Genomic DNA, 56,579 nt, shown 5'->3' with positions numbered 1-56,579 from the left:
CACATGACGGGCCTGGCCATTTATCTGGAAAGCCGTGGCAACGTCTACGCGGGCGCTTGCGCCTACCACGGCGACAGCATGACCGTGTATCCCTGGATCGCGGAAACCATCGAAGTGCGCGGCAGGCTCCTGCAAGCCGGCGCATCCCATACCATCGACACTCTCACCATCTATCCATGAGCACATACTTTGCCATCCTGACCGAAGTGGGCGAGGCCAAGCTGGCCAATGCCATCGCCCTGGGTCAAACCCTGAAACTGAAGAATCTGGCCGTGGGCGACGGCAATGGCAATCTGCCCATGCCAGTGCGCACGCAAAAGGCGCTGGTGCGCGAGGTGCGCCGCGCCGGCCTGAACCAGCTGAGCATTGACCCAGCCAACGCCAGCCAAATCATCGTCGAGCAGGTGCTGCCCGAGGACGTGGGCGGCTGGTGGATACGCGAGATCGGCATTTACGACGAGGCCGGCGACCTGTGTGCGGTGGCCAACTGCCCGCCCAGCTACAAGCCCCAGATGGCAGAGGGCAGCGGGCGCACGCAAGTGGTACGCATCGTCCTGATCGTCGCCAGCACGGCCGCCATCGAGCTGAAAATCGACCCATCCGTCATTCTGGCCACGCGCAAGTATGTCGATGAGCAGGCCGGCAGCGTGCTCGTCCACGCTGATCGGCAGCTGGCTGCACATCTGGCCGCTGCCGATCCGCATCCGCTACTGGCGAAACGCTCCTATGTCGATGAACAGGCCGGCAGCGTCCTTGTCCACGGTGAAAAGCAACTGGCTGGGCACCTGGCTGCTGCTGATCCGCATCCGCAGCTGGCACAACGCAGCTACGTCGATGAGCAGGCCGGCAGCGTCCTCGTCCATGCTGGAAAGCAACTGGCTGCGCACCTGGCTGCTGCAGATCCACACCCACAACTGGCACAACGCAGCTACGTCGACGAACAGGCCGGTAGCGTGCTCGTCCATGGTGAAAAACAACTGGCTGCGCACCTGGGCGCCGCTGACCCGCACCCACAACTGGCACATCGTTCCTATGTCGACGAACAGGCCGGAAGTGTGCTCGCTCATAGTGAACAGCAACTGGCGGCCCACCTGGGCGCCGCTGACCCACACCCGCAACTGGCGCATCGCGCCTATGTCGACGAGCAGGCCGGCAGTGTGCTCGTATATGGCGAAAAGCAGCTGACTGCGCACCAGGCCGCCGCCGATCCCCATCCGCAATACAGCATGAAGGAGGTGGCGACACTGCCGAAGTTCAATACTTCAAAAAAACTAGTGAATGCCGAATTTGTACAGCAGGAACAAGGCAATCTGGCAGGATTGAAAGGGATTGCCGTCTCGCGCCCCCTCGTCGCTGGCGACATCGGCCACGCTTTGTACTTCGTCAACGACGACATCACTGTCACGCTCCCGCGCCCTGACAGCATTGCCAATGGAAATATTGTCGGGCGCCGCCTGACATTTTTTGGCTACGCAACAGTGTCGGGCACCATTTCACCCGGCGACGGCGCATTTCTCGGTTACGACGTAGGCAGCGTCGCGTCGTTGCTTGTCAAGCCAGGGCAATCGCTGTCCGTCGTTGCGACCAACGGCAGCACATGGCAAGTCATTGATTCCACCGCGGAGATGGGGCGAAACGCCGATTTTGCATCGCGGCTGCTCAAGGATGGCTATCAACCATTGCCAGGCGGGCTGATCATGCAGTGGCAAACCATCAGTGTGCCTGCCGCCACCACCGGCATCTCGACGAAAGATTTTTCCTTTCCGATTGCATTTAAGGAAGCAGCGTTTGGATGCACGGCGTCTATCTCCGGTATCGGCGCCAGCCCCGACTCGAATGCCTTCGTATCGGCCATGGCCAACTCCATCAACGGTGGCGTCGCGCAGAGCAACTACATCCACAGCAACGTTTCCATTTTCATCATTTCAATAGGTAAGTGACATGCCCCTCCATTACTCGCCGTCCACCGGCAATTTTTATCCAGATGAGATTAGCTATGCCAACCTGCCCAACGATCTGATCGAAGTGGACGACAAAGATTTCACCGCTGCGATGAGCCGGCCACGCGGACATACCTTTGCATTTAAAAAGGGCAAGCTTGTCATTTCGGCGCCAGTGCCGGAACTGTTTGCGACGCAGTTCAACGCGTATCTGGTCGGCGTCAGAAAAACGCGCGACGGCATCCTCAACCGCCTGGCGGGCATCGGCTTTGCCGCCATGGCCGACGGCGACGCGGATACCGTGCAAGCCATCGCGGCAGCGCGCGCCTGGCTGCTCGACATCACCATCTGCCCGACGGTTGCCGCCGCGCAGGACATCGAGGCGCTGCAAGCGGCCGTCAACGCCGAATACGTGCGCATCGCTGCCACCTTGTCCGACGAGGGGCGGCGCGCCTTCGCCGACGCCGGCATCACGCTGGCGGCGCCTGTCACTCCGTAACGCCTCACCCACGCCCCATTCACCACCTACCAGGAGAACAATTTTGGCCACCGACTACCACCATGGCGTGCGCGTCATTGAAATCAACGAGGGTTCGCGCCCCATCCGCACCGTCTCCACCGCCGTGCTGGGCCTGATCGCCACGGCCGATGATGCCGACCCGGCGGCCTTCCCGCTCGACACGCCCGTGCTCGTCACCAACGTGCTGGCCGCCATGGGCAAGGCCGGCAAGACCGGCACCTTGTACCGCTGCTTGGCGGCCATCGCCGCGCAGACCAAGCCCTTGACGGTCGTGGTGCGCGTGGCCGAAGGCGAAACGGAAGCGGAAACCACCACCAACGCCGTGGGCGGCGTGTCGCCGGACGGCAAGTACCTGGGCGCCAAGGCGCTGCTGGCCGCGCAAAGCAAGCTGGGCGTCAAACCGCGCATCCTGGGCGCGCCGGGGCTGGACACCCAGGCCGTCACCAATGCCCTGGCCAGCGTGGCACAGCGCCTGCGCGGCTTCGTGTATGCGTCGGCCTATGGCTGCGCCACCGTCACGGCGGCCACCACCTATCGCGGCCAGTTCGGCCAGCGCGAAGTGATGATGATCTGGCCGGATTTTGTGAACTGGGATACCGCCATCGATGCCGAGGCCAGTATGTCCGCCGTCGCCTACGCCATGGGCCTGCGCGCCAAGATCGACGAGGAAACGGGCTGGCACAAGACGCTGTCGAACGTGGTCGTCAACGGCCCGACCGGCATTACCAAGGATGTGTTTTTCGACTTGCAAGACCCGGCTACCGATGCCGGCATGCTCAACGCCAAGGAAGTGACCACCCTGATCAACATGGGCGGCTATCGCTTCTGGGGTTCGCGCACCTGCGAGGCGCCGGGCGGCTTCTTCTACTTTGAAAGCTACACGCGCACGGCCCAGGTGCTGGCCGACACCATCGCCGAAGCGCACTTCGCCTATGTCGATGTGCCCCTGCATCCATCCCTGGTGCGCGACCTGCTGGAAAGCATCAATGCCAAGTTCCGCGACTTGAAATTGCAGGGCTACATCATCGACGGCCATGCCTGGTATGACGAGCAGTACAACGACAAGACGGCACTGAAAGACGGCAAGCTGGCCATCGATTACGACTACACGCCCGTGCCGCCGCTGGAAAACCTGAAATTCCAGCAGCGTATTACCGACCGCTACCTGGCCGACTTCGCCTCGCGTATCGCCGCGTAATTGCCATCACCACCCTGCCCGCCCCTGCGCGGGCGCATTGAAATACTGGAGAACTTATGGGCCTGCCCCGCAAACTGAAAAATTTTAACTTGTTCCAGAACGGCGTCTCCTTCATGGGTATGGTGCCCGAAGTCACCTTGCCGAAACTGAGCCGCAAGATGGAAGAGTACCGCGCCGGCGGCATGAGCGGCCCCGTATCGGTCGACTTCGGCAATGAGGCGCTGTCGCTGGAGTGGAGCGGCGGCGGCCTGATCGCCGAAGCCCTGAAACAGTACGGCGCGCACACGCATGGCGCCGTGCAACTGCGCTTTGCCGGCGCCTACCAGGAAGACGATGACGGCACGGTCGCCGCCGTGGAGGTCGTCGTGCGCGGCCGTTACAAAGAAATCGATATGGGCGGCGCCAAGATGGGCGACGACACGACGCACAAATACACGATGGCCTGCAGCTACTACAAGCTGATGATCGACGGCGCCACCGTCATCGAACTGGACTTCATGAGCGGCACCGAGAACTTCGGCGGCGGCGACACGAATGCGGCCATCCGCAAGGCCATCGGCCTGTAATCCCCTTTTTTAATCACACCACAACAAGGAACACAGCATGCACAACGATACCCAAAACCAAGCCGTCATCGAACTGGACGACCCGATCAAGCGCGGCGATACCTTCATCACCTCGCTCACCGTGCGCAAACCCAAGGCGGGCGCCCTGCGCGGCATTTCCCTGATCGAGCTGGCCAACCTGAACGTGTCGGCCCTGCAGATCGTGCTGCCGCGCATCACCGAGCCGACCTTGACCGCGCACGACATCGCCAACATGGACCCGGCCGACCTGCTGGCCGTGGGCGCCGAGGTTGCCGGTTTTTTGGCGAGCAAAGCCGATCGCCTTTCGGTATCCCCGGCGAAGTAGAGGACGCCATGGCCGACATCGCCGGCGTCTTCCACTGGACGCCGGCAGCGATGGACGGCTTTACGATTGATGAACTAATGGCCTGGCGCGAACGCGCCAGGCAGCGAAGCGGAGCGGAATAGATGGCTGGTCGGGATTTGAAGTTACAGGTAGTGTTTGCAGCGCTGGACAAGATTACCGGCCCGCTGAAAAAAATCATGGGCGGTTCCAGCGATACGGCCAAGGCATTGAAGGCCACCAGCGACCGCTTGCGTGACCTGAATGCCCAGCAGAAAAACATCAGCAAATTCCGCGAGCTGCACGGTGGCCTGGACGCCACCCGCACCAAGCTGGAAGCGGCCCAGCAGAAGGTGGCCAGTCTGGCCAGCAAGATGAAACAGACAGAGGCACCCACGCGCGCCATGACGCGCGAATTTAACGCCGCAGTCAAAGCGGCCGGCGCATTGAAGACAGCCGGCCAGCAGCAGGCCCAGCAACTGCAGGTCATGCGCGAGCGCCTGGGCGCGGCAGGAATCGGCACCAAAGACCTGGCCAACCACGAGCGCACCTTGCGCCGCGAGATCGAGGCCACCAACAAAACCATGACACTGCAGCAGCAGAAGCTGGCCAACGCCGCCGCCAAGCAGCAGCGCGTGACCAACGCTACCCAGCATGCCGACAAGCTGCGCAACAAGGCGGGCAACCTGGCCATGGCCGGCGCGGGCGCGACCGCCACGGGCGCCGTCATCGGCGCGCCCGTCGTCAAGGGGCTGAACGAGGCCAAGCACTATCAAACGGAAGTGGGCAGGGTCAACGCGCTGGGCCTGGGCGATAAAGTATCGGCCGAGGCCGTCGCCTTCGCGCGCAATATGAAAACCTACGGCACCAGCCAGCTCGACAACCTGCAGCTCATGCGCGACGGGATGAGCGCCTTTGCTGACGTGCACCATGCGGAAATGGTCGCCCCTACCCTGGCCAAGATGAAGTTTGCCAATCACGCCTTCTTTGGCGAGGCCGAGGGCGCCGACAATGAACGCAAGTTCATGGACATGCTCAAGGTCATCGAGCTGCGCGGCGGCCTGGAGAGCAAGGAAAAGTTTGAAGCCCAGGCCAACATCGTGCAGCAGGTGATTACCGCCACGGGCGGGCGCGTCGGCCCGAATGAATGGCTGAACATGATTAAAACGGGCGGCATCGCGGCCAAGGGCTTGAAAGATGACGCCTTTTACTACCAGATGGAACCGCTGGTGCAGGAAATGAGCGGCAACCGCGTCGGCACGTCCCTGATGAGCGCCTACCAAAACTTGTACCAGGGCCGCACGACGAAGCGCTCAGCCCGGAAGCTGGAAGAGTTTGGCCTGATCGGCGACAAAAGCAAGGTCAAGCACGACAAGGCGGGGCAAGTCTCGTTCCTCGATCCCGGTGCGCTGTTGGGCGCCGAACTGTTCCGCGAAAACCAGTTCGAATGGCTGGAAAAGGTGCTGTTACCGCAACTGGCCAAGAAGGGCATCACGGAAAAGAAACAGGTGCTCGACGCCATCGGCAGCATCTTTTCGAACCGCACCGCGTCGAACCTGTATTCGCAGATGTATTTGCAGCGCGGCCAAATCCACAAGAACGAAAAGCTCAACCGTGGCGCCGCCGATATCGGCCGGCTGGAAAAACTGGGCCGCGACTCGGCCGCCGGCAAGGAACTGGAGGCGCAATCCAAATTAGCCAACCTCAAGCTCACCATGGGCGAGAAAATCCTGCCGCTGTATGCGCAGGGACTGGAAATGGCCATCAGTGCCATCACACGCCTGAACGGCTTCATGGAACGTAACCCGACAGTGGCCAAGGTCATGATTACCGCGTTTGCCGTGCTGGCCGGCCTGCTGCTGGTGCTGGGACCGCTGATGCTGGGCATCGCCGCCATGATCGGCCCGTATGCCATGCTGCACGTCATGTTCGCCAAGATGGGCGTGACGGGCGGCGTGCTCACGCCCATCCTGCGCGGCCTGGGTGGCGCCTTCATGTGGGCGGGCCGCGCCGTGCTGTGGCTGGGCCGCGCTCTGTTGATGAGCCCGATTGGCATCGCCATCACGGTCATCGCCGGCGCCGCCTTCCTGATCTACACATACTGGGAGCCGATCAAGGGTTTCTTTGGCGGCCTGTGGTCAGACGTCAAGGCGGCATTTGCCGGCGGCTTTACCGGCATCAACAGCCTGATCGCCGACTGGTCGCCGCTGGGCTTGTTCTATCGCGCCTTCGCGGGCGTGCTGGGCTGGTTCGGTGTTTCGCTGCCGGCCAGGTTCACCGACTTTGCTGCCAGCATCCGGGGCCGCTTCGCCAAAGGACTGGCGCCGCTGGCCGGCTTCTTTACCGGCATCTGGTCGCAGATCAAGAGTGCCTTTGCCGGCGGCATCGGCGGCGTCAGCGCCCTGATCGCCAACTGGACACCGCTCGCCCTGTTCTATCGCGCCTTCGCGGGCGTGCTGGGCTGGTTCGGTATAGCGCTGCCGGCCAAGTTCACCGACTTCGGCGCCAGCATCCTGCAGCGCATCACTGCGTCCTGGGCGCCTATTTCCGCCTTCTTTGCCGATATCTGGGCGCGCCTGCGCACCGTCTGCGCCGGCGGCATGGGCAGCATCACGGCCCTGATTATCAACTGGTCACCGGTCGGCGTGTTTTACCAGGCGTTTGCGGGCGTGTTGAGCTGGTTCGGCATCAAGCTGCCGGCCCAGTTCACCGAGTTCGGCGCCAACATCCTGCGCGGCCTGGTCAACGGCATCACCGGTTCCATGGGCGCCGTCAAGGACGCCATCAGCAATGCCGGTTCCAGCACCATTGCCTGGTTCAAGGAAAAGCTCGGCATCCACAGCCCGAGCCGCGTGTTTGCCCAGCTCGGCGACTACACCATGCAGGGTCTGGCCGTGGGCCTGGATCGCAGCGAGGGCGCGCCGATTGCCAAGGTATCCGGCCTGGCCCAGCGCCTGACGCAACTGGGCGCCGGCATCGCCATCGGCACGGCCACGGCGTTGCCCGCCAGCGCCTTCGACACGCGCGCCCCGCTGTCCCAGGGCGGGTTCGGCGCCGGATTGAGCATTCAGGGTGACAAGATCGAAATCACCTTCCACGTGCAGGCAGGCACCGATCCCCAGGCCATCGCGCGCGCGGTGAGCGTGGCGCTCTATCAACGCGACCGCGAAAAGGCGGCACGCATCCGCTCGTCCCTGCGCGACCACGATTAAAGAAAGAAAAGCACCATGATGATGATTTTAGGAATGTTCGTGTTCAGCCTGCCCACACTGGCGTATCACGAGCTGCAGCGGCAAACGGAATGGAAGCACGCCAGTACTGCCCGCGTGGGCCTGCGCGACGCGCACCAGTACGTGGGGCCAGGCGACGACACCATCACCCTGTCGGGCTGGGTGGCGCCGGAGCTGACAGGCTCCCTGTACTCGCTCGATGCGCTGCGCATGATGGCCGACACCGGTAAATCGTGGATACTGATCCAGGGCACGGGCCGCATTCTCGGCTCCTACCGCATCACCAGCATGACGGAAGGCCGCACCATCCTGGACGGCAGCGGCGGCGCGCGCCGCGTTGAGTTCTCGATTGCACTCAAGCGCGACGACGACGGCGTGCTGGCCATGGTCGGCCTGGGCGACATCGGCGACCTGAAAAACATGCTCAGCATCGACGGCATGACCAGCAGCATTGCCGGCGCGGCCAAAAACGCCGTGGGTAGCGTCGTGGGCAATGTGGTCGGCGGCATCACGTCGAAATACGGTGGCGTGGTCAGCGAAATGAAAGACAAGATCGGCGGCAGCATCAGCGGCGCCATCGGCAGCGCGGCGGACAAGTTCAAATGAGCGAGCACATCCCCGCCTTCAAGGTCAGCATCGAGGACAAGGATTTGACGGCCGTCGTCTCGCCGCGGCTAATCAATCTGACGTTGACCCTGTGCCGTGGCGACGAGAGCGACCAGCTCGACATTTCACTGGACGACAGCGACGGTAAGCTGGCCCTGCCGCCGCGCGGCGCGCAGATCGCCCTGACGCTGGGTTGGCAAGCGTCCGGACTGGTGGACATGGGCAAGTTCACCGTCGACGAGGTGGAGCACAGCGGCGCGCCCGACACCATCACCCTGCGCGCCAGGTCGGCCAACCTGATCGACACGTTTAAACAGCAGCAAGAACACAGCTTTCACAAGACCACCCTGGGTGCCATCATCGAGGCGATTGCCTTCCGCAACGAACTGGCGCCGGGCGTATCGGCGCGCTTGCGCGATACCGCCATCGAGCACATCGACCAGACCCACGAGAGCGATGCGGCCTTCCTGCGCCGGCTGGGCAGGAAATACGACGCGGTGGCCACCGTCAAGAATGACACCTTGCTCTTCATCCCCATCAACCAGAGCCGCACCGCCAGCGGCAAGGCGCTGCCCGTCATTCCCATCACGCGCGCCCTGGGCGACGGCCACCGCTACCACAGCGCCGAAAGCGACGCCTACACGGGCGTGCGCGCCTTCTGGCATGACGAGCGCTACGCGCGCCGCCGCAGCGTCGTGGCCGGCGTGCCTGGCAACAGCAAGCGCCTGCGCACCACCTTCGCCAACGAAACGGACGCGCGCGCGGCCGCCGTGGCCGAATGGCAGCGCATCCTGCGCGGCCTGGCCACCTTTGAAATGAGCCTGGCCTTGGGCAACCCGGCCGTGTTCCCGCAATCGCCCGTCACCGTGCAGGGCTTCAAGCCCGAGATCGACGCCACCGAATGGCTATCGGTCAAGGTCACGCACAGCCTGGGCGGCAGCGGCTTTACCACGCGGGTGGAGTTTGAAACGAAGACGGAAGCGGTGGAGGCAGAACGCGAGGACGAGAAAGACCCGGACGAAGGCGTCACAGGCGTGCTGGCCAAATGGAAGGACGTGGCGGCGAAGAAGAAAAAGACGGGGCAGGAACAGGCTGGTGCCACTGGCACGCTCAAGACCTTGGAGCATCTTTACAAAAGCAAGAGCGGCGCCAAGCGAGCGGCAAAACTGGCTTGGGAGCACATCAAGGAGGTGCGCGAAATCATTCGGGAGAACAGCGAGGAGCCATGGAAGCCGGCGGAAACGGCTTCCAAAGCGCAGACGTGACGAACTACGGGACGGTCGCAGACTTTATCAGGACGCTCAATACTTCATTTGTTACACCCTTGAGTGTCTCCATAGTTCCGGCCTTCACTGATTGCACCAATCTCTCGCCCAAGGTAGCGCGGCTGACCAGACTATCGGGGACAGCTTTGAGGGCAGTCAAACCTTTTTCGGAAAGTACCGCATCCGAGAAACCTGTGGCTGTCTTGCTATTGGGGCGTACGGAAATGTACCCCTCTTGCACCAACCATGTGGCGGTGTTGATAAATGCCTCTGCCGGAGGAGTCACTTCGGCACCTGTGAAGCTGTCAGCATTGAAGCATGCAGCTTCGCCACCTTCTACAAATTTTCTCGCGTCCAGGAAGATTGGTTTCGGGAAATTTTCGTACAGTTTTGCAAAAATTTGGCCCGTTAATACATCAAAAGCATCAATATTGGAGAGTGTCATGATCAACAAAAATTTAGAAGATGTAGAACGCCAGGAAAACGAAATTCGGCACCATATCCATCGGCAGATATTAGGAATATCTGACCAAGTACGTTCCAAAGAAATATGGCTTAGGATTCTGGCGACAGCAAATCACGAAACCATCGCAACCGCACTAAGCACACAGCTCACGCATTTCAAGTATCACGAAATATCTAGTGCCAAATTTTGTTGCCAACAAATACGTCCATGACTATCGGCATCGCATCATTATTTTTGTGCATAAATGAACTTTATGGCGTCAGAAAGAATCAAAAATATTTATTTCAGGGTTGATATAAAATTTCTTACGGAGAAATAGGACGAAGCGTCGTCAACGTTGAAAAAGCATCTTTGTTTTGAAGTGCAGTAAGCAGACCTGGGGCAACGTCGCGAACAAATGCAACCTGAGCGTCAGTTACAGACTCACCATGAATTGCTGGAGAACAAATTGAGGTAACTTCACGAATAGCAGCTCCCAGTTTTGAATCTAATACGCCGTGATTTACTAGTACAGAAGTCAATGATAAAAGTGGTACTACCCGACGTGGCGGGAGTTCGTAGCCAATAACCGCTGCTAAACGACGTAATTCCTTTTCAATACCATAGCGTGTTTGAAAAAGAAAAACTATGTCATCTGAAATTTGAGAATTCTCCGCCGGCGCAGCCTGCAATTTATGCTCCGAAATCGCTGCAGCCACGGCTGCTTTTACCTGCACTTCAAGAGCCGGTAACTGAGCATCGGTTGGCGGTGCTGGCATATTAAAGACTGGACTTACAGTTGTACGCACATCAATCGCATTGCGGATATCGGTTCGCACATCACCGATTTGTGTTGTAATTTTCTCTTCTAACTCTTCGATTTCATTCTTTAAAGTTACTCCCAATAGTGTCACTTCGCTGAAAATAGGAGCAAACAATAATGCCATCCAGATTCCAAAAACAGCTACATCTGCTGCTGCAGCTTTCCCCGTAAGCAAATCAGGCAATCTAGCATAAAGAAATAAAGTTAATCCACCAGAAAGTATTAACCACCATACTATTTTCAACCAATTCGGAATTTTCATAAAAAATCAACAAAACAAATAAAAATTATATTTATCAAAGAATTTAAATATTACAATAAAACATCATGATATTAAAAAATCCATCTTTTTCTTGATTTAAAGAAATTATCCGAATTGTAAAATCCGCCAAAAATATCACCAAAATAAGGAATTTCCTCTCGACCTAACGATTGAGCGATCCTGCCAAGCTCCCATAGAAGCTCAGTCCAATACCTAATCATTTGCAATACGTACAATTGTCGATATGGAGAAACAGCTTTATACTTCCCCGTCAAAAAACTTGCATCAAAATAGCTGCTAATGTTTTCTCCCGTTTCAGAATTATGACGAACAACACTAAATTCAGAAACCATCGCATGAGCTAATGTCGCATTATTTCGAATGGTTATTTTACGCTTCTCCCCAATTAAATTATTATAAATATAATCATCGACAGTTTTTGACCAAGCAGCAATCGGATCGTTTTGCATTTTCCCATTGGTCAATATATTTATGTTTGTGTAACGATCACCTTCGGCGTAATCGTGCAGCACCTGTGAAATCGCCTGGTGAAGGGGATGATTAAGATCATCTAAAAATTCCAACTTTATTTTTCTCCGCACGATGATTTCAGTCGAACCACTGAGAAGCACTTCCAATTTGTGACCTATTTCTTTTTTTAAGTAGGAGAATTCAGGAAACTTTCCATTATTATCGATATAGTAATCCAACATCAAACAGAGCTTTCCGATCCTTTCAAACCCGACTGATAAAGCAGAAAATGCTTGCGCATAAACTCCAGGCGTTGAATAGTTGGCCACTCTAATCTGAGTCGCACCGGCTCCCAAAACTTCTTTTGTGAAAGTTGCTTCTCTAATCAATGCATTAAAAGTTTTCTGTGCATCTAACATATATCATCCCGTAATAAATTTATTGCAATATGTAGGGGAATTCATTTATTTTCTAATTTTTAATGAATTAAATTTCAAAGTTCTTTCATCTAACTCAAATTCCTATCTATCCAAATCGGAAATTTATTTGAAACGTTTGCGCACTCGCACTTAATACCTTGGGCCGTTTCGATAACAACACCAACAGTGTATGCCTTACCATCAAAATAGCATGAATTATTGACAATACCATCAACCATGAAAGTCATCGTTTCGCATTTATGCTGCGGCCAGCAGCACACAAAAAGCAAAGGGGCGAGAGCCGCAACTTTCCATCCAATTGCAGCCCTTACCAACGATAGCCTATCTTTCTGCCGCGCTTTACGTAGGTGATTTTTTTTTGCGACCAACGTTGATCGTTTGGGGAGCCGTGATATCCCCATGAATTTGCTGGCCTACTTTGCCATGGAAAACCATTTGTGTATTGCGTTCGACTGTTCTGGAGGGCGCCGTAACTGCCGGCTCTCCAATTCCTTCCACAACACCAAGCACACGAGCCTTTCCCCGCAAATCTAACCGTCGATATCCCGCTAACAACTCGTTCTCGTCGTCAGTCAAAGCGTTACTGGCCGGTACGCCGAGCATCACATAAGACAAGTCGACGCCAATACCTGCCAGCGCAACCATGTAGCCAGCATCGGGTAACGTCTTTCCTTGTTCATAGTTAATCTGTGCGAGTTTTTTCACGCCACCAATTGCCGCGAACGCTTCTTGTGTAAGACCCAAGCGTGTTCGCTCCTGCCTTAATCTATCACCAAAAATATTTTTATCCATACATATACGTTGACAAGTATGTTTTGACATACTATAGTTACGCCATCCTGTAGCGATTACACATCATAACATTATGAAAAACGTATCCATAGCGAGGCGTACAGCCAAGGGCGTTACTACCAAGCCCCTTGGCGTACGTCTGACATCTGATGAGGTAGCCGAAGTCGAAGGCTACGCAGAGAAACTTGAACGTTCCCGTGCCTGGTTCCTCCGCTTCCTGATCCTGCGCGGCCTTGCCGATTACAAGCGCGAACTCGCCTCCAAACCCACCCACTAAGGACAACGTCATGTACCCCGATGCAAAACGTATCCGCAGCCACCGCGTCATGCTGCGCCTGGACGATTACGAGCACCAGCTTGTTTCCTCGATCGCCAATTACCAAGGCGAAGAGCTTGCGGTGCTGGTGCGCCAGATCGTGATGCGTGAAGCCCTGGCCGTGATCGCCTTGGATGACGCCACTATCGACAGCGTACAGCGACGCAGCGCTTAAACCGAGTCACTTTTGAGCAACTCTAAAGTTACAGAAAATGCCAGACCATCAAATTAACCTCAATGACGAAGAGCGCGCGGTGCTGGAACTCGTGCGCCAACGCCAGGGGCTGGCAAGTATTGACCAGGCGGCTGAATGGCTCGTCAAGTCGCGCTTACGCATACAGTCGAAAAACATGACAGGTCGCGGTCGCGCCCTGTACCAAGTGGAAAGAAAGCTGAAATGAGAGTCATCGGCCTGCCCTGCCCGCATTGCGAATACACCGTCCGCGCCGTCAAAAGCCGCACGATGTCCGCCATGTTCAAGGAAATCACCTACATGTGCCAGAACCCTGACTGCGGTCACTCCTTCGTGGCAGGCCTGGAAGTACTGCGCACCCTCTCGCTGTCCGCCATGCCCAAGCCGGATATCCGCATCCCGATGTCCCAGCATGCGCGCGCGGCAGCCACCAGCCAGCTGGCCCTGGACCTGACTGCGGGCTGCTGATGACTATCTCGATCCTCGCGCCGCCGTAGCCCGGCCGCTGTAACTCCCCTCTTTTGCTGTGCCCTGCTGCGCTCCCTTTTGAGCGTGCGGGATTCGTTCAACCTGAAATAAGGAAAACCGATGGAAAACACGCTGCACGCCACCAGTCATGCCAACAAGTCCATGGCATCAAGCACGATCCGCCCGACCTTGCAAAATTGTATTGTCCCCGTGGCGCCAACGTGTTTTCTGCTGCAAGCCAGCGCGGGCATCGGCATCGCGGCGCTGACCGCCCACATCCATGAGATTGCAAAGACCTATTACGCCTACGGCGCTGCCAATCTGACCTTCATCGTCAGCGATGCGCAGGAACTGGAGCGTGACGGCTTTTTCGCGCCAGCCAAGCAGCGCGCCCTGGTCGGCAAGCTGCCCATCGAGGTGAACTACATTTTCGCCAACGAAGCCGGTTCCCGCCACTGCTGCGGCGCATCGCACACGCTCCCGTATTGGGCAGAACAATTTCTCAAGGCAGGGGCACGCTGATGCTGCGCCTGGCCAAAACCTGCGGCATCTGGCTGCTGTCGCTCCTGATCATCATTACCCCCGGCGTGCTGCGGGCCATCGGCGCCATCAAGGACTGAACCATGCCGGCGTCCCTTATCGACAATCACCTGTCCTTCCAGCCTGCCGCCGAAATCCTGGCCGCACGCGACAAGGACATGCCGACGCCACCGGGCGCCGGGCATGCGCTGGCCGCCATCGCCGAAGCCAAGGCCCAGCTACGCAGCATCAAGCCGCGCAACCTGGCGCCCTTCATGGCCCAGGCCTGGGGATTGTCGCCGCGTGGCGCGCGCCGCTCCGTGCTGATCGCCGCCGGCATGGACGCCGACCGCTGGGAATCGCCCATCCACTCATTTACCGAAGAAGAGCGCATCGAGCTGCGCGCCGCCACCTCTGCCGCTATCCGTGTGTACGAAAGACTGTTGAATGCAATCTAAACAAATCCTGCTGCCTGACGCCCAGCGTCACGAAGCCTTCTTGCGATCCGCCCAGTTCGCGCCCGAGCTGGCCCGCATCCCGTTCAAATGGCGCAACCGTGTCATCACGGCGGCCATGGCCAAGATGGCCTGGTCATCCTGGTACAAAATTTATGAGTCCATCGCCACCAGCTTTGTGCGCGAGTTCGCCGAGCAGTACGTGCCGGCCGGCGTCGATCTGTCGCAGAGCGACGCCGACATCGTGGCCACCGCTGAGCGCGCGGCGGCGGGCGTGACCAAAATGCTGTGGATGGCCGTGTCGGACACGCACGCCCTGCAGATCATGGAAGACGAATGCACCGCGTATGGCATCGAGCTACCCGAGTTCGACGCGCTGGCCGACACCATCGCCCGCCTGGTGGACGCCCGCTGGTGGCGCCGCCAGTTGCGCAAGCGCGTCAAGCGCGCATTTGAAGCGGGCAATATCCGCCTGGGCTACGTGAACTATCGCGGCGAACCGTACGCCAGCAATGATGCCGTGCTGTCGCGCCTGGCGCAAAACCGCCGCAACGCGGCAGCGCTGGCGGCCACCTTGGTGCAGAACGAGAACGGCCAGCAATTTAGCATCGCCGAGCTGGCCGAGAAAACGACGGCCAACAAGGCCATCCGGCGTGGCGAACTGATGTTGCGCATCAACGGCTTCGAGCAAATCGCCCGCGAGTGCGGCGACCAGGGCATTTTCATCACCTGGACGTGCCCATCGCGCTTTCATGCCATGCAGCACAGCGGCAAGCCAAACGACAAGTTCGACGGCTCTACTCCGCGCGAGGCGAATGCCTACCTGGGCAAGATGACGTCGCTGTGCCGCTCCGCGCTGGCGCGCCGTGGCATCGGTCTGTACGGCTTCCGTATCGCCGAGCCGCATCACGATGGCTGTCCGCACTGGCATTTGCTGCTGTTCGTGCGCCCCACCGCGAAATACAAGACGGCTCACCTGCAGGACGTGGCCGGCCGCGCCATCCGCATCATGAAGCGCTACGCCTGGCGCGTGGATCGTGGCGAACCGGGCGCCTTCGCGCGCCGCCTGGACGTGAAACGCATCGACTGGGCCAAGGGCAGCGCCGCCGGCTACATCGCCAAATACGTGGCCAAGAACATCGATGGCGTGGCCGAACACAAGACGAAAGAAGGCTACGTCGTCACGGCCGATACCGAAGGCGATGTCGAGCTGACGCCATCGGCGCGCGTAGAGTCCTGGGCCGCATGCTGGGGCATCCGTCAATTCCAGCAATGGGGCGGCGCACCCGTCACCGTGTGGCGAGAACTGCGCCGCATCGAGGAAAGCATGCTCAACGAAGCCCCGGCCGCCATGCGCCGCGCCTGGGATGCCGTGCAAAAGATCGACGGCGAAAAGCGCGCCTGCTGGGCCGAATACCTGCGCGCCCAGGGCGGCGCCCTGGTGCCGCGCAAGGAACTGGTCGTCACGCTGGCCAAGGACGAAAAGACTGTCATCGGCCGCTACGGTGAAACGCTGCGCACCACGCCGTACGGCGTGCGCTGCAGCGACCTGATCGGCGTGGTCTTCAAGTCTGTGCGCCATACGTGGACGCCCGTACAAGCCACAGGCGGGCGCGGGGTGGCTGTTGGGGTTGCCGTTCCTCGGACTCGTGTAAATAACTGTACGCACCCCGACCGTCCTGCCCCGGCCACGCCGCCGGCGGCGCCCGCGCCTGACCTGCCCGCCGAGGCAAAAACTGCGCTGATTGCCGCTTGGGCGGCCGTCAACGCCTGCCCATATCCCCGGCTGATCGTCCCCGACAACCCACCCCATAAAGGAAATGGCACGTGAGCACCTATGCCGTGATCGTTCGCACGCAAACAGAACGCTTTGAATTTATTGAGATTGCCGCATCCAGCGGCGACGTGATCGACGCCGCCATCGACCGCTTCGGCGTATGCGGCGTTACCGCCAAACTGAAAGGAGCACCGCAATGCTGACCACCCTGACCGATTCACCGCGGCAAGTCGCCCTGGGCGACCGCGTGACATTCGATACCGACGAAGGCTACCAGGCCGGCACCGTCAACGACCTGCGCCGCGACGTGGGCAACGGCGAGCTGCATGCGTGGGTGGAGCTGGATCACCAGTGGGCGGGCATGTTCCGGGCGGTGCCGCTGGGCGCCATCGAAGCGGCCAAGAAGGCTGTCGCGCCTGTCGGGTGCCCAGCATGAGAGCGGAACGCTCAATAACCGCCCTCACCGAGGAAGCGAACTACAAGCAATTCTGTCGGCTGCGCGACTATCGCAAGCCTGGCACCGAAGTTCCGCTATACACGGAGGCAGAAGCGTTCGTCCTGGCCACGGAAAAATGCAAGGCATGCAGCCCCGCTATAACGAAAGCGGCATCCAATGAATAATCTTTTTGATAATTCCATCCAGTCCGAAACCCTGACTGCGGAAGAACTGGAAACCATTTCCGGCTGCTGCCGGAAGGTGGATCAGATCAAATGGCTGCAGCAAAACGGCTGGACCTTCATCAAGAACCGCGCCGGCGCGCCCATCATCGGGCGCCTGTACGCCAGGTTGCGCTTGAGCGGCATCAATCCCGCCAGCCTGGTGAGCACGCCGGCCTGGGCGCCGGACCTGTCCAAAGTACGTTAATAGAAAGAGAACAATGCGACCTAAGAGCACTGGCTACAAACTTCCACCGCGCATGCTGCGCCGCGTGCGCAAGCTGAAATCGGGCGAAACATGGACCGGCTATTACTACAATGGCCGGGACGACGTCGGGAACCGGAAGGAATACCCACTGGGTACGGATCTGGTCGAGGCCAAGCGCCTGTGGGCGGAATATGAGTGCAAGCCAGTCCCGACCGACGCTACACTGATGGAATACGTGTTTGCGCAGTACGTCCGCGACATCCTGCCGGGCAAGGCGCCAAGCACGCAACGCGAGAACTCCAGCTCGTTGAGCCAGCTGCGCCCGGTCTTCGACAGCGCGCCCATCGATGCCATCACGCCGCAGGACATTGCCCGCTACCGCGATGCGCGCAGCGCCAAGGTGCGCGCCAACCGCGAAATCGCGCTGCTGTCGCATGTGTTCAATATGGCAAGGGAGTGGGGCTACACCAAGCGTGAGAACCCATGCCGGGGCGTGCGCAAAAATAAGGAGGTGCCGCGCGACTTCTATGCCGACAAGGCTGTGTGGGATGCGGTACGGAACGCAGGCTGTGAAGAGCTGCAGGACGCCATGGACCTGAACTACCTGACCGGCCAGCGGCCTGCAGATGTGCTCAAGATGCGCGACGGCGATTTGAAGGATGGGGCGTTGCAGGTGCGCCAGGGCAAGAGCAACAAGCTGCTGCGCATCGTACTCGAGCACGACGGCATCAAGTCCGAACTGGCGAAGGTCATCGAGCGCATCCACGCACGCCCGCACCGGCCGCGCACCACCTTCATCGTCGCGCTGCCGAATGGTTGCCAGGTCAAGAAGTGGCATTTGCGCCTGCGCTTCGATGGCGCCCGGAAAGCTGCAGCGGAACTTGCGCTAAAGGCTGGCGACGAGGAGCTGGCCAGCCGCATCAAGGCATTTCAGTTTAGAGACATTCGAGCTAGGTCTGCAAGCGACATCGTGGATCTATCAGCTGCCAGTTCATTGCTTGGGCACAGCGAAAAAACAATTACCGAAAAAGTATATCGACGTATAGGGCAAGCTGTTCTTCCCACGAGATAACGTTCATAGTTATTTTTCCACTAGTGGAGGATACGTACGAAAGAAACCATCTTCAAACAAATTTAGCAGCTGAGCAGAACTAATAAACAAAGAATTTAATTGCAAATCATTTGAATCCAAAGGCAACCTAACCTTTGATTCAAATGTTCCTCCAGTCGCTGCCTTATGCAAATTCTTTAAGTAAGTTCCCATCTTAGGTTTCTCAACATCTTTTAAGAAATTATTTGAAAGAATGTATGATTGTCGCCGAATATCCTCCACAACTACCTTTACTTGGGTAGAAACTTCAAAACCCTTCTTTTCATCAGTATAATATTCAATACAAAAATCCCGAAGGCTTTTCAGGTCAGAGTCCAACTTATCTAATCTTGCTCGCAAATCTTTCCGAGCATCCTGCTTGAAATTTGATTTTCTCTGCAACCTATAAACAACAATCCAGCCAATAACCACCATGATAGATGGCAATATTATCCTTATGACTTCTAAGTAAGTTGGATTACATTCACCGGGCACGGGCCTGCTCCTCTGCAATATAATCCCAAATCATTAGCTCATAAATTATTCGCGAATCAACAAAAACCAAACGATCCCTTAATTCCCTCTCGGTTTTTCCGTTATTTCGCAATAGTCCAGCAAAAGCCTCCTCCAAAAAAGAAGACCCATAACCCATAGTTTCATCGAGATTTATTTCGATTCTATCCCCAGAACCATTAAGAAGAGGCAACAACTTCTCTTCTCTAAATCTCTCTCCGGAATTTGGGCCGTCATCCGGCACACGTCCAGCTGGAAACTCAGAAAACTCAGTTGCGACAGATAATTTTTTCATAATCCAAAACCCCTCATTAGGATTTTAACTTCAATGTCCATTGTACCAAGGTGCCTTTAATAGATTGTTTATGAGTAACTTCTTTTTGTCTCTTCGAGAAGGCATTATAAGTATAGCTCCCCGATCCGCTCTGTGCTCGAAATCCACCATTATCTTGATTTTTAATAAAGTCAAGCATTTGAGGCAAACCTTTTCCCCGATATTCGAGACCCGTACTAGAGCGATTTGTACTACTAGCTATCTTAATTAATGTTTTATCATGACTGGACTGGCGACCAATCATAAAGAGTTTTCTGAAATAATCCTTCATTTCTGGCTTTTCCAACAAGGAACGAGGAATACCAATTCCCAGATCACAAATCGCCACTTGAAGAATATCTCCACTAGCCTGGGAAAACATCCACCAATTATTTAAACTCCCAATTGCTTTCGGATAAGCATGTTTCTTTGTATTAGTAACGGCTTCACTCATACAATCATATAAATTTGAGCGAATTAAAATCCCGCCCATTGCATCCCCATGCTGCATTAGGAGCGCTTTAAAAGTATTCGTGGTAGCATCAGATCCTGTAGCATAATGCCAATTAACCACATTAGAAGCAGTAACGGCTAATCGCGAAGCTCTGCCCAACTTAGAGAGCAATCCGACGTGTTGAAATAATTGCTCAACGACATTATCTTTAGGCAGTTTGCAACTCAATGAACCCGGGTACTCCGCCAAAAACTCATCTAAATTAGCAATAAGATAAAGTGTCCCACAAGGATGCAGCTTAATTGTCGGCGAAAAATCAATTATTACCTTAAATCCAGACTTCAACTCTCTTTCCAAATCCCGAAGAAATACCACTAAATTTTCTCGATGATTATCGTCATTCAAAATCAAATACGCTGGAGCTAAAATTCTTACAGGTCGTCGCCTACGACTTTTCTCAAGTAAACGAACGTATTCAACATTTCGCAACATACCAGCAGCTCTAATCAGAAGCCGATTGGCTCTAATTTGTTTTCTTTGATGGTAAAGCTTGACCTTACATGACATTATTTTCATTGTTTTATTGCCAATGCGGCTGATGTATGCACAGCAAACAAAAATCCCCACACTTGAACAAATATGCGGGCATCACTCGGTAAAGCAAGTATTTTGAAAAAAAATGAGGCCCACCTCAATCGTACACTAACGATGCGGACATATTGGATTCAGGACGCAGCACGAAGAGCGCTCGGCAAGAAAGGAAGAAAATGTTGTCGAAAGACAATTTTCTAGAAGGCATGAGTACAATACCCAAGAAGGCGTTGCGGAAACAATTTCCGCAACGTATGACAATAGTCTTGATAAGTCAGACTTCAAAAAGTTCTCCCATGAACGGGGAGAAAATAAAAAATCTTTAAAAATCAAATACTTACATATTTTTTCTGGCGGAAGCGGTGAGATTCGAACTCACGAACAGTGTAACCCGTCGCTAGTTTTCAAGACTAGTGCCTTCAACCACTCGGCCACGCTTCCTGATGGCAGCATTATACATAAAGGTCGGTGGCTTACCAATGGCTAGCACCGTTTGCCTGACAGGAAAGAGCGGGCACGCTTGGACTATACGCCCCAGTTTTCCCGCAGCGCCCGTTCGAACTCTCCTGCCGGCAATGGGCGCGAGAACAGGTAGCCCTGCACTTCGTCACAGCCGGAACTCTTCAGGAAGGCCAGTTGCTCGGCCGTTTCCACGCCTTCCGCGATCACTTTATGGTGCAGTTGCTGGGCGATGCTGATGATGGTGCTGGCGATGGCGCAGTCACTGGCGTCGGTGGGGATGCCGGTGGTAAATGATCGGTCGATTTTTAACGTATCGATGGGGAAGCGCTTCAAATAGGACAGGCTTGAGTAACCGGTGCCGAAGTCGTCCAGGGACAGCGCCACGCCCAGCGACGTGATGCGGTCCATGATGCCAATGACCCTCTCGATGTTGTGCATCAGGGTGCTTTCCGTGATTTCCAGTTCCAGCCACGTAGCTTCCAGGCCGTAGCGGGCCAGGGTCGCTGCTACCCTGGCGGGCAAGGCTGCCGTGAATTCGCGGGCGGAGACGTTGACGGCCAGGCGGATCGGCGGCAGGCCGGCCAGTTTCCATGCTTGCGCCTGGGCGCAGGCCGCTTCCAGCACCCATTCACCCACTTGCACCACCAGGCCCGTCGATTCGGCCAGGGGGATGAACTCGGCGGGCGGGATCATGCCGTGCTGCGGGTGGTGCCAGCGCACCAGCGCTTCGGCGCCGATGATGCGGCCGCTCGCCAAGGCGTATTTCGGCTGATAGTGCAGCAGCAGTTGCTGCTCCGACAGGGCCTGGCGCAAGCCCGTTTCCAGGCGCATGCGTGCCTGCATGCCCAGGTTCATGTCCTGGCTGTAGAAGGCCACACTTTCCGCTTCACCGCCGCTGTCCTGCTTGGCGCGGTACATGGCAATGTCGGCCAGGCGCAGCAGGGTTTCCGCGTCCTGTCCGTCTTGCGGATAGACGCTGATGCCGATGCTGGCGCCCACGCGCAGGTCGTGGCCTTCGATCAGGAACGGCTCCACCAGCGAGGACAGCAGCTTTTGCGCCACCATGCTGGCCTCGAAATGCTGGCCGATGTCGAACAGGCCAACGGCGAACTCGTCGCCACCCAGGCGCGCCACCAGATCCTGGTCGCGCAATACCTGGCGGAAACGCAGGGAGATCTGGCGCAGCAGTTCATCGCCGATGCGCCGGCCCAGGGTGTCGTTGATCAGTTTAAAACGGTTCAGGTCGATGAACAGCACGCAGCCAAGCATCTTGCTGCGCTGCGCCACGGAGAGGGCCTGGTCGACCAGCTTGGCCAGCAAGGTGCGGTTGGGCAGGCTGGTCAGCGGGTCGTAATACGCCAGGTGGTGCAGTCGCTCTTCGGCCAGCTTGCGTTCCGTGATGTCCGTCAGGTAGGCGATGAGTCCGATGGGCTTATCGTCCAGGTCTTGCAGCGGCGACAGGGACAGGCTGGCCCAGAAGATCTCGCCCGACTTCTTTCGGCGCCGCACCTCCATCAGGCGCCCGCCCTGCTCCAGGAAGGCGTCGTGGAAACCCGTGTCTTCGTCGTCGTACAGGAACAGGATGTTGCGCCCCACGGCTTCCACCGAGGTGTAGCCGAACAGACGCTCGGCGCCCTTGTTCCAGCTGGTGATGTAGCCCGTCAAGTCCATCGTCAGCACGGATTCGTGCAACTGGTCGAGGATTTGCGTCTGCTGCGCCAGCAAGGCTTCGACTTGCGCGTAGGCATGGGTCGAGCGTTGCGCCAGCGAATGCACTTGCAGCACGCCGGCCGTCAGCGATGCCAGGCTGGCCAAGTGGCGGCGGTCGGCGTCGTTATACAGCGGGCGGCCAGCCACGCTGTAATGGCCGAAGCAGTGGCCATCGAAACTGACTTCCTGCAGCAAGGCGGGCGTATCGCGGGGAAACGGCGCGGCCGACGCGGCGGCGTCCGTGCTGGCCGCGGGCAGGAACTGGCCATGCGGGCTGGCCATCACGGTGCTGGCGATACGCCCCAGCTCAGCTACCAGCGCAGGGCCGCGCAAACGCACGACGGCGTCGCACAGGGCGGCGCTGTCACCGAGGAAATCCGACACCGGAAACAAGGCCATGCTAGAGGTTCCGGCTGACCTGGATGGCCCATTGGTAGGCCTGCAGCAGGCTGCGCCAATAGGTTTCTCCATCGATGCCGGCGCGGCGCAAGCCCTCGGGCGGCGGCGTGGCGCTTTCGACCAGCGCCAGCAGGGTGCCCAGCTCGCCGTCGCGTTCCAGCAAGGCGGCGCTCACTTCCGGCGCCAGGTTCAAGGTGGCGATGATATCCGCCATCGGCATGCCCAGCAGAACGTCGAGCAGGGAAAACACGCCTGCCATGAAGGCCAGGTCCTGCGCGTCGCGATCGCCGCCGCGCAGCTGGCACAGCGCTTCCATCTGCGCCGCGCGCACGGCCGCCAGCGGCAGCAGCGCGTGGATCTTGCCATCGTCCTGTTGCCGCGCATACAGCAACAATTGCAGCCAGCGCTGCAGCTGGCGCCGGCCCAGCAGGGTGATGGCCTGGCTGAAGCTGGTAATCGGCGCCGTGAAACCAAAGGCGGCTGAATTGACCAGTTTCAATAAATGATAGCTGAGCGACGGGTCTTGCTTGAGCGGCACTTCCAGCTCGTGCGCGTCCGCATCGCGGGCCAGCAGACCCAGCAGCGCCATCAGCCGCCGCCGCGACGTGGCGTCTTCCGGTTCGCCTTGCTGGCGTGCATGCTGCAAGGCGTAATCGCCGGCAAACCAGCTCACGCCGAGTTCTTGCAATGCGGCAATCTGCCCCGCGTCGGCGATGTTGTAGGCCAGGTGCGGCCCCGGCAAGGGCAGCAGCTGATGCAGGGCCGGGCGTGCGCCGGTCGCATCAAAGCTCAGCGCGCGCGCTTCGACTTGTGCCGCCACCACGGGGCTGGCATCGGCCCCATCGAGAAGGATGCGGTAGCCGGCGTCGCGCCATTGCCGGCATTTTTTCTGGAGTTGCTTGTCACCGGCAAACTGGGCCGGCAAGCGGAAAATGGTGCGTTGCGGCGCCAGTTGCGCCAGCACGGCCTCGTCCACGCCATGCGGGTCGGCCAGGGGAAGGATGCAGTCGAGCGGCGCCAGGAAGGCATACGCATCGGCAGCGGCCAGCGCCGCCAGCAGCGGCGCCGTCCAGGCCTGCGGACCATGCAGGGTGACAGCGACCCACTCGTTATGAGCATTGGCCACTGCTTGTAATCCCACCAACGGAAACAGGTTTGATTCAGACGCTGACATCGGTATCTCAGTGTGGGTAGGGCGCCATAGTAAATAAACTGACCAGCATTGGCAACCCTGGCCCGACAGGGATGCCCTCGACAGCGAGAATCATTCTATCCGAATCTCACCCACGAAACAGTTTAATTTTGGCAATAGATGTTCAAAAAGAACATTCCCCCGCAAGACCCGCCTGGCATGCGGCTTAGGCAACAACACGGCGCCGCGCACGCTTGCTCAGGCGCTGCCGCCATGCGCGTGCTCGACCGCGTATTTGATCAATTCAGCCTGCCCTTCGATACCGAGCTTGCGCTTGATGTTCAGCCGGTGCGTCTCCACCGTGCGCACGCTCAGGTCCAGCGCACGGGCGATCTGCTTGTTCGACTGCCCCCCGGCGATGTGCTGCAGCACCTGCTGCTCGCGCGTCGTGAGGAAGGAATCGTGCACTTGCGGCCGAGATAGCTGCCGTGCCAGGGCCGCGCTGTAATAAATGCCTCCGGACATCACCGTCTCGATGGCAAACACAATATCTTTACCAGGAGCATCTTTGAGCACATAGCCGCGCGCCCCGGCGGCGATGGCTTGCGACACATATTCGAGCTTGTCGTGCATGGACAGGATCAGCACGGCAATCTGCGGAAACGCCTGCTTGAACAGCGCCGTTGCTTCAATGCCGTTCGTGCCGCGCATATTGATATCCATCAGCACGAGGTCCACCTGGTGCGTGCGCGCCTGACTCAATGCTTCGTCGGCGCCGCCCGCCTCGGCCACCACGTCGAAATGCGCGACCGCTTCCAGGCGCGCGCGCAAGCCGTCACGCACGAGGGGGTGGTCGTCCACCAGCAGGATGTTGATCTTCTCGGTCATGGTTGTCTATTTTAATGTGGAGGAAAGCTCGAGCCGCGCCAGCACCACGGTGCCGGCCGGAGACGAGGTGATGTGCAGGCTGCCGCCGATGGCTTCCATGCGTTCCGTCATGTTGCGCAGGCCGATGCCACGCTGCGGGTGCAGGGCGATGCCGTCGAAATCGAAGCCGCCGCCATTGTCCTGGATGCGCAATTCCACGGCCTTGCCCGCCTCGTGCAGGCTCACTTCCACGCCCCGGGCGTGGGCATGGCGCTCGCAATTGGTCAGCGCTTCCTGGGCGATGCGGAAGAGCACGGTATTCACCATGTCGGGCAAACCCTCGCCGGCCGCTGCGGGGCTGGCCGTGAAACTGGCTTGCGCGCTGCTGCTGTCATTGAATTCATGTACGAGGTGGTCGAGCGCAGCGGCCAGGCCCAGGTCATCCAAAATGGCCGGGCGCAGGTTGTGCGAAATGCGCCGCACCTCGCCCAGCACCTTGTTCAATTGCTCGGCGGCCCGCTCGAAGGTGGCGGGCGCCTTGTCTTTCTGTTCTGCATTGCCGCCCAGGCGCGCGATGCCCGCCTCGATCTGCAGCTTGATGGAGACGAGCCACTGGCTGATGCCGTCATGCAAGTCGCGCGACAGCCGCGCCCGCTCTTCTTCCTGCGACTCGACCACGCGCTGCGCCAGCACTTTCAGCTTGGCGTCGGCCACGCGCAGTTCGCGCAAGTTCAGCACGAGGCCACAGGCGGCCACCAGCAAGGAGCCGAGGATGGCGATGGCGGCGATCAGCTCCATGGTCGAGCGGATATTGCGCGATTGCTGGGCATCGACCTTGGCCAGCGCCTGGTCCACGTCATCCATATAAATACCGGTCCCCATCATCCAGCCCCATTCCGGCATCAGGATCACATAGCCGAGCTTGGGCGCGGACTTGTTCGTCGACGGCTTGATCCAGTTGTAGCGCTCGAAACCGCCGCCGCTCTTGGCCCGCTGCATCAGGCGCTGGATGGTCAAATTGCCTTCGGCGTCGCGCAATTCCCACAGGTTCTGCCCTACCAGCTCGGGCTGGCGCGGATGCATCAGCGACTTGCCCTGCAAATCATAGATAAAGAAATAGCCATCGTCGCCATAGCTGAGGGCGGACAGGATGCGCTTGGCCTCCTCTTGTGTGGCGTCATCCTTGCGTCCCGACTGGTACAGGGAAGCGATGGAATGGCTGGCCAGGGTCACGTAATGTTTGAGTTCGGCTTCCTTGCTGGCCAAATACGCTTGCTGGATGGTGGCGCGCTGTTGTTCCGCCAGGGTAATCGCCTGGTGCCGCACGGCAAACGCGATGGCGCACAGGGCGAGGATGAGCGGCGTGAGGGCCAGGAAGATGACTTTCTGTCTGAGTTTCATGGCCTTGCGCGCTCCGGCGGCGTCGATGCTGGTGGGAATGCGTGATTTTACGTCGCGGCGCGGCAATCGGTCTGCGTAGTAATACTGAGCGTTACTGCGTAGTGCTGCGCTTGCGGCAATTATACGATTCCTGAATACTCGCCATAAGCTGCAGATACACCCGATTCACACCCAAACTGGCGACGACCAGGCTCGGCAGCACACATCTTCGCACGGCACAGCGCCCGTCACATCTCTGGAGGAAGCATGAACCGCATTTTCAAACAGCTCGGCTGGGCAGCGCTTGCGCTGGCAGGCGCCGGGTCCCTGGGCGTCGTCGCCCTGCAACGTGGCGAACCGATCAGTGCGATCTGGATCGTCATCGCCGCCGTCTGCGTCTATCTGATCGCCTACCGTTTCTACAGCCTGTTCATCGCCGACAAGGTGCTGGGCCTGGACGCACGCCGCATGACGCCGGCCTTCAAGCACAACGATGGCCTCGACCACGTGCCGACCAACAAATATGTGCTGTTCGGCCACCATTTCGCGGCGATCGCCGGCGCCGGTCCCCTCGTCGGCCCCGTGCTGGCCGCGCAGATGGGCTATCTGCCCGGCATGCTGTGGATTCTTGCTGGCGTCGTGTTTGCCGGCGCCGTGCAGGATTTCATCGTGCTGTTCATTTCCATGCGCCGAGACGGCCGCTCCCTGGGCGACCTGATCAAGGCTGAACTGGGCGAAATCCCCGGCATGATCGCCTTGCTCGGCTGCTTCATGATCATGGTCATCATCCTGGCCGTGCTGGCATTGATCGTCGTCAAGGCGCTGACCGGCTCCCCATGGGGCAGCTTCACCGTGATGGCGACGATTCCCATCGCCCTGTTCATGGGCGTGTATTCGCGCTTCATCCGCGTGGGCCGCATCGGAGAGATTTCCATCATCGGCTTCGTCTTGCTGATGCTGGCCATCATCGGCGGCCAGTACGTGCAGGAACACGCCGTGCTGGGCCCGATGTTCACGTTCACGGGCACGGAACTGACGTGGATGCTGATCGGCTACGGCTTCATCGCCTCGGTCCTGCCCGTGTGGCTGCTGCTGGCGCCGCGCGACTACCTGTCGACGTTCCTCAAGATTGGCACGATCCTGGGCCTGGCCATCGGCATCATCGTCGTCGCGCCCTACCTGAAAATGCCGGCCATGACCAAGTTCATCGACGGCTCCGGCCCCGTCTGGTCGGGCAATCTGTTCCCCTTCCTCTTCATTACGATTGCCTGCGGCGCCGTCTCCGGCTTCCACGCACTGATTTCCTCGGGCACCACGCCGAAGATGATTGAAAACGAAAGCCATGCCCGCTTCATCGGCTATGGCGCCATGCTGATGGAATCGTTTGTTGCCATCATGGCCCTGGTGGCCGCCTCGACCATCGAGCCGGGCATCTATTTCGCCATGAACAGCCCGGCCGCCCTGATCGGCACCACGGCAGAGTCGGCCGCACAGGCGATCTCGCAGTGGGGCTTCTATGTCACGCCAGAAATGTTGACGCAGACGGCCAAGGACGTTGGCGAGCACAGCATCATCTCGCGCGCCGGCGGCGCACCGACCCTGGCCGTCGGCATGGCCCAGATTCTCTCGGGTGCCATCGGCGGCAAGGCCATGATGGCCTTCTGGTACCACTTCGCCATCCTGTTCGAAGCGCTGTTCATCCTGACGGCAGTCGATGCGGGCACGCGCGCCGGCCGCTTCATGCTGCAAGACTTGCTGGGCAGCTTCGTGCCTGCCTTGAAACAGACGGAAAACGTCATCGCCAACCTGCTGGCCACGGGCCTGTGCGTGGCGGCCTGGGGCTATTTCCTGTACCAGGGCGTGGTCGATCCATTAGGCGGCATCAACACCTTGTGGCCGCTGTTCGGCATCGCCAACCAGATGCTGGCGGCGATTGCGCTGATCCTCGGCACGTGCGTGCTGTTCAAGATGAAACGTGGCCAGTATGCGTGGGTCACCATCACGCCGACCATCTGGCTGCTGCTGTGCACCCTGACGGCGGGCTGGCAAAAGATTTTCGACGCCAACCCGCGCGTCGGCTTCCTCGCACACGCCAAGAAATATTCGGCGGCGCTCGATGAAGGCACCCTGCTGGCACCGGCCAAGTCGGTGGCGCAGATGCAGCAGATCATCTTCAACGACTACCTGGACGCCGGCCTGGCCGCCTTCTTCGTGGTGGTCGTCGTCAGCGTGCTGTTCTTCGGCATCCGCACCATCATGAAGGCGCGCGCCGACAGCAAGCCGAGCACCAAGGAAACGCCGTTCCAGGCCTTGCCCACGGTGCAATGATGATCGACGAAATCATCAAGGCTGGACGGTATCTGGGGCAAAGCATGCGGCTCATGTGCGGCTTGCCCGAGTACGACACCTATGTGGCGCACCGGGAAGTCACCCATCCCGGCGAGCCGATGATGACGTATGAAGAGTTCTTCCGCGAACGGCAGGAAGCCCGTTACGGTGGCGCCGGTAAGCGTGGCGGCTGCTGTTAGCGGACACCGGACCAAACCTGCTGCGCGTCGGTATAGGCGGCTTGCGATGCTCACCGTACTTTAGTACGGTTGCGCTTCTCGGCCACCTCTCCCTTCCGCTCGATACGGCTGGGTCAGGTGTTGTAGCTCAGCAATAATTTGAGGGCGGTCTTGCGGGACCGCCCTATTTGTTTCATCTCGTATAAGTTTCCCTCCCCTCTCCTTCCTTAGACCCACATCAATATCGTGGTGTGTCTTCGCGTCTATATTTTTCCAATAGGAAATTAAAAAACAGTCAACAGGCCGACCGGAGAAGCGCCGCAACCATGTTCAATTTCCAACGCTCCAGCATCAGCCAGAAGCTGACCATGATTTCGGTACTGTCGTCGGGCTGCGCGCTGCTGCTGGTGTTCGTGGCGTTTGCGCTGACGTCCGTGCTCAGCCACAAGGACGATGAAGGCAAGCAGTTGCTGTCCCTGGCGGGCGTGATCGGTGCGGCCGGCGCGGCGCCCTTGCTGGCGGGGAAATCAGCTCAGCCGCAGGCGGAACAGGTGCTGGCCGCGCTGGCCGCGCGCGACGAGATCGCCCAGGCGGCCCTGTTCGATCGGAACGGGCGCCTGTTCGCCCTGTACCGCGCGCCGCAGCATGCGGATGGCCTGGCAGCGCCGGAAGGCCTGGACCCGGCCTTGCTGGCCGACATCGCCGTGCAGCCCATTACGCAAGGCACGGGCACGGCCCTGGCGCCCGCCATGCGTCTGTACCGCCCCGTCTACCGGCCAGGCGAGCCGCAGCAGCTGATTGGCGCCGTGCTGATCGAGGCCGACCTGAACCACATGTGGCGCGACATCGGCCGCCACGTGGGCGCCATCGGCGGCGCCACCGTGCTGTCCTTCCTGATCGCCGTCTTCCTCGCGCGGCGCTTCAAGAGCGTGATTGCCGAACCGATCACCAAGCTGATCGATACGGCGCAAAAAGTGTCGAGCAGCCAGACCTACAGCCACCGCATCGCGCACCAGCGCAGCGACGAGCTGGGCGTGCTGATCGACAGCTTCAACGACATGCTGGCGCAGATCGACAGCCGTGACAGCACCCTGGCCAATTACCGCGACCAGCTCGAGCGCCAGGTGGGCGTGCGCACGGCGCAGCTGGAAAAGGCCAAGGATGCGGCCGAGGCGGCCAGCCAGGCGAAGAGCGCCTTCCTCGCTACCATGAGCCATGAAATCCGCACGCCGATGAATGGCGTGCTGGGCATGACGGAACTGCTGCTGGCCAGCCCTTTGAGCCCGCAGCAGCGCCATTACACGAGCATGGTGCAGCGCTCGGGACAGAATTTGCTGGTGATCATCAACGACATCCTCGACTTTTCCAAGATCGAAGCGGGCAAGCTGAGCGTGGAATACATCCGCTTCAATTTCCGCGAATTGCTCGACGATATAGAACACGTGTTCGCACCGCAGGCGCAAGCGAAAAACATCAGCCTGGAATTCGACATCGCCTACGACATTCCCATCGCCATCTGCGGCGACCCGAACCGTTTGCGCCAGATCATCGTCAATCTGCTGGGCAACGCCATCAAGTTTACGGAAACGGGCAAGGTCACCGTGAAAGTGACCGTCTGCAGCGAAGACGCGCCCAGCGTGGGCTTGCGCTTCGAGGTGCACGACACGGGCATCGGCGTATCGAGCGAAGCGCAGACGCGCATCTTCGAATCGTTCTCGCAGGCGGACGGCTCGACCACGCGCAAGCACGGCGGCACGGGCCTGGGACTGACGATCTCGAAACAGCTGGTCGAGCTGATGGGCGGCACTATCGGCGTTGATAATGCTTTAACGCAAGGATCGATCTTCTGGTTCGAAGTAAATTTCGATAAGCGGCGAGTCGACAGCGACGACCCGTCCTTCAACCTGAAAACCACGCGAGGATTACGCGCCTTGATCGTCGACCACACACCGGCCACGCGCGCCGTGCTGGAGCGGCAACTGGCCAGCTGGCACATCGTCAGCGACAGCGCCGGCACGGCCAGCGACTGCCTGGCCAAGCTGCACGCAGCCGCTCAGGCGGGCACCCCGTATGGCGTGGCCCTGCTCGACATGGAATTGCCGCGCACCAGCGGCCTGGCCCTGGCCGCCACCATCAAGAGCGACCCGCTGCTGGCCGACCTCAAATTACTGCTGCTGAGTACCGAACAGGCGGCGGCCGACCCGGTGCAGCGGCGCGAGGCGGGCGTGGCCTTCCAGCTGATCAAGCCGGCCCGCGAATGCGACCTGTTCGACTGCATCGTCACGCCGCCGCGCGTCAGCGAGGGCATGCGCATCCATCCGCCCCATGCGGCGCGGCAGGTGGGCCGGCGCCAGCGCCGCCGCGTGCTGCTGGCCGAGGACAATCCCGTCAACGTGGAAGTGGCGCTGGCCATGCTCGACAGCCTGGGCCTGGACGTGGTCTGCGCGCGCAACGGCGAACAGGCCTTGCAGGCGGCGCAGGCCGAGGATTTCGATTTGATCCTGATGGATTGCCAGATGCCCGTGATGGATGGCTTTGCCGCCACGGCGGAAATCCGCCGCCACGAACAGCAGTGCGGCCACGCGCGCGTGCTGCCCATCGTCGCCATCACGGCCAATGCCCTGCAGGGCGACCGCGAAGCGTGCCTGGCGGCCGGCATGGACGACTACCTGAGCAAACCGTTCACGCAGCAGGACCTGGGCCACACGATTGCCCGCTGGATCACCCTGCCGCGCGCGGCCACCGTGCACCACAGCGAATTGCCGGAGCTGCAAACGCCACCAGCGGAGCCGCCCCCCACGCCCGAGGCCGCACCCGAGACCGCGCCCGCCGGCCAGCCGCTGAACCGGCAGGCGCTGGAAAACATCCGCGCCCTGTCCGGCATGGATGGCGATGCGCTGCTCGAACGGGTCATCCTCGCCTTTACCAGCGAGACGCCGCGCCAGTTGAGCGCCATGCGCGCAGCGATTGCCGGCGCGGATGCGGAAGCGCTGCGCAAGGTGGCGCACAGCCTCAAGTCGGGCAGCGCCAACGTGGGCGCCGACGGCCTGGCGCAGCTGTGCAAGGAGATGGAAAAACTGGGCCGCGCCGGCGGCACCGAAGGTGCCGCTGCCCTGCTGCAGCAGATGCAGCAAGCCTTCTTGACCGTACGCGAATCGCTGAACGCCATCCTCGTGAAGGAACACTGACATGACAGCGCCCCTCTCCCCTCCCCGCGGCCTGGTGCTGGTGGCCGACGACGATCCCGTGATGCGCTTGCTGATGCGGCAAATGCTCACGCAGGTGGGCCTGGACGTGATCGAGGCCGAAGACGGCGTGCAAGCGTTGGCCAGCTACAAGCACAGCGGGCCGGACCTCGTCATGCTCGACGTCGACATGCCGGCCATGGACGGCTTTGCCGTGTGCCGCGAAATCCGCCACCAGGAAGTGGGCGGCACGGTACCCATCATCATGGTCACGGGCGGCGACGAACTGGAAGCCGTCACGCGCGCCTACGAGGTGGGCGCGACGGATTTCATTTCCAAGCCCATCAACTGGCCCATCCTCGGACACCGCGTGCTGTACGTGCTGCGCGCCAGCGACGCCATCGCCCGCCTGCGCATCGCCGACGCGCACAACCGCGCCGTGCTGGCCGCCATCCCCGACACCTTCTTTCGCCTCAACCGCGAAGGTTTTTATCTCGACTACGAACAGGGACACGACGCCAGCGCCGGCCTTTCCCTCAGCGACTGCGTGGGCAGCCATATCCGCGAAGTGCTGCCGTCCGAAATCGCCGCGCGCCTGCTCGACCAGGCGCACGCCGTGCTGGCCACGCAGCACATCGGCTCGGTCGACTACACGCTCACGCACGAAGACAGCACGCGCCATTTCGAAGCACGCCTGGTGGCGACGGGGGCCGATGAAGTGCTGGGACTGGTGCGCGACATCAGCGAGCGCAAGCGTACGGAAGAGCAGATCCGTCGCCTCGCCTATTGCGACAGTCTGACGGGCATTCCCAACCGGCAAGCGTTCCTGGAAACGCTGGAACGCGAACTGGTGCGTTCGAAAGAGCACGACAAGAAATTCGCCGTGCTGTTCATGGACCTCGACGCCTTCAAGCGCATCAACGACACCCTGGGCCACGACGTGGGGGACCATTTGCTCAAGGTGGTGTCCGAACGCCTGCGCGAAACCATCCGCCCCAGCGACCTGGTGCTGCGCGCGGAATACGAGCTGGGCGGTATCTCCGGCGGCAGCAACCTGGCGCGCCTGGGCGGCGACGAATTCACGATATTGATACCCGACCTGGAGCGGGTGGAAGATGCGCTGAACGTGGCGCACCGGGTCAAGGAAGCCATGCGCCGCCCGTTCATGATCGAGGCGCACGAGATTTTCGTCACGGCCAGCATCGGCATTTCGCTGTATCCGGAAGATGGCGAGGACTGCAACTCGCTGCTCAAATATGCGGACACGGCCATGTACCACGCGAAGAATTGCGGCAAGAACAACGCCAAGCTGTACAGCTCTTCGCTGACGATGGAAATCATGAGCCACGTCAAGATGGAAGTGGGCTTGAGGAAAGCCTTGCAGAACAACGAGCTGTACCTGCTGTACCAGCCGCAGATCGACGTGCCCAGCACGCAGATCGTTGGCGTGGAAGCGCTGGTCCGGTGGCGCCATCCGGAGCGGGGCATCATCTCACCCACCGAATTCATCCCGCTGGCCGAGGAAACGGGGCTGATCGTGCCCATCGGCGAATGGGTGTTGCGCACGGCGTGCAACCAGGCCAAGGCATGGCAAAGCCATGGCGGGCGTGCCATCCGCATGGCCGTGAACCTGTCGGCCAAGCAATTCAAGGATGAAAACCTGATGCAGATCGTGCTCTCGGCCCTGGCCGACACGGGGCTAGATGCGCGCCTGCTGGAACTGGAATTGACGGAAGGAACCTTGATGGACGATGCGCGCGCCACCATGGTGACCCTGGAGCAATTGCGCGGCATTGGCGTGTACCTGTCGATCGACGACTTCGGCACGGGCTATTCGTCAATGAATTACTTGAAACGCTTCGACGTGCGGGCCTTGAAGATCGACAAGAGTTTTATCGCCGGCTTGCCGCAGGATGCGGAAAACGCGGCCATCACGCGCGCCATCATCGCCATGGCGCATGGATTGAAGATGGTGGTGGTGGCCGAAGGCGTGGAAACGGACGAGCAGCTGGTGATGCTGGAAGAATACGGCTGCGACATGGTGCAAGGCTATTTCCTGGGCCACCCGTCGCCGCACGACACGATCACGGCGATGCTGGCCAGGCAGACGAAGCAGCTGGCCAGCGTGGAAACTAGAGCACTTCGAAGGCAAGGATTTGCGTGACTTGCTGCGGATTAAAATTGTCATCGGAAATCAACACGAGGCTGCGGCGGCCGTTTTCCAGTCGCGGGCCCCAGCTGATGCCTTCGATATTGTCGACCCGTGCCAGGCCGATCTTTTCCAGGTCCAGCAGCAATCGCTTGCGCGCCGGCACGTAGGTCGCGCCCGCCAGGGCCGGCAGCGCCTGCACATCGGTGGCGCCCTCCGTATCCATCTCGTAGATGCGCACGTGGTTTCTGTAGACGCCGTCCGCGTTGGCCACGCCGGCCCGCTCCACCACCAGCACCTGATGATCGTTGACGGCGAGGATTTCCGACACGCCATTGTCCGCTTCACGTCCCGGCGCGGGCCGCGACGCCACGGGTTCAATCGGATACGCGTACTGGCCCAACACCTTGCCCGCGCGGTCCAGGCGCGTGATGCGCACGACGGAGCCGTTATCGGGCGTGGCCAGCGGGCCATCCTGGTACAGGGCCGCTTCCATGCCCAGCCACAAGCTCTTGCCATCGCTGGCAAACGACAGCGCTTCAAAGCTCATGTTGTTGCGCGAGCCGACTTCTTCCTTCGAGACATTGAACATGACCGGTGTCGGCAAAGTGGCCAGGTAACGGCCGCCGCCGTCGGCGTGGCGCACGAACGGGTGCAAGCCCACCTTGCGGTTGCCTTCGCTGCCGTACCACAGGCTGCCATCCTGCGGATCGACGCGGATGGTTTCGATGTCGGCCACCTGATCGCCCTGGTCCAGTTTGGCATGCGCCAGGTTCGGATAGCGGTTGCCGTCGGGCTGCGTGAAGAAATGCACGCTGCTCAGGCTCACGCTGGAGAAGGCCTTGCTGTCATAGTTCAAGGCGGCGCGGTAGAAGCGGGCCGGATTGATTTCCGAGCGGTCATCGCTTTCCATCACCCAGCTCTTGCTGGCCGCATCGTAATCGATGCCGGACAAGCCGCCCACCGTGGTGCCCTCGAACACGTATTTGAGCGCGATGCGCTGCTCGCCGATCAGGCGCAGGCCCGTAATCGGCGCGCCGTGGGGAAAGCTGGCGCAGGCGGAGAGGAGGATAGTGCTGGATGCCAGGACAAGCGCACGGTGAAAAAAACGATGCATGATAGATATCAGATGAGTTGCGTAGGTCGGCTTAGCGCGAAGCGCGTAAGCCGACAACATTGTTAACTTGGCCGGTGGTGGCGTCGGATTACGCGGCGTGCCGCCGCTAATCCGACCTATCTCCAAACATCATCCCACTACACCACCCCATCCGCCTTCAGCCGCGCGATGGCGGCAGCATCAAACCCCAGCGACGCCAGCACCTCATCGTTGTGCTGGCCCAGGGTCGGCCCCAGCCACTGGGTCTTGCCCGGCGTGGCGGACAGTTTCGGGCTGATGGCGGGCAATTTGACGGGCGTGCCGTCGGGGAACTGATGCTGTTCGAACATGCCGCGGGCGAGAAATTGCGGGTCGCTCATCATGTCGCGCACGGAGTAGATTTTACCGGCCGGCACATCCGCCGCCTTGAGCACGGCCAGCGCGCTGTCTATCGTGTGCGTGGCGCACCAGGCGCCGATGGCGTCGTCGATTTCCTGCGTGCGCGCGACCCTGCCATCGTTGCGCGCCAGCTGCGGGTCGCCCGCCATGTCGATGCGGCCCATGGCCAGCATCAGGCGCTTGAAGATGGCGTCGCCATTGCCGGCAATCACGATGTTTTCGCCGTCGCCCGTCGTGTAGGTATTCGAGGGCACGATGCCGGGCAGCGAGCCACCCGTGCGTTCGCGCACCACGCCCGCCTGGTCGTACTCGGGCACCAGGGACTCCATCAGGTTGAAGACAGATTCATACAGGGCCACGTCGACCATCTGGCCTTCGCCGGCAGCCGCACCACCCGTCACGTCGCGGTGGCGCAGCGCCATCATGGCGCCGATCACGCCGTGCAACGCCGCGACCGAATCGCCGATCGACACGCCCACGCGCACGGGCGGACGGTCGGCAAAGCCGGACACATAACGCAAGCCACCCATCGATTCGCCGATGGCGCCGAAACCGGGCAAATCCTTCATCGGCCCCGTCTGGCCAAAGCCGGACAGGCGCACCATGATGATGGACGGTTTGATTTGCTTGAGCTGTTCGTAGCCGAGATCCCACTTTTCCAGCACCCCGGGGCGGTAGTTCTCGATGATGATGTCCGCTTCCAGGGCCAGCTGGCGCGCGATGGCGCGCCCTTCCGGCGCTTTCAGGTTCAGGGTAACGCTTTTCTTGTTGCGCGCCTGCACCGACCACCACAGCGAGGTGCCATCCTTCAGCACTCTCCAGGTACGGATGGGGTCGCCGCCATCGGGCGACTCGATCTTGATCACGTCGGCGCCGAATTCGGCCAGCATGCGGGCGCAGAACGGCCCCGCGATCAGGGTGCCCAGTTCCAGCACTTTAATGCCTTGCAATGGACCAGTGGTCGCGGAGGATTCTGTCATGTTGTGGTCAGGTTGCCCTGCGGTCGAGCATCGCGCGGGCAATCGTGCCCGCGTCGACGTATTCCAGTTCGCCGCCCACGGGCACGCCGCGGGCCAGGCGGCTCACGCGCAAGCCCCGCGCCTTCAGCATTTCGCTGATGTAGTGGGCGGTCGCTTCGCCTTCATTCGTGAAATTGGTGGCCAGCACCACTTCGCCGACCACGCCATCGTTGGCGCGGTTCAGCAATTTTTCGAGGTGGATGTCTTTCGGGCCGATGCCGTCCAGCGGAGAGAGCCGTCCCATGAGGACGAAATACAGGCCCTTGTAGGTCAGCGTCTGCTCGATCATCAGCTGGTCGGCGGGCGTTTCCACCACGCACAGCAAGCGCTTGTCGCGCTCTTCGTCGAGACAGGTCTCGCACACTTCATGTTCGGTAAAGGTGTTGCACAGGCCGCAGTGATGCACGGCATCGACGGCCTGGAACAGGGCGCGCGACAGCATGGCCGCGCCTTCCCTATCGTGCTGCAACAAATGAAAAGCCATCCGCTGCGCCGACTTGGGGCCGACGCCGGGCAGGCGCCGCAGCGCCTCGGTCAAGAATTCAAGCGACTTGGACATGGATCAACCTTGTCCCGTGCCATAGATCGAGCGCATGCGGCAGTGCATCAGAATGGCATTTTGAAGCCGGCTGGCAAGTTCATGCCGCCAGTCAAGCCTGCCATTTTTTCAGCGGAGGTCGCTTCCGCCTTGCGCACGGCGTCGTTGAAGGCGGCAGCCACCAGGTCTTCCAGCATATCCTTGTCGTCGGCCAGCAGCGACGGGTCGATGGAGACGCGCTTGACGTCGTTCTTGCAGGTCATGACGATTTTCACCAGGCCGGCGCCGGACTGGCCTTCCACTTCCACCAGCGCCAGTTGTTCCTGGGCCTTTTTCATGTTGTCTTGCATTGCTTGTGCCTGCTTCATCAGGCCAGCCAGTTGATTTTTCATCATGAGAATGCTCCGTTCAATTCAGTTTATGAGTTTTGTTAATCATTAATGCAGGGTCGGCGCGGCGGAGCCGGCCGGTGCAGGGGTAATCGTTCCCGGCACAACAAAAGCGTCGAATGCACGCTTCATGTCGAGCACGAAGGGATCGCTGGCGATGGTTGCTTCCGCTTGCAGCTGGCACGCCTCGCGGTGGGCCTGCGCTTCCGCGCTGGCCGTGTACCAGACGGCGCCCAGTTCCGTGTCGACATTGACCTTGCGGCCGAAACGCTCGCTGAGCACGGCCGCCAGTTTTTCCACGTTGGCCGGACTGCGCCACGTGTCGATCGGTACGCGCAGGCGGAACGTGGTGCTGTGGCCGTCGTGCAGGCATTCGATCAGCTCGGCCTGCACGGCCAGCTGCTGGGCTATGCCGCGCAAGGGCAGCACGGCGGCGACGGCCGGCCAGTTGCCGTCCCAGTCCAGTCCAGGCACGGGCGTGATCACATACGGCCCGCTGGGTGCAGCTTGCTTGGCGGCACGCTGCGGCATGATGACGGCCGGCTGCTCGCTGCTTTGCGCGGCGGGCGCCGCCACGGCAGCCGAAGCGCTGTCGTCGGAAAATTCGGTGACCCACGGCGGCAAGTCGTCGTCGGCTGGCGCCTGCTGTGGCGGCGGCGCGGCAGGACGCGCCTGCTGCACGGGCGCGGGTGCGGGCGGCGCGGCCACGGGCGCTTCCATCACGGCCACGGGTGGCGCATCGTCCCACGGCGCCGGCGCTTTCGCGGCGGCGGACGGTGGCGGCGGAGCGGCCTGGACAGGTGCGGCCGGTGCTGGCGCAGCGGCGACAGGTTCCGCTGCCGGTGCAGGGGCAGCCGGCTTGGGCGCCGACGATGGCGCAGACGGCGCGCTGCCCGGACGGCCTTTCGAAGCGGCACGGGCCGCTTCCAGCGCCGCATTGATGGCGGCGCGGGCGGAACTGATCGGGGCACCCGATGCTGCCGGGGCAGCAGCAGCAGCAGCAGCAGCAGCAGCAGCAGGAGCGGCGGCAGGCGGCGGCGCCGCTGGTGCCGGCGCCGGGGCTGCTACAGCTGCCGGTGCCGGTGCCGGAGCAGTCGCGCGTGGCGGCGGCGCTTCGCTGCGGGCCATGCTGGCGGCAGCGGCTGCCACCACGGCGGGCGGTGTCACGGCAGCATGGCTGGCCACGCTGTTCGTGGCGGCGCGGGCGGCCGGTGCGGATGCGCCTGCCGCGGCGCGCGCGGCGGCCACGGCGGCGGGACGGTTGCCCGGGACGGAGGCTGGTGCCGCCGGCACGCCATCGGCGCCGCCTATGCCGGGCCGAAAGGCCAGCATGCGCAGCAAGGTCATGGTAAAGCCCGCATATTCGTCGGGCGCCAGGCCCAGTTCATTGCGGCCATGCACGGCGATCTGATAAAACAGCTGGACTTCTTCCGCGTCAAACGCGGCAGCCAGACGCACGATGTCCGCGTACTCAGGCAAATCCTGCGGCAAGGCGGCGGGCACGGTTTGCGCCAGCGCAATGCGGTGCAATAACGTACCCAGGTCTTGCAGGGCACCGTTGTAGGACAGGCTGCGCGACGCCATTTCGTCGGCCACGGCCAGCAGATCCGCGCCATCCTGCTGCGCCAGCGCGTCGAGCAGGCGCACCAGGTAGGACTGGTCGAGCGCACCCAGCATGCCTTGCACGGCATCTAAAGTGACTTCGCCGGCCGCGTAGGCGATGGCCTGGTCCGTCAGGGATAGCGCGTCGCGCATGGAACCGTGGGCGCCCTGGGCCAGCAGGCGCAAGGCCGGCTGTTCGAAGGCAATGCCTTCCTGTCCCAAGATATTGTCCAGGTGGCTGATGATGTGGCCGGGCGGCATCTGCTTGAGGTTGAACTGCAGGCAGCGCGACAGCACGGTCACGGGAATCTTTTGCGGGTCCGTCGTCGCCAGGATGAACTTGACGTGCTCGGGCGGCTCTTCCAGGGTCTTCAGCATGGAATTGAACGCGTGGTTCGTCAGCATGTGCACCTCATCGATCATATAGACCTTGAAGCGCGCATTGCTTGGCGCATACACGGCTTGCTCGAGCAGCTGCGCCATTTCATCGACGCCGCGGTTCGACGCCGCATCCATCTCTATATAGTCGACAAAGCGTCCCGCGTCGATCGCCGTGCACGCTTCGCACACGCCGCAAGGCTGGGCTGTGATGCCGCCCGTGCCGTCGGGGCCGATGCAATTGAGCGACTTGGCCAGGATGCGCGACAGGGTCGTCTTGCCGACGCCGCGCGTGCCCGTGAACAGGTAGGCGTGATGCAATCGGCCGCTGTGCAAGGCATGCGTGAGCGCGCGCACGACGTGCTCCTGGCCGACGAGCGTCTCGAAATTCTTGGGGCGGTATTTACGGGCGAGGACTTGATAGGACATGCTGAGATTTTACCATGCGATTTTGCGGGTGATCCTGCGCGGCGGGCGCAAGCCTCATGGCCGGGCCAGCTTAAATCTGGCAAACGCGGCAAAGCAGCAATTGTATAACATGGCCACGTAGAAACAGGGAAAACACGGCAAGCCCGGCAGTGCTGCGGATCGGCAAGAAAACGGGGCCGTAAAAGCAAAAAAGCTGCCCATGGCAGCTTGATTGTTGATCCTGATAAAACATTCCCGAAGGAGGCGAGCCTGATCTGCGGCACTCATGGTTAATAGCCGTGGCTGCTTCGTTCCCGACCTGACCAGGTTAGCCATGCCACGATGCGCAGGGGCCCGCCGGGGACAATTATAACCGACCTGCGCAAGATTGGGAAATTGCCGTGTCAATGCTGCGTAGGCCGGCGTAGGTCGGCTTAGGCCGCAGGCCGTAAGCCGACACTGCTGAGCATTTACGCCGTTGGGCTTAAATGCCCAGCTCCTGCCAAATCCCATCCACCTTGGCCTTCACTTCCGGCGTCATGGCAATCGTCGTACCCCACTCGCGCGTCGTTTCGCCCGGCCATTTATTGGTGGCATCGATGCCCATCTTGCTGCCCAGGCCGCTGATCGGCGAGGCGAAGTCCAGGTAGTCGATGGGCGTGTTGTCGACCAGGGTTGTGTCGCGGATGGGGTCGACCCGCGTCGTGATGGCCCAGATGACTTCTTTCCAGTCGCGGATATTCACGTCTTCGTCAACCACGACGATGAACTTGGTATACATGAACTGGCGCAGGAAGCTCCACACGCCGAACATCACGCGCTTGGCGTGGCCCGCGTACTGCTTCTTGATCTGCACCACGGCCATGCGGTAGCTGCAGCCTTCGGGCGGCAGGTAGAAGTCCGTGATTTCGCTGAACTGCTTTTGCAGCAGCGGCACGAACACTTCGTTCAGGGCCAGGCCCAGCACGGCCGGCTCGTCCGGCGGTTTGCCCGTGTAGGTGGAGTGATAGATCGGGTCGCGGCGCATGGTGATGCGGTCGATGGTAAACACGGGGAAACTGTCCTGCTCATTATAGTAGCCCGTGTGGTCGCCATACGGCCCTTCCAGCGCATGCTCGTAGCCGCTCGGATGGTTTTCGTCCGGGTAGATATGGCCTTCGAGCACGATTTCGGCCGACGCTGGCACGCGCAACTCGCTGCCGATGGCTTTCACCAGCTCCGTGCGGCTGCCGCGCAGCAAGCCGGCGAACTGGTATTCGGACAGACTGTCGGGCACCGGCGTGACGGCCCCTAATATAGTAGCGGGATCGGCGCCGAGCGCCACGGCGATCGGATACGGCTTACCCTTGCTCTGGATCGCGTGCTCGCGGAAGTCCAGCGCCCCGCCCCGGTGCGCCAGCCAGCGCATGATGACCTTGTTGCGCCCCAATACCTGCTGGCGGTAGATGCCCAGGTTTTGCCGCTTCTTGTTCGGCCCCTTGGTGATCACCAGGCCCCAGGTAATCAGGGGGGCGACGTCGCCGGGCCAGCAATGCTGGATCGGCAGGCGCGCCAGGTCGACGTCGTTACCCTCCCAGACGATTTCCTGGCATTTCGCGCCGCGCAACTCTTTCGGCGACATGTCCCACACGGATTTCACCAGGGAACCGAGACCCAGCAGATCCTTGAAATCCTTCGGCGGTTCCGGTTCCTTCAGGCGCGCCAGCACATGGCCGATCTTGCGCAGCTCGCTGACGTCTTCCGCGCCCATGCCCAAGGCCACGCGGCGCGTGGTGCCGAACAGGTTGCCCAGCACCGGCATGGTGTATCCCGTCGGATTATTGAACAGCAAGGCCGGTCCGCCCGCGCGCAAGGTGCGGTCGCAGACTTCCGTCATCTCCAAAATCGGCGAAATGGGGGTTGAAATGGGCTTAAGTTCACCCATTTGTTGCAGTTGAGAAATAAAATCTCGCAAATCTGAATATTTCATGTGTTTTTAATTTTTTTTGACGTCGGACGCCGTTGCTGAAGGATCTATGCCAAGTAATTGATTTTATTGGCTTTTGGCACAATGCAAGTCAAAAAGTAAGACATAAAAGTAATAAAGAAACGATTCGTTAGTATTGACTTGATATAAAACGGCTTCTACAATTCGCCCAACTTGAAAGAGCACGCCGGCCCAGAGCTTGATTTTAGCGTTTCTCTTTCATTCACGGAGTCGGGGCTCCACATGACATTTTAAGGAGTGTTTTCAAAAGGCGTCTGCCTTACCCCCGGTAAAAGTTGTATTGCGACTGATCCAATACCAGAATGGGACCGATCAGCTCAAGCAAGCAATGACGGCGTTTCTCGCACGCATCCATACGCGGCGGAAACGATGATATTTCTGATGCACGGCATTGGCAGTACCCACAACACCGCGACACCGCGGAGGGACTGCCTGTTGACGCGACATTTCGGGGAACTCTATGACTCATCGTAGCACTGAAGCAGCATTGCCTGCTTCAACCGTGGCTGGCCAGCCAGCGTTGGCGCGTTTGCGCGCCCGCGCACAAGCCATTTCGGCACGTGGCGTTTTAACCACGGCGCAACACACACTGACAGTCTTCGGTATTTCCGCCCTGGCACTGATCGCCCTGCTGATGTTCCGCCCTGACCTGGGCAAGCAACTGACGCACAGCCTGTTCCCGCTGCCGATGGCGGAAGCGCAAGCCGTTGAAGCGCCGGCCCTGTCGGCCCTGATGGAAGCGCCTGCTTCCGTGCAAACGGCCGCCGCCAGCGAAGCACCGCTGAGCAAGGAAGAAAAAGCCTTGCTGGGCACGCAAAAGCAGCAGCAATGGGTCACCAACTGGCTCTCCAAGCGTTACCGCGTGGCCAACGATGCGACCAATATGCTCGTCTCGACGGCGTATCTGACGGCCCGTGAAATCAAGCTGGACCCGCTGCTGATCCTGGCCGTGATGGCCATCGAATCGGGCTTGAACCCATTCGCGGAAAGCCCCGTCGGCGCGCAAGGCTTGATGCAAGTCATGTCGAAAGTTCACCATGAGCGCTTCCAGGAAATGGGCGGCGTGCAAGCAGCCCTGAACCCGGTCGCCAACATCCGCGTCGGCTCCCTGATCCTGAAAGACTACGTCACGCGTGGCGGTTCCGTCGAAGCGGGCCTGAAAACCTACGTGGGCGCCGCCAACTTCGCCACCGACTCGGGCTACGGCTCGCGCGTGCTGGCTGAATACCGCCGCCTGAAACAAGTGTCGGCCGGCCAGCGCGTGCCGACCACGACACCGGTGATGGCATCGAACACGCCAGCGCCAGCCAAAGCGCCGGCAGCGGAAAGCGGCATCACCATCAAAGTACTACCCCACAACGAGATCGCCGGCCTGTGACCCTTTAAAAGCCTTCACAGGGGCATCCAAAAAGCAGCACCCAGTAAAAAAGCCACCGCACGCAAGTGCCGGTGGCTTTTTTGTTGCCCTGCGGCAGCAGCCGCAGGGATTACGCTATATATTACTTGCGCTTGTTGGCGCCCACCTCTTCCTCGCGGAATTTCACTGCCAATTTATCCAGCACGCCGTTCACATACTTGTGGCCGTCGATACCGCCAAACGACTTGGCCAGCTCGACCGCTTCGTTGATGACGACGCGGTACGGGATTTCCATGTTGTTCTTCAGCTCGAATGCGCCGATCAGCAGGATGCCGTGTTCGATGGGCGACAGTTCCGCGATATTGCGGTCGATCAACGGAGCCATGCTTTCGCGCAGCGCCAGCGAATCCTTGATGGCGCCGTACAGCAGCACCGTGAAATGATCGCCATCGGCCTTGTCGAACCCGTGGGCCGCGCGAATATTGTTCACGACGGTGGTCGCGTCTTCATTATTCAGCAGCCACTGGTACAAGCCCTGCAGCGCAAACTCGCGCGCGCGGTGACGCGGCGTGCGGTTTTTGCTGGGATTGGCGAGCAAATTTTTCTCAGTCATGATTGTTACCTGTTCTTAAATACGTATGTACTGCAGATAGTGACGAATACCGCGGTGCGCTGCCAGGCAGCACACTGCGGCGCAAGCACGATTAATCCTCGTCTGTGTCTTGCAACTCTTCCAGCGCTTGCGCCAGATTGGCCATTTCCACTGCCACGCGTGCCGCTTCGGCTCCCTTGACCAGCATGCGCACTTCCGCCTGCTCGTCGTTTTCGGTCGTCAACACTGCGTTGGCGATGGGGATGCCGTAATCGAGACCGACGCGCGTGATGCCCGCGCCCGATTCGTTCGATACCAGCTCGAAGTGGTAGGTTTCACCGCGAATCACGGCGCCCAATGCGATCAGGGCGTCGAATTGCTCGGTTTCTGCCATTTTTTGCAGAATCAGTGGGATTTCCAGGGCGCCCGGCACGGTCACGTGCAGGATATCTTCATCGGCCACGCCCAGCTTGCTCAACTCTTCCAGGCATGCCGACAGCAAGCCACCACCGACGATTTCATTGAATCGTGCCTGGACGATACCGACGCGCAAACCTTCGCCGGCAAAATTGGTTTCGTATGCTCCTACGGTCATCATATGCCTCTTTATCAGGTGATCAGCGGCCAGCCATGCGCCAGGCCGCTGAAATTATTTAATTACTGCTGGCCAGGATGGCACTGAAAACCGGTCACTTCCAGGTCGAAACCGACCATCGACGGCATCTTGCGCGGGCTGGCCAGCAATTGCATCTTGCTTACGCCCAAGTCGCGCAGGATCTGTGCACCGATGCCATAGCTGCGCAAGTCCATGCTGGCGGCGCGGCCTTTCGGCTTGGCTTGCGGCGTGTCCAGGGCGGCGAACTGGGCAAACAGCTCGCTCGACGTCTCGCCGCAGTTCAGCAAGACCATCACGCCCCGCTCGGCCTGCTTGATGGCAGCCATCGAGGCGGCCACCGTCCACGAGTGGGTGGTCGCTTCGCTTTCCAGCACGTCCAGCAGTGAAACGGGCTGGTGCACGCGCACCAGCGCTTCCAGGCCGGGAGCCAGGTCGCCATGCACAAGGGCCAGGTGGGCCGATGCGCTGGGCTTGTCGCGGAAGGCGATCAGACGGAATTCGCCGTGCGCCGTGTGCAGGGTGCGCTCGGCAACGCGCTCGACCAGGGACTCGGTCTGGCTGCGGTAATGGATCAGGTCGGCAATCGTGCCGATTTTCAGGCCATGTTGCTCGGCAAACACCAGCAAGTCCGGCAGGCGCGCCATGGTGCCATCGTCCTTCATGATTTCGCAAATCACGGATGCGGGCGTCAAGCCGGCCATGGCCGTCAGGTCGCAACCGGCTTCCGTATGGCCTGCGCGCATCAGCACGCCGCCCTTTTGCGCTTTCAACGGGAAGATATGGCCGGGCTGGACGATATCGCTGGGCTGCGTACCCTTGGCAACAGCCACCTGGATGGTCTTGGCGCGGTCGGCGGCGGAAATGCCCGTCGTCACGCCTTCGGCCGCTTCGATGGAAACAGTAAAGTTGGTACCGTAGGCGGTGCCGTTGCGCGACGTCATCATCGACAGGTTCAGCTCGTCGCAACGCTCTTCCGTCAGGGTCAGGCAGACCAGGCCACGCGCATGCGTGATCATGAAATTGATGGCTTCAGGCGTCACGAAATCGGCGGCAAGCACCAGATCGCCTTCATTTTCCCGGTCTTCTTCATCGACCAGTATCACCATGCGGCCGGCGCGCAATTCAGCGACGATCTCTTCGGTGCTGGATATAGACATTGTTCATCCTCGTATGACGCCTGGCCAAACCTGCTGCGCGTCGGTATAGGCGGCCTGCGATGCTCACCGTACCTTCGTACGGTTGCGCGTCTCGGCCACCTCTCCCTTCCGCTCGCGACGGTTTTGCCGGGCGTTGTTAATGTAACTAAAAACTGAACCTAAACCTGAAACATCAAGCGAGAATATTCCTCGAATTTCCGGGAATTTTCTTATAACCTGCTATTTTAAAGGATTTAGCGCTTGCAGACCTGAAATAAGACAGTCCAGCAACATCAATAGGCAGGCCGCTGCCCTGCCTGCCCCACAAAGCCCCGCTTCGCCGATCCAGCGCGCGCGGCAGCGCCAAAGCGCGCGCCGCCGGCCTTGCAAAGAGCATAAGATCAGACTGTCATCGCCACGGCGCTGATACCCCACTCGCAGCGACACCCCACACAGGAGCGGCAATATGAAAACCAACGGATCGGCCATCTGGTCAGGCGGAATCAAGGACGGCAAGGGCGCCATCAGCACGCGCAGCGGCGCCTTGCAGGAATATCCCTACGGTTTTGCCAGCCGCTTCGAAGGCAAGCCCGGCACGAATCCCGAGGAATTGATCGGCGCCGCCCACGCGGGCTGCTTCACCATGGCCCTGTCGCTGATCCTCGGCGAAGCGGGCCTGACGGCGGAAAAGATGGAGACGACGGCCGAAGTAACCCTCGACAAGGTGGACGACGGCTTCGCCATCACGGCCGTCCATTTGATCCTGAAAGCGAAAATCCCCGGCGCCGACCAGGCGAAATTCGAGGAATTGACGGGCAAGGCCAAGGCTGGCTGCCCCGTGTCAAAGCTACTGAAAGCCAACATCACCCTGGACGCCACCCTGCTGCCCTAGATTTTAGGCACGGGCTTGACAGGTTCCACGGCAGCGACGGGCGCCACCAGAGGCAGGCGCGAGTCGCTGGCTGGCAATGGCCGGTTCATCAAGCCGGGATTCAGGGCTGCATTGTTCAGGTTATAGGCGGCGATGGCCGCCGCCACGGATGGGTCTTGCGATGAGGGCAGCGGCACGGCCTGGCCCGCCGCTTGCGCGGCTTGCTGCTGCGTCTGGGCATTTTGCTGGGCCAGTTGGGCCTGCGCCGTCGCCAGGCCCGCATCGGCCTGCCCCTGCGCTGCGTGGGCCAGCGACTGCGCTCGGTCGGAGGCTGCCTGAGCCGCCATTTGCGCGTCGTCGGCGGCCAGCTGCGCCCGCGTCGCATCATCCGCCGCTGCTTGCGCCCGCTGCTGTAATTCCTGCTGCTGCACTTGCCCTTGGCGCAGTTCGCCCACCCTTTCTGCTTCCTGCTGCTGCATCTGCTGATCAGTATTGATGCGTTCGTTATCCAGGCGTTCGGCGTCCAGGCGCAGAGTATCGACGCGCTGGTTGTCCGTGCGCTGCGTCTGCAACAGTTCCGCTGCATCGGCGGCGGCTTGCGCAGAAGGCTGGGGCCGCAGCTCCTGCAAATCCAGGTTAAGCTCGTCCGCTTCCAGTTGCTGCTGCAGTTCCATCTGCCGTTGCGCAATGGCAGCCGTTTGCGGCGGCGCCGCGTCGGCGGCCTGCGTCTGCCCGGCCTGCACCGCATTGGACGGCAGTGCTTCGCCCGTCAAATCTGCTTCGACTCCGGCTGTCAGCGGCGCGCCCTGCTGCCGGGCCAGCACGGCGCCCACCTGCGCCAGCACGTCCGTTCCCTGTTGCAAAGCGTCCAGGGTGGCATTGCTGTCGGCCGCATAGGCGGCCTGTAACGTTGGCGCATCGACATCTTCATTGCGCAAATCGATGCCGATGCGGGCCAGTTGCGCTTGCGTGAGCAAGCGGCCGTCCTGCGCCAGCGCGGCGGCCGCATCCGTCGTGCCATCGCCCGACAATAAATCATAGCGCTGCGCCAGACTGCCCGGCGTGTCGACGGCCGTCGCCAGCTGGCTGGCGTCGATGCCGCTCGTTTGCAGCTGGGCGAACGATTCCGTCAACTGCCGCGCCAGCGCCAGCAAATCGTCATTGACATTCACGGGGGTATTGGCCGCCCGGGCCTCTTCCGTGGCGCCCTGCAGGGCCAGCAGTTGCCGGCGCGACAAGGCCACGCCGGACAGGAACTGGCCCAGCGGAGAGATATCGACCTGGGTCGAGGACTGGATGGCAAGGGCCGCCGCCGCGCTGGACGGCGGCACGGGCAGCGTGGGCGCCAGCGGCGCCGTCGCACCTACGCGGGGCGTGGCCGGGATGGTGTTGGGCACGGTTGCGCGCGAAATCGGGTCCATGACTAGCCTCCACTGCGGAAAGCTTCATAGTATGCGCGTCTGAAGGAAAAGCAACACACGCTTGGCAAGGCCGCTCGTGTGCTGCTTCAAGCTGTGTGTTAAGCGGCAGCCTTGTCCAAGGACAGCATGCGCTCGACATAGCGGGCGATCAGGTCGATTTCCAGGTTGACCTTGCCATCAACCGTCAAGTGTTTCAAGGTCGTCATGGCGATCGTGTGCGGGATCAGGTTGATCGAGAAACGGCAGCCGTTGACGGCGCCCGCGCCCAGGTCTTCCACACGGTTGACGGTCAGGGACACGCCATTGACGACGACGGAACCCTTGAAGGCCAGGTATTTCGCCAGTTCGTGCGGCGCTTCGATCACCAGTTCCCACGATTCGCCCACGGCTTCGAATTTGCGCACGATGCCCAGGCCGTCGACGTGGCCGGAAACCAGGTGGCCGCCCAGGCGCTCGGCCAAGGTCAGGGCTTTTTCCAGGTTCACGTCCGTGGTGGTATCGAGGCCCACGGTGCAATTGAGGCTTTCGCGCGAGACATCGACGGCAAAGCCCGTGTCCGACTTTTCCACCACCGTCATGCAGGCGCCATTGATGGCGATGGAATCGCCCAGGGCCACATCGGCCAGCGGCAAGCCGCCCGCGTGGATGTTCAGGCGCACGCCTGCATCGAGGCCGCCGTCGAGCGGCTGCACGGTTTCAATCTTGCCGATGGCGGCAACAATTCCTGTAAACATGAACTAACCCTATAAAGTGTGAAAGTATTAATTGCGCTGGGCGAATCTTGCAAGGATACGCACATCTTCGCCCACTTGCTGAACCTGGTGAAATTGCAAAGTGCGCTGCTGCTTGATATCCGTCAAGGCGGGCAAGGCAAACATGCCTTGCGCGTCGCCCAGCAAGGTGGGCGCCAGGTAGACCAGCAGCTCGTCGACGCAGTCTTCGCGGATCAGCGAGCCGTTCAGTTTGGCGCCGGCCTCGACGTGGACTTCATTGATTTGCCGGCGTCCCAGTTCCAGCATCAGCGCGGCCAGGTCGACCTTGCCGTCCCCGTTCGGCAGCATGATGACTTCCGCGCCGAGCGCCTGCAGCTGCGCCTGCTTTTCCGGGTTGGCGACGGCCGACACTATCCACGTGCCGCCACCTTGCAAGATGCGCGCGTCGAGGCTGATGTCGAGCCGGCTGTCGACGACGATGCGGCGCGGCTGGCGCGGCGTCTCGACGGCGCGCACATTCAATTGCGGGTCGTCCGCCTTGACCGTGCCGATACCCGTCAGGATGGCGCAGGCGCGCGCGCGCCAGGCGTGGCCGTCGGCGCGCGCCTCCGGCCCCGTGATCCACTGGCTTTGGCCATTGTGCAAGGCCGTCATGCCGTCCAGGCTGGCAGCCGTTTTCATGCGCACCCACGGCTTGCCGCGCCGCATGCGCGAAAAGAAGCCGATGTTCATTTCATAGGCTTCGTCGGCCAGCACGTCCGCGGTGACGGCGATGCCGGCCGCTTCCAGCTTGGCCAGCCCCTGCCCCGCCACCAGCGGGTTCGGGTCCGTCATGGCGGCCACGACGCGGCCCAGCCCCGCGCGCACGAGCGCATCGGAGCATGGCGGGGTACGGCCGTGATGGTTGCACGGTTCCAGGGTGACATAGGCGGTGGCGCCGCGCACGTCGTTGCCGCGCACCGCCGCATTGGCCAGCGCTTGCACCTCGGCATGATCCTGGCCGGCCGCCTGCGTCACGCCGGCGCCGATCACCTGGCCATCCCTGACGATCACGCAGCCGATGCGGGGATTGGGCGAGGTCGTGTACAAACCGCGCGCCGCCCATTCCAGCGCCAGGCGCATGCCATCGATATCGTTGAGTATTTCCACGGGCTTCTTTGCTTGAAGGTAAATAATTGGTCAGTCTTGCTACGAACTGTCGGCCACGCCGCTGCAATTGACCGCCTGCTGCTGCGGATCGCACACGCGCACCCTGCCCAGCATATTGATTTTAATATGCCGTACCTGCTTTCCCAAAGCCAGGGACAAGGTGCCCCAGCGCGCCGCCAAACTATTGGTCGCGCTGCAACTGCGTCCTGCGCCATTGTAGGCGATATAAAACGGCGCCGTGGCCGAGGAAAACGCGAACTGGGCCGTAATGCCCTCCGGCAGCGGTCCCTGGCGGAACAGCAATTCGTCATCGCCATCGAACGCGAGATTGGCATTGCGGTCGATGAATACCAGCCAGCCTGCGCGCCAATCCGTGCCACCGGGCCCGGCCGGCATCAGCAGCACGCGCTGTCCCCGCGCCATCGCCTGCGCCCGCGTCAGTTCGATGGCCGAAAACAAGTCCGTGGCCGCCGCGCGCACCTGCTGGCGCGCCAGCACCTGCTGCAAGCTGGGCATGGCGGCGGCCGCCAGCAGCGCGGCAATCGCCAGCACGGCCAGCAATTCGAGCATGGTGTGCCCGACGGTGCGTACAGTCCACGGTGGACGCTTGCGCATGGCCATGGCCTAGGGCCAGCAATGGCTGGCTGGCCCGCTGCTGCCGCGCTCGCCCGTGCTGCTCAAGGACAGAACGCCGCAATCGGCATCCTGGAAGTGCGCATCGACCTTGGACGTGCCCGGCAGGGCGCGCAACAGCACGCATTGCCCGATCGCCAGGCCGGGACAGGCCAGTGCCTCGATTTCATACGCGCTGCGGGCCGCGCCCCCGTCGCCGGACCACCATGGAAACTGCTGCGCCTGCTCCGCCGGCGACGCCGAGGAAAATGCCAGATAGTGATTATTCTGCGAGTAATAGCGCTCCTGCTGTTGCATCAACCGCAGCAGGGTCGCCTGCCCCTGCACCCGCTTGGCGCGCACGACGTGACCATGATAAGCGGGCACGGCCAACGCCATCAGCAGGCTCATGATCGCCAGCGCGGAGAGCAGTTCGATCAGGCTGAAGCCCTGCGGGTTGGCAGCGGGAGCGCCACCGTTTGCAGCGGGTCCATTCCGCCTTGCCAGCGTCCCCATGCGATCTCCCCTTTCAAAAAGCGCCAGCCGATATGCTGCAGTGCCTTGCCGAGGCCTATTTTTTCTTGGCCGCCTCGTGCAATTCGCGCCAGTTCGCCACTTCGCGCCAGCTGAGGCGCCGGGCCGGCAGCGGTGCGCTGACGACCTTGAGCACCGCCCCGCTGGCCGCGCCGGGCAAGCCAGGTTGCAGCACGGCCAATTCCTTGCGCCCCTCGGCCCGCCCTGCCGCCGTCGCGGCGCCCACCGTGCTGTTCAGTTCCAGCGCCAGCGGCGGCGCGCGCGCCAGGCCATCGAACAAGCGTCCCGTCTGCTCGCCCGCCTGCACGACACCGGCGCCATCGGCGGCAAAGCCGCTCAGCACATCGAGCACGTACAGGCGCGTGGCCGGCTTGGCGCAAGGATCGCGCCTTGGCAAGACCGTATTGAACAGCACCTTGCCGGCGGCCAGCACGGCACCGTTGATGCTGCGTTCGCCCGTCTGCGCGGTATCGAGAAAATCGAGGTACCAGCCGCGCATGGCGTCGCTGCCCGTGTAGCGCAACTCGGCGCCGTCGACGCGTACGCCGCCTGCCGTCTCGCCCAGGCTGCGCTGCTCCAGGTCGCTCCGGCTGCGCGTGGGTGAGCTTGCCCGCAGATCGTCGTGCACGGCGTAAAACGACTGCGACAGGAAGGCGGAAGGCCAGGTATCGGCCGCTTCGACCAGCTTGCCCGTGCCAAACAGCAGCAGATAGCCGCCGCCGGGCGCATAGGCCACGTTCAGCTGCTGCGTCACGGGCTGTCGCCGGCCCTGCGCATCGCGCGCAACAAAGACGAGCTTGAGCCCCTGACCGTCCTTCCACGGCGGCCCGGCAGCCATGTCGAGACGCCAGATATTGCCCTGCAAATCGCCCGCATACAGGAAAGCCAGCGCGCCGTCGCCGCCCGGCACCACGACGGGCGGGGCCAGCGCCTGGGGTGTGGCATCCGCATCGCTGTCATGGCCACCATCACCGCCACCGCTGGCCACAGGCACCTTGAGCCGGAAATAATTACTTCCCAACACCCAGGGCATGCCAGGCGCCTTGTCCAGCGCCAGCAGGAAGATGGCAGCCGCCGATGCGGGCGCCGTCGTGTCCTTGCCGTCGTTGACATGGTTGTTGTAGCCGCTGGCGACGATGGCAAAATCGCGGTAGGCAGGCGCGTCCTCCTTGCCGCCCATGTTGATGCGAGCGAAGGCGGGCGGCGCGCGCACGTTGCCCATCAGCTTGTCGTCGCGGTCCGTGAATTCCCACAGCGCCCCCTCCTGCGCGAAGCGGGCCGGATCGGTGATGTCGAGCGCAAACACGCCTTGCGCCCCGCCGCCCATGCCCGACACCAGCACCGTCTTCCAATGCCCCAGCGCCAGCACTTCCGCCGTAGCCGCCCCGCCGTCGAGCAGCGGACCCGGACTGTAGTGAGTGCTCGCAGCGGCTGGCGCAAGGCGCAGCAGGGCTTGCGGCAGATAGGCAAACAATTCGCTGCCCGTGCGCGCATCGAAGGCATGCAGCAAGCCATCGTTGGCGCCCAGGTACAGCATCTTGCGCCGCTCCAATAAGGCCTTGCGGTGCACGCCATAGCCTGCCCCCGGCATGCCCAGCCCCGGCGCCCCCACGTACACGAGATTGCCATACGGCGCCGCACCCAGGTTGCCGGCTCGGCGCCGCAAGAAGCCGCCTGGCTGGCCCACCTCGAGCGTGCGCTGGCCCAGCAGATACGCCAGGCGCACTTCTCCCAGTCCATCGCCGCCGTCGAATGCGCCGCGCTGTTCCGCATCGAGCCCCTTCCAGGCCAGCGGCATCAGGGCGCCCTTGGCATCGAGCGTGTAGACGGGACGCAAGGCCGCCGGCACTCCATCCGGCGCGAGCTTATCCATTCCGCCCGCGCGCCACCATGGCTTGCCAGGAAGCAGTGTCCCATCGGCACCCACGGCAAATGCAGTGCGCGACACGGTCATGCCGCCATCGGCCAGGCGCATCTGCGTCTGGAACCAGTATGCCTCTTCCGTCCCGCTGGCCAGCGCCATCAGGGTTGGCCCGGCAAGCGTCGCTGGCAAGGTCGCCTTGTCGGCGGCAGCAAAGGCTGCGCGCAGTCCCGCGATCAGGGCGGCCGGATCGCTGCCGGGCAGGTAATGGGCGGGCCAGCGGCCATCCAGGCTCCACTCGTCGAACGCGCTGCCCGATACGCTCGTGAAGGGATTGGCGTCTCCGTTCGCATCGAGAAAGCCGCCATATTTGGCTGCCAACAACAAGGGCGTAGAAACAGGCGTGGCGGCCGAATCGCCCTGGCGCAAGTCGCCCGCGTAGTGCTCGACTTTTGCAACGCCGTCGTTCTTGCCACCAGGACGCAGGGCCTGCACGTGCGACCAGTAGGCCAGGCCTGCCGCATGGTAGCTGGCGCCGCCCGCCCCGTCGGCCAGCAATTCCAGTGCCGCCAGGTCGGGCCGTGGTGCGGGGTTGCCTTGCGCCCCACCGCTTTCCAAGCTGCCCACCGCATGCGTCCAGGCCATCGCATCAAACGGCGGCGGCGCAAAGCCATCGGCAGCGCGGGCGCGGTCGCCGTTGGATGCGGGAGTTGCGGGGACATTGCCGGGCACATAACGGTCGCCCGCCATGCCCGCGTCGCCGAGGCTGACGACGACGTGGCGCTGGCAACTGGCCGTTTGCGGGTCGCTCCATGGGCTTACGACCGGCAAGCCGTCGTCGATGGCAGGCGGGGCCGTGGCGGGTGGCACGACGGCGCTCGCTTGTCGTCCCTGCAGGTAGCGCAGCGATTCGTACAGCAATTCGGCCAGTGGCGCCGCGCTGGCGTACGCGCCGGGATGTCCGGCGTTGCCGCGGCCCAGGCCATTGATGTAAGCGGTCACCCCGCCGCCAGGGCCGGCGCTCTGGGGCACATACACACCGGTGGCGGGATTCCACTCGGCGTCGGTATTGTCTTGCGGCATAAAGTCGGGCGCCGTCCAGCGCTGCCGTCCCACGTGGGCCAGCGGCGCGCGCAGCACGCCGCCATACACGGGGCCGGCGCTGGCGGGCTGGCCGTTCAAGTGGCCAAACACGCCCACGCGCACCCGGCCGCCATGGCGCTGCACGGCGCCCACAGGCTTGTAGTTCTTGCCATACGCGAGGCACAAGTCGTCGCGCAGCGGCCCTTCTTCCGTGTCGCAAACGCGCACGCGCGCGAGGAACACGCCGTGCGTGGCCGCAACCCCGGGCGCGTCGCAACTGCCGCCCGGGGGCAGGCTGGCGTCGCCGAACAGCAGGCGGTTGCGGCAGGAAACAATAGCCAGTTGCGCCAGCGCAAACGGTGTGGCCGCAGCCACGCCTGTCTGCAGAACCTTGCGCGGGAAAAAGACGGGGTGGGCAAAGAAGTCGATGGGCTTGTCGGCATCGGGCAAATGAGCGCGCTGCAGCACCGTCTTGCGCACTTCGTCGATGACGCGGTCGCCGCCCGTCAAGGCATAACGGACGATGTCGAGCATGCTGGTGCTGGCCCAGTTGAGAAAATTGCCGCTGAAACTGTCGCCGCCGCAGCCGTGCAGCGCATCGGCCGGCTTCAACACGGAGAAGTAAGCGGTCGCTACGCGCAAGTCGGGCAGCATGACGCCGTCCTTGCTGCGATACGGATAGCTGTAGCACATGCGCGCATGAAAGTACCCTGCGTACTCGCGCTGCGGCGCATAGTCGCCGCCATGCGCGGCAGCGGCGGCCGCATGCGTGAGGGACAGGTTGAGCAGCAGATTCGGCGGCACCCTGGCGCCATGCAAACCCGCGTCGGCCCGCTCCAGCACCACCGAGAGCGGAGCAGCGATGGCGCCGCCGCAAGCCAGGACAATCCAGCCGAGCAGCAGCCAGGCAAACGTCAAAGCCCTCATGGTCCCGCTCCCGTCGCCTGCTTGCGGTAATAACTTTGCAGCACGACTTGCGTGCTTTCCTGTGCGCCAAAACCGATGGCCGTGATGCGGTAGACATAGCTTTCCGTCGCCAGGCCGCCAGCCACTGCCGCGGCCTGCGCGCCGGGCGGGTGAAACGGCAGCAGTTCGATCAGGTAGCGGGGCCGGCGCGACGGCAGGAAACCCTGCCCCGTCTGCATGACGGCGCCCGTAAACTGACCGTATGGCACCGTGCGGCTGCCAGCGTCGGCACCATCGAGGTCCGTACTTAGCCAGAGCGCCGGTGCGTCCGGCGCGGCGGGCAGGCACAGGCCCAGTGCGCCGCCCTCGCCGCAGCCGTCCGCGAACCCTGCCGCACTACCTGCCGCGAAGAGGCTGCTGCGTCCCGGCGCGCCAGGCAAGCCTTCGATATCGTTCTGCGCATCCACCAATGCTTCCTCCGCCGCCTGAAACGCGATCTGCCGGTCGCGCTCGCCGCGTGCCGCCTTTTCGCCCTGCAAGGCCATCTGCGCTGCCGATACGCCCAGCAGCAAGATGATCACCAGCAGGCACAGCACATACACCAGAGTGGCGCCGCCGTGGCGTACACGGGGCAGACGCCACGGTTTGCGACAGTTGACGCCTGCGCCAGCCATCGCGCCGCCCGCCTAGGCAGGCCCGTTGCGCAGCATGATGCTCGTCTGCACCAGTTGCCGCAGCCTGGAACGCGTCGCGGCGGGCAAGGACGCGCGCGCGATGCGCACACCCGTGTCGCTGGCGCCATGCGCCTCGGCATACGCCTTGCCGAACAGATCGAACTGCGCCGGCCCCAGTTCCGCCAGCTTGTCCGCCTGGCCCGCCTCGCCATGCAGCAACAGGGCCACGCGCACGCTGGCCACGCGTTTCCAGTGCGTGCGCCGGTGCAAATCGCGCTGACGCGCGGCCGCATCCGCCCCCTCCAGCACCAGCGCCGCATCGTAGGCGTCGAGCGCAGTGGCGTTGACGTAGCGGTTCGCCACGCCGTCAAACGGCGTATCCGTGTCGAGGCCATACAGCACCTGGAAACCGTCGACGCCGCGAATGACGGCGTCCGCACCCCATCCGTTCGCGCCACGGTATTTGCAACGCAATTCACCCTCGCCATCGGCGCCCTGCGCCACATAGAAAATGCTCCAGCCCCGCTGCGCCTGCGTTTGCGCGGCGCCCACGCCGAAGCCTGCGCAATTGAGCACGGAACCGTCGCCGCCCTCTTCCTTGCCGGCGCCGTAATAACGCAAGGCCAGCACGTCGCTGCCATGCAGGGCGCCGGGCAGCGCGCCGCTGATGCCTTCGCTGTTCTTGCCCAGGCTGCGCGCATCGAGCCCGGCCACATTGGCGCTGTCGTCATCGGCATGGGCGACGGGCGCGGCGCTGCTGTCCCAGTTCACGTATGCCGTCTGGCGCACGGCGCGGGCGATGGTGTCGAGCGCATAACGGCCATTGTCATCGAGCCGCGCGCTGGCGGACTGGTCGCCATAGCTGCCGCTGGTGGCCAGCAGCACGCTACTGGCGGCCAGCATCAGCAGCGCACCGAGCGACAGGGCCACCAGCAATTCGACGAGGCTCATGCCGCGATGCCAGTGCAGGACTTCGTTCATGCGCCGCCTCC

General features: G+C 61.3%; 56 protein-coding genes, 1 tRNA gene and 1 other RNA gene (1 of these 58 running past the window's edge). 28 read left to right on the top strand and 30 right to left on the bottom strand.

Annotation, left to right across the window (positions count from 1 at the left end):
• The 10 genes in view from VM94_RS04420 to VM94_RS04380 are tightly spaced (at most 56 nt apart) and all read left to right on the top strand, a layout consistent with a single transcriptional unit that may run on beyond the window.
• Window positions 1-180 carry the 3' end of a phage tail protein I gene (locus VM94_RS04420; protein WP_046682358.1) on the top strand. It extends 441 nt beyond the left edge of the window, so 180 of the gene's 621 nt are visible here — the last part of the coding sequence; its start codon lies beyond the left edge, outside the window; its stop codon occupies window positions 178-180.
• Entirely contained in the window at window positions 177-1,940 is a 1,764-nt protein-coding gene (locus tag VM94_RS27125; protein ID WP_052755511.1) for a phage tail protein, read from the top strand. Before VM94_RS04420 ends, VM94_RS27125 begins: the two co-directional genes overlap by 4 nt.
• 1 nt (window position 1,941) lies before the next feature.
• Window positions 1,942-2,439 (top strand): hypothetical protein, encoded by a 498-nt coding sequence (locus VM94_RS04410; RefSeq protein WP_046682357.1) that lies wholly within the window; start codon window positions 1,942-1,944, stop codon window positions 2,437-2,439.
• 43 nt (window positions 2,440-2,482) lie between these two features.
• Window positions 2,483-3,658, top strand: a complete 1,176-nt coding sequence (locus tag VM94_RS04405; RefSeq protein WP_046682356.1) for a phage tail sheath protein — start codon at window positions 2,483-2,485, stop codon at window positions 3,656-3,658.
• Between the two features lie 56 nt (window positions 3,659-3,714).
• Window positions 3,715-4,224 (top strand): phage major tail tube protein, encoded by a 510-nt coding sequence (locus tag VM94_RS04400; RefSeq protein ID WP_046682355.1) that lies wholly within the window; start codon window positions 3,715-3,717, stop codon window positions 4,222-4,224.
• Between the two features lie 37 nt (window positions 4,225-4,261).
• Window positions 4,262-4,570, top strand: coding sequence for a phage tail assembly protein (locus VM94_RS04395; protein WP_046682354.1), 309 nt, complete (start codon window positions 4,262-4,264; stop codon window positions 4,568-4,570).
• A gap of 8 nt (window positions 4,571-4,578) precedes the next feature.
• On the top strand, window positions 4,579-4,692 hold the full coding sequence (locus tag VM94_RS27685; protein WP_071650284.1) for a GpE family phage tail protein: 114 nt from the start codon (window positions 4,579-4,581) through the stop codon (window positions 4,690-4,692).
• Window positions 4,693-4,722: 30 nt separating this feature from the next.
• Window positions 4,723-7,779, top strand: coding sequence for a phage tail protein (locus tag VM94_RS04390; RefSeq protein WP_052755510.1), 3,057 nt, complete (start codon window positions 4,723-4,725; stop codon window positions 7,777-7,779).
• A gap of 15 nt (window positions 7,780-7,794) precedes the next feature.
• Window positions 7,795-8,403, top strand: a complete 609-nt coding sequence (locus VM94_RS04385) for a phage tail protein (RefSeq protein ID WP_046682352.1) — start codon at window positions 7,795-7,797, stop codon at window positions 8,401-8,403.
• Window positions 8,400-9,668, top strand: coding sequence for a phage late control D family protein (locus tag VM94_RS04380; RefSeq protein ID WP_046682351.1), 1,269 nt, complete (start codon window positions 8,400-8,402; stop codon window positions 9,666-9,668). The genes VM94_RS04385 and VM94_RS04380 overlap by 4 nt, the downstream gene beginning before the upstream one ends.
• Window positions 9,669-9,672: 4 nt before the next feature.
• On the opposite strand, the gene VM94_RS04375 is transcribed toward VM94_RS04380, so the two are convergent.
• Window positions 9,673-10,113, bottom strand: coding sequence for a hypothetical protein (locus tag VM94_RS04375; protein WP_046682521.1), 441 nt, complete (start codon window positions 10,111-10,113; stop codon window positions 9,673-9,675).
• Here VM94_RS04375 and VM94_RS28095 point away from each other — a divergent pair.
• Window positions 10,112-10,345 carry a hypothetical protein gene (locus tag VM94_RS28095; RefSeq protein ID WP_138828879.1) on the top strand — a complete coding sequence of 78 codons (234 nt, stop codon included), beginning with the start codon at window positions 10,112-10,114 and terminating at the stop codon, window positions 10,343-10,345. The genes VM94_RS04375 and VM94_RS28095 overlap by 2 nt on opposite strands.
• A gap of 94 nt (window positions 10,346-10,439) precedes the next feature.
• Here the strand turns inward: VM94_RS28095 and VM94_RS28090 are convergent, their stop codons facing one another.
• The 3 genes from VM94_RS28090 to VM94_RS27680 all read right to left on the bottom strand — a co-directional run bounded on the left by VM94_RS28090 (window position 10,440) and on the right by VM94_RS27680 (window position 12,901).
• The gene (locus VM94_RS28090; protein WP_138828880.1) at window positions 10,440-11,198 is read right to left on the bottom strand and encodes a hypothetical protein; all 759 of its coding nucleotides are present in this window, start codon (window positions 11,196-11,198) and stop codon (window positions 10,440-10,442) included.
• 71 nt (window positions 11,199-11,269) lie between these two features.
• A complete protein-coding gene (locus VM94_RS28085) occupies window positions 11,270-12,088 on the bottom strand; it encodes a hypothetical protein (RefSeq protein ID WP_138828881.1) in 819 nt (272 codons plus the stop codon).
• 360 nt (window positions 12,089-12,448) lie between these two features.
• Entirely contained in the window at window positions 12,449-12,901 is a 453-nt protein-coding gene (locus tag VM94_RS27680) for a helix-turn-helix domain-containing protein (RefSeq protein ID WP_046682350.1), read from the bottom strand.
• Between the two features lie 73 nt (window positions 12,902-12,974).
• On the opposite strand from VM94_RS27680, the gene VM94_RS28080 reads away from it, so the two are divergent.
• The 11 genes from VM94_RS28080 to VM94_RS04320 all read left to right on the top strand — a co-directional run bounded on the left by VM94_RS28080 (window position 12,975) and on the right by VM94_RS04320 (window position 18,566).
• Entirely contained in the window at window positions 12,975-13,178 is a 204-nt protein-coding gene (locus tag VM94_RS28080) for a ribbon-helix-helix protein, CopG family (protein WP_138828882.1), read from the top strand.
• 10 nt (window positions 13,179-13,188) lie between these two features.
• Window positions 13,189-13,392, top strand: coding sequence for a hypothetical protein (locus VM94_RS04360; RefSeq protein ID WP_046682348.1), 204 nt, complete (start codon window positions 13,189-13,191; stop codon window positions 13,390-13,392).
• A gap of 37 nt (window positions 13,393-13,429) precedes the next feature.
• Window positions 13,430-13,618 (top strand): hypothetical protein, encoded by a 189-nt coding sequence (locus VM94_RS04355; protein WP_046682347.1) that lies wholly within the window; start codon window positions 13,430-13,432, stop codon window positions 13,616-13,618.
• Window positions 13,615-13,878 carry an ogr/Delta-like zinc finger family protein gene (locus tag VM94_RS04350; protein WP_046682346.1) on the top strand — a complete coding sequence of 88 codons (264 nt, stop codon included), beginning with the start codon at window positions 13,615-13,617 and terminating at the stop codon, window positions 13,876-13,878. The genes VM94_RS04355 and VM94_RS04350 overlap by 4 nt, the downstream gene beginning before the upstream one ends.
• Before the next feature lie 120 nt (window positions 13,879-13,998).
• Complete coding sequence (locus VM94_RS04345; protein WP_046682345.1) at window positions 13,999-14,400, top strand: hypothetical protein; 402 nt, start codon at window positions 13,999-14,001, stop codon at window positions 14,398-14,400.
• 101 nt (window positions 14,401-14,501) lie between these two features.
• A complete protein-coding gene (locus VM94_RS28845; RefSeq protein ID WP_034745810.1) occupies window positions 14,502-14,855 on the top strand; it encodes a hypothetical protein in 354 nt (117 codons plus the stop codon).
• On the top strand, window positions 14,845-16,683 hold the full coding sequence (locus VM94_RS04335; RefSeq protein WP_082127554.1) for a replication endonuclease: 1,839 nt from the start codon (window positions 14,845-14,847) through the stop codon (window positions 16,681-16,683). Before VM94_RS28845 ends, VM94_RS04335 begins: the two co-directional genes overlap by 11 nt.
• Window positions 16,680-16,832: a hypothetical protein gene (locus VM94_RS28680; protein ID WP_185982109.1), complete on the top strand. Its 153-nt coding sequence runs from the start codon at window positions 16,680-16,682 to the stop codon at window positions 16,830-16,832. The genes VM94_RS04335 and VM94_RS28680 overlap by 4 nt, the downstream gene beginning before the upstream one ends.
• Window positions 16,826-17,065 (top strand): hypothetical protein, encoded by a 240-nt coding sequence (locus VM94_RS04330; RefSeq protein ID WP_052755505.1) that lies wholly within the window; start codon window positions 16,826-16,828, stop codon window positions 17,063-17,065. The genes VM94_RS28680 and VM94_RS04330 overlap by 7 nt, the downstream gene beginning before the upstream one ends.
• Before the next feature lie 177 nt (window positions 17,066-17,242).
• The gene (locus tag VM94_RS04325) at window positions 17,243-17,494 is read left to right on the top strand and encodes a DUF4224 domain-containing protein (protein ID WP_046682344.1); all 252 of its coding nucleotides are present in this window, start codon (window positions 17,243-17,245) and stop codon (window positions 17,492-17,494) included.
• Window positions 17,495-17,507: 13 nt separating this feature from the next.
• On the top strand, window positions 17,508-18,566 hold the full coding sequence (locus VM94_RS04320; protein WP_046682343.1) for a tyrosine-type recombinase/integrase: 1,059 nt from the start codon (window positions 17,508-17,510) through the stop codon (window positions 18,564-18,566).
• 9 nt (window positions 18,567-18,575) lie between these two features.
• Here VM94_RS04320 and VM94_RS28075 read toward each other — a convergent pair whose 3' ends face one another.
• The 8 genes from VM94_RS28075 to VM94_RS04295 all read right to left on the bottom strand — a co-directional run bounded on the left by VM94_RS28075 (window position 18,576) and on the right by VM94_RS04295 (window position 26,426).
• Complete coding sequence (locus tag VM94_RS28075) at window positions 18,576-19,031, bottom strand: hypothetical protein (RefSeq protein ID WP_138828884.1); 456 nt, start codon at window positions 19,029-19,031, stop codon at window positions 18,576-18,578.
• 37 nt (window positions 19,032-19,068) lie between these two features.
• On the bottom strand, window positions 19,069-19,392 hold the full coding sequence (locus VM94_RS27675; protein WP_082127553.1) for an STAS-like domain-containing protein: 324 nt from the start codon (window positions 19,390-19,392) through the stop codon (window positions 19,069-19,071).
• Between the two features lie 16 nt (window positions 19,393-19,408).
• A complete protein-coding gene (locus VM94_RS28070; RefSeq protein WP_138828885.1) occupies window positions 19,409-20,440 on the bottom strand; it encodes a hypothetical protein in 1,032 nt (343 codons plus the stop codon).
• A gap of 366 nt (window positions 20,441-20,806) precedes the next feature.
• Window positions 20,807-20,896, bottom strand: a tRNA-Ser gene (locus VM94_RS04315).
• 84 nt (window positions 20,897-20,980) lie between these two features.
• Window positions 20,981-23,026, bottom strand: a complete 2,046-nt coding sequence (locus VM94_RS04310) for a putative bifunctional diguanylate cyclase/phosphodiesterase (protein ID WP_046682342.1) — start codon at window positions 23,024-23,026, stop codon at window positions 20,981-20,983.
• 1 nt (window position 23,027) lies between these two features.
• Window positions 23,028-24,152: an EAL and HDOD domain-containing protein gene (locus tag VM94_RS04305; protein ID WP_313902968.1), complete on the bottom strand. Its 1,125-nt coding sequence runs from the start codon at window positions 24,150-24,152 to the stop codon at window positions 23,028-23,030.
• Window positions 24,153-24,416: 264 nt separating this feature from the next.
• Window positions 24,417-25,046: a response regulator transcription factor gene (locus tag VM94_RS04300; RefSeq protein ID WP_046682340.1), complete on the bottom strand. Its 630-nt coding sequence runs from the start codon at window positions 25,044-25,046 to the stop codon at window positions 24,417-24,419.
• A gap of 6 nt (window positions 25,047-25,052) precedes the next feature.
• Window positions 25,053-26,426, bottom strand: coding sequence for a cache domain-containing protein (locus VM94_RS04295; RefSeq protein ID WP_046682518.1), 1,374 nt, complete (start codon window positions 26,424-26,426; stop codon window positions 25,053-25,055).
• Window positions 26,427-26,672: 246 nt separating this feature from the next.
• Between VM94_RS04295 and VM94_RS04290 the strand changes: the two genes are divergently transcribed.
• From VM94_RS04290 to VM94_RS04275, 4 genes are all read left to right on the top strand, one after another.
• Window positions 26,673-28,733 (top strand): carbon starvation CstA family protein, encoded by a 2,061-nt coding sequence (locus VM94_RS04290; RefSeq protein ID WP_046682339.1) that lies wholly within the window; start codon window positions 26,673-26,675, stop codon window positions 28,731-28,733.
• On the top strand, window positions 28,733-28,933 hold the full coding sequence (locus tag VM94_RS04285) for a YbdD/YjiX family protein (protein ID WP_010396213.1): 201 nt from the start codon (window positions 28,733-28,735) through the stop codon (window positions 28,931-28,933). Before VM94_RS04290 ends, VM94_RS04285 begins: the two co-directional genes overlap by 1 nt.
• 305 nt (window positions 28,934-29,238) lie before the next feature.
• On the top strand, window positions 29,239-32,100 hold the full coding sequence (locus VM94_RS04280) for a hybrid sensor histidine kinase/response regulator (protein WP_046682338.1): 2,862 nt from the start codon (window positions 29,239-29,241) through the stop codon (window positions 32,098-32,100).
• 1 nt (window position 32,101) lies between these two features.
• A complete protein-coding gene (locus tag VM94_RS04275; protein ID WP_046682337.1) occupies window positions 32,102-34,261 on the top strand; it encodes a putative bifunctional diguanylate cyclase/phosphodiesterase in 2,160 nt (719 codons plus the stop codon).
• On the opposite strand, the gene VM94_RS04270 is transcribed toward VM94_RS04275, so the two are convergent.
• The 7 genes from VM94_RS04270 to ubiD form a co-directional block, all read right to left on the bottom strand.
• Entirely contained in the window at window positions 34,230-35,363 is a 1,134-nt protein-coding gene (locus tag VM94_RS04270) for an esterase-like activity of phytase family protein (RefSeq protein ID WP_046682336.1), read from the bottom strand. The two genes, VM94_RS04275 and VM94_RS04270, sit on opposite strands and share 32 nt — an antisense overlap.
• 137 nt (window positions 35,364-35,500) lie before the next feature.
• Window positions 35,501-36,721: a CaiB/BaiF CoA transferase family protein gene (locus VM94_RS04265; RefSeq protein ID WP_046682335.1), complete on the bottom strand. Its 1,221-nt coding sequence runs from the start codon at window positions 36,719-36,721 to the stop codon at window positions 35,501-35,503.
• A 7-nt stretch (window positions 36,722-36,728) separates the two neighbouring features.
• Window positions 36,729-37,319 (bottom strand): recombination mediator RecR, encoded by a 591-nt coding sequence (gene recR, locus VM94_RS04260; RefSeq protein WP_034786598.1) that lies wholly within the window; start codon window positions 37,317-37,319, stop codon window positions 36,729-36,731.
• 47 nt (window positions 37,320-37,366) lie between these two features.
• Window positions 37,367-37,693 (bottom strand): YbaB/EbfC family nucleoid-associated protein, encoded by a 327-nt coding sequence (locus VM94_RS04255; RefSeq protein ID WP_034759121.1) that lies wholly within the window; start codon window positions 37,691-37,693, stop codon window positions 37,367-37,369.
• Between the two features lie 42 nt (window positions 37,694-37,735).
• Entirely contained in the window at window positions 37,736-40,096 is a 2,361-nt protein-coding gene (gene dnaX / locus VM94_RS04250) for a DNA polymerase III subunit gamma/tau (protein WP_046682334.1), read from the bottom strand.
• Between the two features lie 239 nt (window positions 40,097-40,335).
• Window positions 40,336-40,434: signal recognition particle sRNA small type (ffs, locus tag VM94_RS27670), an RNA gene on the bottom strand.
• Between the two features lie 125 nt (window positions 40,435-40,559).
• Window positions 40,560-42,044, bottom strand: coding sequence for a 4-hydroxy-3-polyprenylbenzoate decarboxylase (gene ubiD, locus VM94_RS04245; RefSeq protein ID WP_082127552.1), 1,485 nt, complete (start codon window positions 42,042-42,044; stop codon window positions 40,560-40,562).
• A gap of 478 nt (window positions 42,045-42,522) precedes the next feature.
• Between ubiD and VM94_RS04240 the strand changes: the two genes are divergently transcribed.
• A complete protein-coding gene (locus VM94_RS04240; protein ID WP_052755503.1) occupies window positions 42,523-43,440 on the top strand; it encodes a lytic transglycosylase domain-containing protein in 918 nt (305 codons plus the stop codon).
• Between the two features lie 121 nt (window positions 43,441-43,561).
• On the opposite strand, the gene nusB is transcribed toward VM94_RS04240, so the two are convergent.
• From nusB to ribBA, 3 genes are all read right to left on the bottom strand, one after another.
• Window positions 43,562-44,032: a transcription antitermination factor NusB gene (gene nusB / locus VM94_RS04235; RefSeq protein ID WP_034786595.1), complete on the bottom strand. Its 471-nt coding sequence runs from the start codon at window positions 44,030-44,032 to the stop codon at window positions 43,562-43,564.
• Window positions 44,033-44,123: 91 nt separating this feature from the next.
• Window positions 44,124-44,606: a 6,7-dimethyl-8-ribityllumazine synthase gene (gene ribH / locus VM94_RS04230; RefSeq protein ID WP_034759563.1), complete on the bottom strand. Its 483-nt coding sequence runs from the start codon at window positions 44,604-44,606 to the stop codon at window positions 44,124-44,126.
• A gap of 62 nt (window positions 44,607-44,668) precedes the next feature.
• Window positions 44,669-45,784 (bottom strand): bifunctional 3,4-dihydroxy-2-butanone-4-phosphate synthase/GTP cyclohydrolase II, encoded by a 1,116-nt coding sequence (ribBA, locus tag VM94_RS04225; protein ID WP_046682331.1) that lies wholly within the window; start codon window positions 45,782-45,784, stop codon window positions 44,669-44,671.
• 445 nt (window positions 45,785-46,229) lie between these two features.
• Between ribBA and VM94_RS04220 the strand changes: the two genes are divergently transcribed.
• Window positions 46,230-46,655 (top strand): OsmC family protein, encoded by a 426-nt coding sequence (locus tag VM94_RS04220; protein ID WP_034759136.1) that lies wholly within the window; start codon window positions 46,230-46,232, stop codon window positions 46,653-46,655.
• Here the strand turns inward: VM94_RS04220 and VM94_RS04215 are convergent.
• From VM94_RS04215 to VM94_RS04180, 8 genes are all read right to left on the bottom strand, one after another.
• A complete protein-coding gene (locus VM94_RS04215; RefSeq protein WP_046682330.1) occupies window positions 46,652-48,055 on the bottom strand; it encodes a hypothetical protein in 1,404 nt (467 codons plus the stop codon). The genes VM94_RS04220 and VM94_RS04215 overlap by 4 nt on opposite strands.
• A gap of 98 nt (window positions 48,056-48,153) precedes the next feature.
• Window positions 48,154-48,789, bottom strand: coding sequence for a riboflavin synthase (locus VM94_RS04210; RefSeq protein ID WP_046682329.1), 636 nt, complete (start codon window positions 48,787-48,789; stop codon window positions 48,154-48,156).
• 27 nt (window positions 48,790-48,816) lie between these two features.
• The gene (gene ribD, locus VM94_RS04205) at window positions 48,817-49,917 is read right to left on the bottom strand and encodes a bifunctional diaminohydroxyphosphoribosylaminopyrimidine deaminase/5-amino-6-(5-phosphoribosylamino)uracil reductase RibD (protein WP_046682328.1); all 1,101 of its coding nucleotides are present in this window, start codon (window positions 49,915-49,917) and stop codon (window positions 48,817-48,819) included.
• Window positions 49,918-49,956: 39 nt separating this feature from the next.
• On the bottom strand, window positions 49,957-50,532 hold the full coding sequence (locus VM94_RS04200) for a GspH/FimT family protein (protein ID WP_235432820.1): 576 nt from the start codon (window positions 50,530-50,532) through the stop codon (window positions 49,957-49,959).
• Window positions 50,533-50,541: 9 nt separating this feature from the next.
• Window positions 50,542-51,045 (bottom strand): type IV pilin protein, encoded by a 504-nt coding sequence (locus tag VM94_RS04195; protein WP_082127551.1) that lies wholly within the window; start codon window positions 51,043-51,045, stop codon window positions 50,542-50,544.
• 55 nt (window positions 51,046-51,100) lie between these two features.
• Entirely contained in the window at window positions 51,101-54,934 is a 3,834-nt protein-coding gene (locus VM94_RS04190) for a pilus assembly protein (protein ID WP_082127550.1), read from the bottom strand.
• Window positions 54,931-55,587, bottom strand: coding sequence for a pilus assembly PilX family protein (locus VM94_RS04185; protein WP_046682326.1), 657 nt, complete (start codon window positions 55,585-55,587; stop codon window positions 54,931-54,933). The genes VM94_RS04190 and VM94_RS04185 overlap by 4 nt, the downstream gene beginning before the upstream one ends.
• Window positions 55,588-55,599: 12 nt before the next feature.
• Window positions 55,600-56,568 carry a PilW family protein gene (locus tag VM94_RS04180; protein ID WP_046682515.1) on the bottom strand — a complete coding sequence of 323 codons (969 nt, stop codon included), beginning with the start codon at window positions 56,566-56,568 and terminating at the stop codon, window positions 55,600-55,602.
• Between the last annotated feature and the right edge of the window lie 11 nt (window positions 56,569-56,579).

It is taken from the genome of Janthinobacterium sp. KBS0711 (genome assembly GCF_000988085.1).
Classification (GTDB): domain Bacteria; phylum Pseudomonadota; class Gammaproteobacteria; order Burkholderiales; family Burkholderiaceae_D; genus Janthinobacterium; species Janthinobacterium lividum_E.
This window is presented reverse-complemented; position numbering and strand designations above follow the sequence as displayed.

Bases quoted from the DNA above. Each gene is read 5' to 3' on its own strand.
- VM94_RS04190 (WP_082127550.1), bottom strand. From the start codon at position 54,934: ATGAGGGCTTTGACGTTTGCCTGGCTGCTGCTCGGCTGGATTGTCCTG.
- VM94_RS04310 (WP_046682342.1), bottom strand. From the start codon at position 23,026: ATGGCCTTGTTTCCGGTGTCGGATTTCCTCGGTGACAGCGCCGCCCTG.
- VM94_RS27680 (WP_046682350.1), bottom strand. From the start codon at position 12,901: ATGGATAAAAATATTTTTGGTGATAGATTAAGGCAGGAGCGAACACGC.
- VM94_RS28070 (WP_138828885.1), bottom strand. From the start codon at position 20,440: ATGAAAATAATGTCATGTAAGGTCAAGCTTTACCATCAAAGAAAACAA.
- VM94_RS04335 (WP_082127554.1), top strand. From the start codon at position 14,845: ATGCAATCTAAACAAATCCTGCTGCCTGACGCCCAGCGTCACGAAGCC.
- VM94_RS28080 (WP_138828882.1), top strand. From the start codon at position 12,975: ATGAAAAACGTATCCATAGCGAGGCGTACAGCCAAGGGCGTTACTACC.
- VM94_RS27685 (WP_071650284.1), top strand. From the start codon at position 4,579: ATGGCCGACATCGCCGGCGTCTTCCACTGGACGCCGGCAGCGATGGAC.
- recR (WP_034786598.1), bottom strand. From the start codon at position 37,319: ATGTCCAAGTCGCTTGAATTCTTGACCGAGGCGCTGCGGCGCCTGCCC.
- VM94_RS04240 (WP_052755503.1), top strand. From the start codon at position 42,523: ATGACTCATCGTAGCACTGAAGCAGCATTGCCTGCTTCAACCGTGGCT.
- VM94_RS04275 (WP_046682337.1), top strand. From the start codon at position 32,102: ATGACAGCGCCCCTCTCCCCTCCCCGCGGCCTGGTGCTGGTGGCCGAC.
- VM94_RS04320 (WP_046682343.1), top strand. From the start codon at position 17,508: ATGCGACCTAAGAGCACTGGCTACAAACTTCCACCGCGCATGCTGCGC.
- VM94_RS28090 (WP_138828880.1), bottom strand. From the start codon at position 11,198: ATGAAAATTCCGAATTGGTTGAAAATAGTATGGTGGTTAATACTTTCT.
- ribBA (WP_046682331.1), bottom strand. From the start codon at position 45,784: ATGTCTATATCCAGCACCGAAGAGATCGTCGCTGAATTGCGCGCCGGC.
- ubiD (WP_082127552.1), bottom strand. From the start codon at position 42,044: ATGAAATATTCAGATTTGCGAGATTTTATTTCTCAACTGCAACAAATG.
- dnaX (WP_046682334.1), bottom strand. From the start codon at position 40,096: ATGTCCTATCAAGTCCTCGCCCGTAAATACCGCCCCAAGAATTTCGAG.
- VM94_RS04330 (WP_052755505.1), top strand. From the start codon at position 16,826: ATGCTGACCACCCTGACCGATTCACCGCGGCAAGTCGCCCTGGGCGAC.
- VM94_RS04355 (WP_046682347.1), top strand. From the start codon at position 13,430: ATGCCAGACCATCAAATTAACCTCAATGACGAAGAGCGCGCGGTGCTG.
- VM94_RS04210 (WP_046682329.1), bottom strand. From the start codon at position 48,789: ATGTTTACAGGAATTGTTGCCGCCATCGGCAAGATTGAAACCGTGCAG.
- VM94_RS04255 (WP_034759121.1), bottom strand. From the start codon at position 37,693: ATGATGAAAAATCAACTGGCTGGCCTGATGAAGCAGGCACAAGCAATG.
- VM94_RS28085 (WP_138828881.1), bottom strand. From the start codon at position 12,088: ATGTTAGATGCACAGAAAACTTTTAATGCATTGATTAGAGAAGCAACT.
- VM94_RS27125 (WP_052755511.1), top strand. From the start codon at position 177: ATGAGCACATACTTTGCCATCCTGACCGAAGTGGGCGAGGCCAAGCTG.
- VM94_RS04185 (WP_046682326.1), bottom strand. From the start codon at position 55,587: ATGGCTGGCGCAGGCGTCAACTGTCGCAAACCGTGGCGTCTGCCCCGT.
- VM94_RS04345 (WP_046682345.1), top strand. From the start codon at position 13,999: ATGGAAAACACGCTGCACGCCACCAGTCATGCCAACAAGTCCATGGCA.
- VM94_RS04265 (WP_046682335.1), bottom strand. From the start codon at position 36,721: ATGACAGAATCCTCCGCGACCACTGGTCCATTGCAAGGCATTAAAGTG.
- VM94_RS04270 (WP_046682336.1), bottom strand. From the start codon at position 35,363: ATGCATCGTTTTTTTCACCGTGCGCTTGTCCTGGCATCCAGCACTATC.
- VM94_RS04395 (WP_046682354.1), top strand. From the start codon at position 4,262: ATGCACAACGATACCCAAAACCAAGCCGTCATCGAACTGGACGACCCG.
- nusB (WP_034786595.1), bottom strand. From the start codon at position 44,032: ATGACTGAGAAAAATTTGCTCGCCAATCCCAGCAAAAACCGCACGCCG.
- VM94_RS04290 (WP_046682339.1), top strand. From the start codon at position 26,673: ATGAACCGCATTTTCAAACAGCTCGGCTGGGCAGCGCTTGCGCTGGCA.
- VM94_RS27675 (WP_082127553.1), bottom strand. From the start codon at position 19,392: ATGAAAAAATTATCTGTCGCAACTGAGTTTTCTGAGTTTCCAGCTGGA.
- VM94_RS04380 (WP_046682351.1), top strand. From the start codon at position 8,400: ATGAGCGAGCACATCCCCGCCTTCAAGGTCAGCATCGAGGACAAGGAT.
- VM94_RS04220 (WP_034759136.1), top strand. From the start codon at position 46,230: ATGAAAACCAACGGATCGGCCATCTGGTCAGGCGGAATCAAGGACGGC.
- VM94_RS04400 (WP_046682355.1), top strand. From the start codon at position 3,715: ATGGGCCTGCCCCGCAAACTGAAAAATTTTAACTTGTTCCAGAACGGC.
- ribH (WP_034759563.1), bottom strand. From the start codon at position 44,606: ATGACCGTAGGAGCATACGAAACCAATTTTGCCGGCGAAGGTTTGCGC.
- VM94_RS04375 (WP_046682521.1), bottom strand. From the start codon at position 10,113: ATGACACTCTCCAATATTGATGCTTTTGATGTATTAACGGGCCAAATT.
- VM94_RS04180 (WP_046682515.1), bottom strand. From the start codon at position 56,568: ATGAACGAAGTCCTGCACTGGCATCGCGGCATGAGCCTCGTCGAATTG.
- VM94_RS04200 (WP_235432820.1), bottom strand. From the start codon at position 50,532: ATGCGCAAGCGTCCACCGTGGACTGTACGCACCGTCGGGCACACCATG.
- VM94_RS04195 (WP_082127551.1), bottom strand. From the start codon at position 51,045: ATGGGGACGCTGGCAAGGCGGAATGGACCCGCTGCAAACGGTGGCGCT.
- VM94_RS04350 (WP_046682346.1), top strand. From the start codon at position 13,615: ATGAGAGTCATCGGCCTGCCCTGCCCGCATTGCGAATACACCGTCCGC.
- VM94_RS04215 (WP_046682330.1), bottom strand. From the start codon at position 48,055: ATGGACCCGATTTCGCGCGCAACCGTGCCCAACACCATCCCGGCCACG.
- VM94_RS04295 (WP_046682518.1), bottom strand. From the start codon at position 26,426: ATGAAACTCAGACAGAAAGTCATCTTCCTGGCCCTCACGCCGCTCATC.
- VM94_RS04385 (WP_046682352.1), top strand. From the start codon at position 7,795: ATGATGATGATTTTAGGAATGTTCGTGTTCAGCCTGCCCACACTGGCG.
- VM94_RS04300 (WP_046682340.1), bottom strand. From the start codon at position 25,046: ATGACCGAGAAGATCAACATCCTGCTGGTGGACGACCACCCCCTCGTG.
- VM94_RS04360 (WP_046682348.1), top strand. From the start codon at position 13,189: ATGTACCCCGATGCAAAACGTATCCGCAGCCACCGCGTCATGCTGCGC.
- VM94_RS04410 (WP_046682357.1), top strand. From the start codon at position 1,942: ATGCCCCTCCATTACTCGCCGTCCACCGGCAATTTTTATCCAGATGAG.
- VM94_RS28845 (WP_034745810.1), top strand. From the start codon at position 14,502: ATGCCGGCGTCCCTTATCGACAATCACCTGTCCTTCCAGCCTGCCGCC.
- VM94_RS04285 (WP_010396213.1), top strand. From the start codon at position 28,733: ATGATCGACGAAATCATCAAGGCTGGACGGTATCTGGGGCAAAGCATG.
- VM94_RS28095 (WP_138828879.1), top strand. From the start codon at position 10,112: ATGATCAACAAAAATTTAGAAGATGTAGAACGCCAGGAAAACGAAATT.
- VM94_RS04280 (WP_046682338.1), top strand. From the start codon at position 29,239: ATGTTCAATTTCCAACGCTCCAGCATCAGCCAGAAGCTGACCATGATT.
- VM94_RS04325 (WP_046682344.1), top strand. From the start codon at position 17,243: ATGAATAATCTTTTTGATAATTCCATCCAGTCCGAAACCCTGACTGCG.